The sequence below is a fragment of the Streptosporangium sp. NPDC023963 genome (assembly GCF_040639135.1).
Classification (GTDB): Bacteria; Actinomycetota; Actinomycetes; order Streptosporangiales; family Streptosporangiaceae; genus Streptosporangium.
Map to the genome: position 1 here is coordinate 227,401 of NZ_JBEZZK010000005.1, position 57,394 is coordinate 284,794.

Sequence of the window (57,394 nt, forward strand, 5' to 3'; positions counted from 1 at the left end):
TGGTTCCAAGCAATCGACAACGGCCCGTCGTTCCTTCGCTGCGATGAGCGAGCCACCTGGCTCGCCGATGAGCACGGGCTGACCCACGGCTACGCCGCCGCCATTGTGCACGAGCACGAGCGGCACCGCCGTACCCGTTACCTGTAAGTCGCCTATCGTCGCGAAGCCCGCGCCACTTCCGGTGGTGCGGGCTTTGATGTGCGCGATGATGAGCCCATGGATCATGACAAGGCACGTGGGTTCATCCGCGCGAACCACCGCGCGGTCATGCTGACCTCGCACGCCGACGGGCGCCCGCAGCTCTCCCCGGTCACCGTGGGGCTCGACGCGGAGGGGAACGCGATCGTCAGCACCCGGGAGACCGCGGCGAAGGTGCGCAACCTCCGCAGGAACCCGCAGGTGTCGCTCTGCGTGACGACCGACGGATTCTTCGGCGAGTGGATTCAGATCGACGGCGTGGCGGAGATCGTCTCCCTGCCCGAGGCGATGGATCTCCTGGTCGGCTACTACCGCGACATCTCCGGCGAGCACCCCGACTGGGACGACTACCGGGCGGCCATGGAGCGGGAGCGGCGGGTGATCCTGAAGATCGAGATCACCCGCGCCGGCCCCGACGTGCACGGCTGACCGGTCGCTCTCGGCCACGGCCGGCCGGTCGTTCCCCGCCACGGTCGACCGGTCGCTCTCGGTCACGGCCGGCCGGTCGTTCCCCGCCACGGTCGACCGGTCGCTCTCGGTCACGGCCGGCCGGTCGTTCCCGGCACGGGGACACCGCGGCCGGGCGATCGGGGTCTCCGATCGCCCGGCCGGGTCCGGCCGTCTCAGCTGAGGCGTTCCAGAACCATCGCCATGCCCTGGCCGCCGCCGACGCACATGGTCTCCAGGCCGATCGACCTGTCGTGGAAGGCGAGGCTGTTGATCAGCGTGGAGGTGATGCGGGCACCGGTCATCCCGAAGGGGTGGCCGACCGCGATGGCCCCGCCGTTGACGTTGAGCCGGTCGATGTCGATCCCGAGGTCCTGGTAGGACGGGATGACCTGGGCGGCGAACGCCTCGTTGATCTCGACGAGGTCCACGTCGCCGATGGCCATGCCCGCCCTGGCCAGGGCCTGCTTCGAGGCCTCGACCGGGCCCAGGCCCATGATCTCGGGGGACAGGCCGGTCACCCCGGTGGAGACGATCCGGGCGAGCGGGGTGATGCCGAGCTCGGCGGCTTTGGTGTCGCTCATCACGATCACGGCGGCGGCGCCGTCGTTCAGCGGGCAGCAGTTGCCCGCGGTGACCGTACCGTCCGGCCGGAAGACCGGCTTGAGCTGGGAGACCGCCTCGTAGGTGGTCCCCGCGCGGGGACCGTCGTCCTTGCTCACCACGGTCCCGTCGGGCAGGGTCACCGGGGTGATGTCCCTCTCCCAGAAGCCGTTGGCGATCGCCTTCTCCGCCAGGTTCTGCGAGCGGACGCCGAACTCGTCCTGCTCCTGCCGGGAGACGCCCTTCAGCCCGGCGAGGTTCTCCGCCGTCTGGCCCATCGCCACGTAGACGTTGGGCAACTGGCCGTCCTCGCGCGGGTCGTGCCAGACCCCCTTGCCGCCCTCGGCGGCACTGACCGAGCGGGCGTGGGCGTCGCCGAACAGCGGGTTCATCGTGTCGGGCCCCTGGTCGGAGCTGCCGTTCTTGAGGCGGGAGACGCACTCCACGCCCGCCGAGACGAACACGTCGCCCTCGCCGGCCCTGATCGCGTGCAGGGCCATCCGGGTCGTCTGCAGCGAGGACGAGCAGTAGCGGGTCACGGTGGTGCCCGGCACGTTGTCCAGGCCGAGCAGGGTGGCGACCACCCGGCCCATGTTGAAGCCCTGCTCGCCGCCCGGCAGGCCGCAGCCCAGCATGAGGTCGTCGATCGTGGTCGGGTCGAGCTGGGGGATCTTGGCAAGCGCGGCCTGGATGATCTGTACGGTCAGGTCGTCGGGGCGGATGTCCTTGAGGGACCCCTTGAAGGCGCGTCCGATGGGCGAGCGCGCGGTCGCGACGATGACTGCCTCGGGCATGTGGCTCTCCTGGGTTCGTGTCTGCTCCTCCAGCGGAGCGTACCGCGCGGTATGCCCGAAGCCACGCCCAGGGGGCGGTGTAACAGAACTTTGTACGGGAAGCACAAGGCCCCCTCCCGCCCGGAGGGGAAGGGGGCCTGGCCGCGAATCAGCCGTACATGCCCGGGGAGGTGCCGTCACCGTCCTTGATCCCGTGGAGGCCGCCCTTCTCGTCACGCCACATCCGCCAGCCGTTCTGGCTGCCGGTGAACCACAGGGGCGGGGCGCCCGCGCCGGACACCCGCGTGCCGTCGGCGAGCCTGAACTGGCACAGCGAGGCCACCGAGTAGAAGCCGGAGTTCTGGCCCTTGAGCGCGAGCGGCTTGGGATCGGTCACGCAGAAGGACCAGGCCCGCTCGTCCTTGACGTCGGCGTTGCGGCCGGTGGGCAGGTCGAAGACGTTGCCCGGCTTGCCGTGCCGCAGGAAACCGACCTTCTCCATCCGGGTCGGGAAGGCCAGCCACCAGCCCGACTCGGGAACCTGCTCGGCGGAGATCTGGCCGAGGACCCGGCCGCTGTCGGCCTCCAGCCGGGCGAACCCGCCGTAGCGGCCCTCCTGGTCGACCGGGCGGACCACCGGCGCGAAGCCGGGGCTGCCGCTGGGGTAGACGCGGACCACCGACGGGCGCATCCAGTTGACCGTGCCGTCGGCGAGCTTGACGGAGAACAGGCCGAAGGCGGAGACCTTGCTCGTCTTCGGATTGGTGTAGGGGGCGACGTATCCGACGAGGTTTCCCGCGGTCGCGCCGAACGACCAGCCTCCCGACAGGTCCACCCCGGCGCCGAGGGGCTGCTCGACGGGGACCCGCCAGACGGCCTTGCCCGTCTTCAGGTCGCGCGCCTCCAGGACGGGGTGGCGGGCCAGACGGAGGAACACCACGCGCGAGGCGTCGGACCACTCGGCCTCGGCGATGCCGGGGATCTTCCACATGACCTTGCCGGTCACCGGATCGAGGACGACGACGCGGGCGCTCGCGAGCGCGGTGTTCTCGGGCACGCACACGAACGCCCCGCACCGCTGCGGGCCGAAGGTGGAGTGCACCGGGCGGCTCCACCTGCGCGTACCGGTCCTGCCGTCGAGGCCGACGAGCGTGGCCTTCCAGCGGCCCCGCCTGGCGGGGTCGATCGTCACCGCGACGGCCTGTCCCGCGGAGGTCTCGACGATCGCGGGGGCGGGCACCCCCATCCCCGGCAGGCGGCCGGCCATGGTCGAGGGATGGGCCCACAGCTTCCTGCCGGTGGCCAGGTCGAGGGCCACCGTCTCCAGCGTGCCGTCGGGCTTCATGGAGGTCGTCGTGGCGACGCCACCGGCGGTGGTGGTGCGGCTGACCGCGTTCATCTCGGTGTTGTGCCAGGTGGGATGGTCCGGGGTGGCCGCTTCTGTGCCGGAGCAGCCGCCCAGGGCCAGAGCTCCGGCGAGCACCAAGGCCGGTTTCGCGAGGGGCCGGATCACGGGTATTCCACTCCAATGCGGGCGAGGCGTTACGGCTTCGCAGCGGAGGGTGACCGTGTTCAGGCGTCGTTGGGCCGCATCCCCGGCCTGCGGCCGAGCATGGTCACCCACCGTCCGTGAGGTCCGGTCGCTCGTCCGGCGACACGGGTCGCGGAGACCTCGGCGCCGGGCTCCTCCGCGGCCTTGGCCGCCGCGAGGTAGATCGACTCAGCGCGCCGGGCCCGGGGCTCGGGCCAGAGTTCCAACGCACTGCATACGGAAGGTAGCACCGCGTAGGCAATCTGGAGATAACCTTGAGCAGATGGGTGATAACGATCAAGGCCGAACATCTCAGCGGGGTTGGTGTCGAACTCCTGTCCCAGCAGGTCCGCGAAGGCCACCGTCCGCCCGCCCGCCTCGACCACGGCGACGGTCTGCGCGGCGGCCAGCTGGCGGCTCCAGCGCCGTGTCACCCAGCGGAGCGGCTGCGCGATCGGCCGGACCGTGCCGAGGTCGGGGCAGGTGCCCACGACCACCTCCGCCCCCGCCTTTCGCAGCCGCCTGACGGCCTTCTGCAGATGCCGTACGGCGTGGGCGGGCCTGCTCTGCGAGGTGACGTCGTTGGCCCCGATGAAGATGACCGCGATCTCGGGACGGGCCTTCAGCGCCGTGTCCACCTGCTCGCCCAGCTCCGCGGAGGTCGCTCCCGACCTGCCCGCCACGGTCAGCCGCACCGGCCGCTCGGCGATCACGGCCAGCCCGTGGGCGATCAGCACGGCGGGCGTCTCAGCGGGGTCGGAGGTGCCCAGGCCGACGGAGATGGAATCGCCGAGCATGACCATCCTGAGCGGCTCGCCGCCGAACGCCCCGTACAGGCCGTCCGACGGCGGTCCCTCCATGCCGTGCGGGCGGCCGACGGCGCGGCGGGCCACCAGTGCCTCGGCCAGCAGCAGGCCGTAGGTCGCCGCGCCGAGCGCGGTGAGGCCCCCTCCGCCCAGCGCGGCCGCCGCGGCGATGCGGCGGGCGGTCCTCGCCACTCCCGGTGTCCAGATCACGTGGCGTCGCTCCCTCCGTACAGGGCGGTAGCGTTGCCCTTGGCAACACAGCCGAGTCCCCGCCACCCCCATGGGATCACGGCGACCCACAACAACAAGCTGACCAAGCTTTGGTATTTCGAGGTGATATCCCGGTGCGCGTACATGACTCGCTCGTCGAGCTGATGGGCAACACCCCTCTCGTCCGGCTGAGCAAGGTGACGGAGGGCATCTCCGCCCAAGTGCTCGCGAAGGTGGAGTACTTCAACCCCGGCGGATCGGTGAAGGACCGCATCGCGGTCCGGATGATCGACGCCGCCGAGCGTTCGGGGGAGCTGCGCCCGGGGGGCACGATCGTGGAGCCCACCTCGGGCAACACCGGGATCGGCCTCGCCATCGTGGCCCAGCAGCGGGGGTACCGCTGCCTGTTCGTGGTGCCGGACAAGGTGGCCCAGGACAAGATCTCGGTTCTGCGCGCCTACGGTGCCGAGGTCGTGGTCTGCCCGACGGCGGTCGCTCCCGATCACCCCGACTCCTACTACTCGGTCTCCGACCGGCTGGCCAGGGAGGCGCCGAACGCCTGGAAGCCGGACCAGTACTCCAACCCGCACAACACCGAGAGCCACTACCACTCCACGGGCCCGGAGGTCTGGGAGCAGACCGAGGGCAGGATCACCCACTTCGTGGCGGGCGTCGGCACCGGCGGCACGATCAGCGGCACCGGCCGCTACCTCAAGGAGGTCTCCGGCGGCCGGGTCAAGGTCATCGGAGCCGACCCGGAGGGCTCGGTCTATTCCGGGGGCACCGGGCGCCCGTACCTGGTGGAGGGGGTCGGCGAGGACATCTGGCCGGCCAACTACGACACCACGATCTGCGACGAGGTCATCGCGATCTCCGATAGAGACTCCTTCAACATGACCCGCCGCCTGGCCCGCGAGGAGGCGCTGCTGGTGGGCGGCTCCTGCGGCATGGCGACGGTCGCGGCGCTGCGCGTGGCCGAGCGGGCCGGGCCGGACGACGTGATCGTGGTGCTGCTGCCCGACGGCGGCCGGGGCTACCTGTCGAAGATCTTCAACGACGAGTGGATGGCCGACTACGGCTTCCTGACCACCTCCAGCGAGGAGGGCCTGGTCAAGGACGTGCTGACGCGCAAGAGCTCCGGCATGCCGGAGTTCGTGCACACCCACCCGCACGAGTCGGTCGACACGGCCATCTCGATCATGCGCGAGTACGGCGTGTCGCAGCTTCCGGTGATGAAGGAGGAGCCGCCGGTCATGGCCGCCGAGGTGGTCGGCTCGATCCTGGAGCGCGATCTGCTCGACGCCCTCTACCGGGGCCGGGTGCGGCCGACCGACCCGCTGGCCGCCCACATGTCGCAGCCGCTGCCGACGATCGGCGCGGGGGAGCCGGTCTCCATCGCCGTCGAGGCGCTGGAGAAGGCCGACGCCGCGGTCGTCCTCGACGACGGCAAGCCCGTCGGCCTGATCACCCGCCAGGACCTGCTGGCCTTCCTCGCCAACCACTAGCCGTGCTCCCGGCCGGGTCTCCCGGCCCTCCGGCCCTCGGGGACGCGGGGATCTCCCGGCTCCGCGCCGGGAGACCTGCCCCGGGGGTCCGAGGGGTTCCCCGGAGGCAGGTCTCCCCGGGCGAGGCCCTCGGGGTCAGAGGGGGAACTCCGCCATCACCTCCCAGGCCCCGGAGGGGGTGGGCCCGGCCATGAGGCGGCCGCCGAGCGCCTCGACGCGCTCGGCCATGCCCACCAGGCCGAAGCCGCCACCGAGGCGGGAGATCCTGGCGTCGGCCGTCGAGCCGTAGTTGCGCACCCGCAGCCGCACGGCGCCCCCGGTCGCCGAGGCGCCGCCCACGCCCGCGCCGGTCGAGGTGCCCGCGGAGGCGTAGGCGGCACGCCGGCTTCGCGGGTCCTGGCCGTTCCTCGTCCTGGCGCGCACGCTCTCGGCCCACGCGCGCAGGTCGGATCCGTCGGTGAGCTTCAGGTCCGCCTCGACCCAGCCGGTGCCCGGGGCGTGCCTGCGGACGTTGGTCAGCGACTCCTGGAGGACCCGGTGGAGGGTGGTCATGACCTCCTGGGCCACGGTGCCGTCGGTGATGCCCTGGCCGATGTCGAAGGTGACCTGGGGGCCCGCGGCGGAGAAGCGCTCGACCATCGTGCGCATGTCCATGAGGGTGCTGCCCGGTGAGCGGGCGGCCTGGTCCTCCGCGCGCAGCACGCTGACCAGGCGGCGCATCGAGGTCAGCGCGTCGGCCCCGGCGTTGGCGATCGCCTCCAGGGAGGGGACCACGGCCTCCGGCTTCCGCTCGGCGACGACCTTGGCGGCCTGCGCCTGCACCACGATCCCGGTGATGTGGTGGGCGACCAGGTCGTGCAGCTCCCTGGCCAGTTCCAGGCGCTCGGACCGCCGTACCGTGTCGACGGCCTCCCTGCGGCGCTCCAGCTGGAAGCGGAGGTAGGCGCCGATACCGGCGGCGAAGGACCAGCAGACGAAGAGCAGGAAACCGACGGCTATCGCCGGCTCCGGGCCCACGGAGTTCAGGCGGGCGGTGGAGGCCTCGAGCACGACCATCGCCGCGAGGGAGAGCAGGGCGGCCCGCCGTACCGGCTCGATCGCGCGCAGCCCGCCGACGGTGAGGACCAGCAGCGACCCGATCTCGGCCACTCCGGGACTGCCGTCGCCGTCGGTGATCCCGATGAGCAGGGAGGACAGGAACGACACCGTCAGCAGGGTGACGAGCCCGCCGACCCGCCAGCGGCGTCGTCGCACCACCGCCGTGACGCCCACCAGGCCGCACACGGGACTCAGCAATATCGCCGGGTTGGGGCCGCTCGTCGCCGCGACCACGTCGATCAGCAGGAGCAGGACGAGCCAGCCGATCAACGCTATCTCGCTGAGGCGTTTGATCCAGTAGACCAGCCGGCTCGTTTCTCCCACGATCCCCGAGCCTAGGCCCCGGGGAGGAGATGTCATATCGGCCGTTCGGCCGAACCGCCGCCGCAGGGACCGGCTCTTCAGCGGAGGCGGCGCCGGGAGCCCGTGACCGATCCTTGAGAGGTCGAAGGGGGAAAGAGATGACCATCATCGGGATCGTGCTGCTGGTCGCGGGACTCGTGGTCGGAGCGGCCCTGACGCTCGCCGACCCGCTCCTGCTCTCGCTGATCAGCGGGGAGCGCGCCGAGTAGGCGGCGGAGGGCCGCCGAGCAGGGAGGGCCGCCGAGCAGGCGGCGGGGGGCCGTGGGCGGCGGCTCCCACGGCCCTGGGGCCCCCGCTGCTGCGAGTAGCGTTGACCCCATGAACCATGGATTCGAGACGCTGGCCATCCACGCAGGTCAGGAGCCCGACCCCTACACCGGGGCCGTGGTGCCGCCGATCTACGCGGTGTCCACCTACAAGCAGGACGGCGTGGGCGGGTTGCGCGCCGGATATGAGTACAGCCGTTCGGCCAACCCGACCAGGTCCGCGCTGGAGGAGGCCATGGCCGCCGTCGAGGGCGGCAGCCGTGGCCTGGCCTTCGCCTCGGGCCTGGCGGCCGAGGACACGGTGCTCCGTACGATCTGCAGGCCGGGTGACCACGTGATCATCCCGAACGACGCGTACGGCGGCACCTACCGCCTGTTCGCGAAGGTCCACGAGCGCTGGGGGCTGCACTACGACCCGGTGCCGCTGGGCGACCTGGCGGCGGTGGCGGCCGCCGTGACCCAGAAGACCAAGATCATTTGGGTGGAGACGCCCACCAACCCGCTGCTCGGCGTCGCGGACATCGCGGCCCTGGCCCAGCTCGCGACCGAGTGCGGCGCGCTGCTGGTGGTGGACAACACCTTCGCCTCCCCGTACCTGCAGCAGCCGCTGGCGCTGGGCGCGGACGTCGTGGTGCACTCGACCACCAAGTACGTGGGCGGCCACTCCGACGTGGTCGGCGGCGCGCTCGTCGCGCGGGACGCCGGGCTGGGCGAGGAACTCGCCTACCACCAGAACGCGATGGGCGCGGTGGCCGGGCCGTTCGACGCCTGGCTGACGCTGCGCGGCCTCAAGACGCTCGGCGTGAGGATGGACCGTCACTGCGACAACGCCGAGCGGGTGGTGGACCTGCTGCTCGCCCATCCGCGGGTGACCTCGGTGCTCTACCCGGGCCTGGCCGACCACCCCGGCCACGAGGTGGCGGCCAAGCAGATGAAGCGTTTCGGCGGCATGGTCTCCTTCCGCGTCGCCGGGGGCGAGGCCGAGGCGGTCGAGCTGTGCGACCGGACCAAGCTGTTCACCCTGGGCGAGTCGCTCGGCGGCGTGGAGTCGCTGATCGAGCACCCGGGCCGGATGACCCACGCCTCCGTGACGGGCTCGCCGCTGGAGGTTCCCGGCGACCTGGTACGCCTGTCGGTCGGCATCGAGTCGATCGACGACCTGCTGGCCGACCTCACCCAGGCGCTGGGGTAGGAGCGGCCGCGGGGCGGCTCAGACCGGGTCGCCCCAGACCATCAGCACCAGGATGACCATCCAGATCAGCACGATCACACCGGAGAGCGCGGCGATCCGGCCCACCTGCACCTTGGCGTCGTCGTCCGGGTTCTCGCTGGCGAGGACCCGGATGGCGGTGCTCTGGTCCCGGTCCACCATGATCAGCAATACCGCGGCGACGATGAAAAGCGTCATGGACACCGACAGGTACGGCTTTCCGAGAAATTCGCGGCCCAGCAGCAGCCCGAACAGGAAGACCCCCACGGACGCGAAACCGTAGATGCGCGTGGTCTTGTGCAGATAACGCAGGACGCCGACGTTCTTGGCACGGATGAATCTGGGAGTGGACATCGTGGCGGCGGTGATCGGTCCCAGGGCGAAGATCGCAAAACCGATGTGCAGCCAGAGCAGCAGGTCTGTCATGCGCCAGACATTAGTATCCGGCGATCTCGTCTGGGTACGGCTCGCGGGGCGTCACCGCCCGGAGCGGTCCTCCTTTCCGGGCAGGATCGGGTCACTCACCTTCGACGGCGTCGTTTTTGTCGCGCGTGGACGGGACCATGCACAACTCGAAACAGACGCAGACGATGAGCATCAGCGCCACGAGAATTCCCGCGAGCATCGGACTCACTTCCTCCCCTTTCGAGAACCGTGTTTTTCCGTTACCGGGTAGACGGCGTTTGTTTCGAGGTGGTTGTCACGGAAGGGTCACGGTTGGGAGGGGCGATGCCCGGCGTACGAGACTGTCGATCTTCACATTCCGCTCGGAGCACGTCCGCGGGGTTAGTAGGATCGTGGGCGAGCTCGTTCCCGTGTGATGAGACCGGCGGCGGTGAAGTCGTGGTCGTGCCGGGCGGGCGTTCCATCGGACAGAGTAAGACGGCACAAGGGAGTGCCCGCCGTGGGTGTCAAACATGTTGAGCCGTACACCGAGGAATGGCGGGAGCAGCCGTCCCGCTACGCCGGCCTCGTCGTCGAGGCGCTGGGCGACCAGGTCGAGAGCTGGTGGCAGGGGCCCTGCGACCCGCGGACCGTCACCATCCGCCTGATCGGCGGCGACGCGCTGGTCTGGGACGAGGAGAGCGGCTGGCGCCGTGGCCGCTACGCGAGCGGCGACCCCGCGACCCCCACGGTCCTCACCGACGACCGCTATCTCGGCGGCGGCCTCCTGCTCTCCCCCGAGCGGGTCCCCGCCGCGATCGCCGACGCCCGCGCGGGCGTCGGCAACAGCACGGCGTGGCGGCCCTGCTACCGCTCCCACCGCCACCACCGCGACGGCTTCGATCTGGCGCTCGACGGCTACGCCGCCTACGTCAACGCCTGATCCCCCGTAGGGCTCAGCGGGTGCGGCGGGACCGCAGGAAGTCGCTGACGACGTACTCTCCCAGGCGGTCGGCGCCGGGGGAGAAGACCCGGCCGCCGTTGCGGCGCCCGACCTCGTTCACGAACTCCTTCAGGCGCTCGTCGTCGGCGAGCATGAAGACGTTGAGCGTCGCCCTGCGCCGGGTCATCTTGTCGACCTCGGCGAGGGTCAGCTCCAGCGTCTCCTGGGTGGGCGGCCACTCGAAGGCCGCCGAGCCGTTACGCCGCAGGTGAGCGGTGGGCTCACCGTCGGTGACCACGAGCACGACCGGCTCGAAGTCGGGGTGGCGGTCCAGGTGGCGTCCGGCGATCAGCAGGGCGTGGTGCAGGTTCGTCCCCTGCACCATGTCCCACTCCAGCCCCGCCAGCTCGTCGGGCTGCAGCACCCGGGCGTAGTTGGAGAAGCCGATGATCTGCACCGAGTCCTGGGGGAACTTCGAGGTCACCAGCGCCTGCAGCGCCATCGCCGTCTGCTTGGCGGCCGCCCAGGTGCCGCGCAGCGCCATCGAGTAGGACAGGTCGACCAGCAGGCACACCGCGGCCGCCGTGCGCCGCTCGGTCTCGGCCACCTCGAAGTCGTCGACCGACAGGGTCACCGTGCCGCCGCTCCCGCCGCGCCGGACACCGTTGATCACCGTGCGGACCACGTCGATCGGCTGCTCGTCGCCGAACCGCCAGGGCCGGGTGGAGCCGGTGAGCTCGCCGGCCGAGCCCGCGTCCACCTGGTCGTGGTCGCCGCGGCGCCCGCTCTCCAGGGAGGCGAAGACGCGGCGCAGCGCGGTCTCCCCCAGCCGCCGTACGGCCTTGGGGGTGAGCTCCAGCTTGCCGCGCCGGCGCAGGAGGTAGCCCTGCTGCTCCAGCTCGCGCTCGATCTGCTTGAGCGCCTCCAGGTCGTCGACCGCCGACCGGCCCAGGGCGCGCCGGATCGCCGCCTCGTCGATGTCGTCCATGCGGGCGCCGGGGTAGTCCTGGCGGAGCGCGGCCTCCAGCTGGGTCAGGTCGGCGAGCTCGTCCAGCGCGCCCACCGCGTCGGACATCCCCATCGGCTCGTCGCCGCTCAGCCGCTCCGGGGTGTTCCAGGCCAGGTCGGGGCGGCGGGCGTAGAGGGATTCGCCCAGGCGGCGCATCTGCTCGTCCAGCCCGGCCTGCTGGAGGGTCTGCTCGATCAGCTGGTCGAGCTCCTGGCGCTGGGCCGGGGTCAGGGAGGCCAGCAGGCGCTGGGTGGCCGCGGCCCGCCGGGCCAGGGCGTCGACCAGCTCCTCCAGGTTCCGCGGCGACTCCGGGAACATGTCCCCATATTTCGACATGAACTGCTCGAAGTCGGCCTGGGTGTGCTCGCCCCGGGAATCCCGGTCGAGCATGTCGTTCAGATCGGACATCATCTCCCTGACCCGCTCCATGGCGGCCGGGTCGGGGTTGGCCAGAGACTGCCGCATGCCGCGGAACTGGCTGTCGAGCACCTCCCTGCGCAGCAGGTCGCGCAGCTCCTCGAAGGTCCGCCGGGCGGCGGCCGAGCGCCACTGGTAGGTGCCCAGCTCCCGGATGGCGCTCGCCGTGTCGTCGGGGAGGGTCGCCAGCTCCGCCTCGCGCAGCCGGGCCTCGTCGGAGGGGTCGGGGAACAGCTCGGCCCGCTCCTGGCCGATCGCCTTGTCCAGCAGCGCCCTGGCCCGCTCCAGCGTGCCGTCGAGACGGCCGCGCTCGCGCAGCTCGCGGCGCCGCCGCCGCACCTCGCGGAGAAGATCCTCAAGGCCGCGACGGTCCTGCGCGCCCGGCAGGCCCTCCTTGAGCAGGTCGCGCAGGGCGTGCGCGGGATTGGAACCGGACAGGATCGCGTCGCCCATCCGGTCCAGCACCGAACGGACGTCGTACGGCGGGGCGAGCGGGTCGGGCCCGTCCCGGTACTCGCCATAGCGATAGCTCATGCAGACACCTCAGGTGCGGTAAACCGTCGTGCCGTCCACCTCGTCCTTGGACAGCCGGCGCAGGAGGTAAAGACCCTCCATGGCGAATTCCAGCGCGGCGGCGGCGTGCCCGGGGGACTCGTCGCCGATGCCGAGCTGGGACATGATCCTTGCCAGACCCGGAACCGGGCCGATCCTGCGCAGCAGCTCGGCCGCGGGAACCGTCACCCCCGACTCCACCTGGATGCCCTCGGAGAACTTCTCCAGCAGCGGGTTCAGGTCCGTGCCGCCGAGCGTGCCGCGGAACGTCTCGGCCGTCGCCCTGCGCAGCAGGTGCGAGAGCACCTCGGTCTCCCGGCCCTCCTCGCTGACCTCGAACTCCACCTTGCCGCGCAGCGTGTGCACGATCCCCGGCAGGTCGGCGACCCTGGCCACCGCGTGGTCCTCGCCGGTCAGCGCGGCACGCCGTACGGCGGAGGCGGCGGCGGTCTCGGCGGCGGCGATGGAGAAGCGGGCCGAGACCCCCGAACGGGCGTCCACCGCGGTGGACTCGCGGACCAGCCGGGTGAACCGGGCGATCACCTCGATCAGGTGGTCGGGCAGGTCGGCACCCACCTGGCCGAGCGCGGCCTCCTGGCGGATCAGGACCAGCTCGGTCTCGATCGACAGCGGGTAGTGGGTGCGGATCTCGGCGCCGAAGCGGTCCTTCAGCGGGGTGATGATCCGGCCGCGGTTGGTGTAGTCCTCGGGGTTGGCGCTGGCGATCAGCAGGATGTCCAGGGGCAGGCGCAGGTTGTAGCCCCTGACCTGGATGTCGCGCTCCTCCAGCACGTTGAGCAGCGACACCTGGATGCGCTCGGCCAGGTCGGGCAGCTCGTTGACGGAGAACACCCCGCGGTTGCTCCTGGGGACCAGGCCGTAGTGGACGGTCTCCGGGTCGCCGAGCGTGCGCCCCTCGGCGATCTTGATCGGGTCGATGTCGCCGATCAGGTCGCCGACGGAGGTGTCGGGGGTGGCGAGCTTCTCGCCGTACCGCTCGTCCCGGTGCTTCCAGGAGATCGGCAGCTCCTCGCCCGCCTCGCCGGCCAGGCGGCGGCAGCGGACGCAGGAGGGTTCGTAGGGGTGGTCGTTGATCTCACAACCCTCGACGACGGGGGTCCATTCGTCGAGGAGCCCGGTCACGGTGCGGATCAACCGGGTCTTGCCCTGACCCCGCTCACCGAGCAGGACCAGGTCGTGCCCGGCGAGCAGCGCTCGCTCCAGGTATGGCAGGACGGTGTCGTCGAAGCCCACGATGCCGGGGAACCGCGGCTCTCCTGCCCGCAGGCGGGTCAGGAGATTCTCACGGATCTCGGCCTTTACCGTACGGTGTATATGGCCGCTCGCGCGCAGCTCGCGCAGAGTTCGTGGCTCTGGGATGTGAGGCACGGGATCGAGCCTACGTCCACAACGCCCGATCCGGCACTCTCATCCCTCTTTCGGATCTTGACGATTGCGTGGCGGTCAACGTGAGTGCTTGTCTCGGCAGTGGGGAGAATCGCTCCAAGACAAGGCGTCGCACGGCTCCCCGGCAGGGGGCCGGGACGACCTTGGAAGGGGTCGCCACGTGGGATCTCCGAAGTTCACGGTGTCCCGGCACTGAGGGACTTCACGGCTTCACGACAGGCTCCGCGGCAGGATTCAAGGATCAGGGCTCCAGGGCGGGCTTCCGGTGAGATCCGGACACTCCCCGGTGAGCCACCGGACAAGGGATCAAGAAGGAGAGGCGAGACGAGTGGCGCTGATGACGAGCCGTTTCGCCGACGGCCTCGCGGTGGGGTCCGATCTGGTCTCCGCGGCCGAGACCGCGGTGCGCCAAGCCCTGTCCGGCCTGTCCGGACCGGCCGACCTGCTCTGCTTCTTCATCTGCGGGGACGACCCCGACGACGTCTCCCGCGCCGGGCTGCGCGCGATGAGCCTGGCACCCGGCGCCGCCGTCCTCGGGTGCAGCGCCACCGGGGTCATCGGCGACGGGCAGGGGGTCGAGGTCACCCCCGCGGTGAGCGCCTGGGCCGCCTCCTTGGGCGGGGCCCGGCTGACGACCTTCGCGCTCGACACGCTGAGGACCGACGACCGGTTCGTCGTGGTCGGCCTGCCCGACCGCGCCCCCGACGACCACGCCGCCATCCTGCTCGCCGACCCCTACAGCTTCCCCACCGACGGCTTCGTCGAGCGTTCCGAGGAGGTCATGGGCAACCTCCCCCTGATCGGCGGCCTGGCCAACGCCATCCAGGGCCGCGGCGCGGTCCGGCTGTTCGTCAACGGGGAGATCCACACCGAGGGGGCCGTCGGGGTGCTGCTCAGCGGCGCCCTCAACGTCAGCACCGTCGTCAGCCAGGGCTGCCGCCCGATCGGCCCGACGATGGCCGTCACCTCCGCCGAGGACAACCTCCTGCTCGAACTCGCCGGACAGCCCGCCCTGGCGCGGCTGGAGGAGATCGTCAGCGCCCTGGACGAGGACGACCGCGACCTGGTCGCCTCGGGGCTGCAGATCGGCATCGCCATGGACGAGTACGCCGAGAAGCACGAGCACGGCGACTTCCTGATCCGGGGGGTGCTGGGCATCGACCCCGAGCGGGAGGCCGTGGCCATCGGCGACGTCGTGGAGATCGGCCGTACCGTGCGCTTCCAGGTCCGCGACGCCGCCACCGCCGACGAGGACCTGTACGAGCTGCTGGACGCCCACCGCGAGGAGTTCGGCCGGGTGGACGGCGCCCTGCTGTTCTCCTGCAACGGCCGGGGCTCGGCCATGTTCGGCAGCGCCGACCACGACGCCGTCGCCGTCCGCGACACCCTGGGCCCCATCGGGGTGGCCGGTTTCTTCGCCGCCGGAGAGGTGGGCCCCGTGGGGGGCCACAACCACGTCCACGGCTTCACCGCCTCGGTCCTGGTCTTCTCCTCCCACCAGCCGGCCGGCCGCTCGTAAGGTCCGCGGGAACCCGGGGACGTCACGAGCGGCCGGGCGGCGAAGGCCGTTACGGCGTCACCGGCGTGCCGCCGAAGGTCACGGCGAGGCGGCCGTCGGCGGCGAAGGACCAGTTCAGGGCGCCGGTGTAGGAGGAGCAGCGGGAGCCGTTCGAGCCGGACCAGAACTGGTTGGAGCCGTCGGCGTTGCCGATGATCCTGTCGTTCGACCCGCTGTCGCACGAGGTGTTGTTGCGGAACACCGAGGAGCCGCCGTCGAAATTGAAGTTGCGTTCCTCGTTGCCGACGCTGACATTGCTCGACACCGTCATCGTGCCGGGGTTGCGGTTGTAGGTGAACCCGTGCTTGCCGTTCCCGTACGCGATGTTGCGCTGGATGACGTGGTTGACCGCGATGTCCTCGCCGCCGAGCTTGTAGCCGTTGCGGTCGCCGTTGCCGGCCTGGCCGCCGTTGCTGAGGGTCCCGTTGTCGTAGGCGAGGGAGTCCTCGACGGTCACCGCGCCGATCGGGCCCGTGTCGCTCTTGGTGTAGAGGTCCCAGCCGTCGTCGATGTTGTTGTGGGCCACGGCGTGGCGGAAGACGTTGCCCGGACCTGAGGTGAGCTTGGCGGCGAAGCCGTCGGCGTCCTCGCCGTCGGAGTCGGCGTTGTCGTGCGACTCCACGCTCACGATGAGGTTGCGGGAGGGCCACTGCTCGCGGGGTGCCCCGGCCACCAGCCGGGAGAGCTGCAGCCCCGTGTCGCGGTTGAAGCGCGTCACCGTGCGCTCGATGATGTTGTCGTTGCCGGCCAGGAGGATCCCGTTGTCACCGGCGCGCTCGACGACGATGCCGTGGATGTGCCAGAACGACCCGCCCACGGCGAGCCCGCGGTTGGCCGGGTCCTCGCTCTGGGCCGAGAAGTTCAGGATCGGGGTCTCACCGGGGTAGGCGGAGATCTTCTTGCGGGCGCTCGCGGTGCCGTCGTTGCCCGGCGCGATGGTGACCGTCTGCGAGAAGTCGTAGCGTCCGCCGCGCATGGAGATCGTCCCGCCGGGAGCGACGCGGGTGATCGCGGAGGTGAGCGTCGTCGGGGCCGCCTGCGTCCCGGCCGCGTTGTCCGTGCCGTTCGGCGCCACGTACAGCGTGTCGCCCGGCGGCTGTGTCGTGCCGCCCGCCTCCACGTCGATGTAGTCGAGGTTGGGCAGGCCGGCGCTGCCGGTGGGGGTCAGCCGGATGGTGTTGGGGCCGGCGTTCAGTGGGACGGTCGTGGTCTTGGTGGCCCAGGCCGACCATGCGCCGGTGCCTTCGAACGAGAGGGTCTGGGCGGTGGTGCCGTTGACGATCAGATTGGTCGGGCGGGCGGTGGTGCCGTTGGCGAACCGGACGCCCAAGGTGGCCGTGCCGGCTGTGGTGGCGTTCACGGTGAACTGGGCGTGGGCGCCCGCGGCGTTGGTGCCGTTGCAGAAGCCGCTGCCGGAGTATCCGGCGTGGTTGGAGTCGATGGTGCCGGTGCAGACCGCGGGTGAGGTTTCGGCCTCGTAGCGGGTGGTCGCGGCGTGTGCCGCGTGCACGGGCGGCGCGGCGAGCATGCCGGCCAGCAGGCCGGCACACGCGAGGAAAGGTGTCAGGCGCATCCTTCGTCTCCACAGGTTTGGTAAGCGCTTTCCCACGTCGAGCGAAGCTAAGCACGCACCAGCGCGCTTGGGAAGGCCCGGATGCGAACGAGACCACCCGCGGCGCCTCGGCCTCACCGGCAGGCGGCAAGTCGGCCGAGGTCGCAGTGGCGCAACGGGGGAGTGTGCCGTCGTCACGCCGCCCGGCCGGGCGGCCGGGAGTCGTGAAAGTTTCAGGAGGACATGGTGGGCGTGAACCGGATGGCGTGACCAGGTAAGCCCTCTTTCCTACTTTTTGCAAACGGTTGTTGCAGGAATCGGGGCGCTACCAGGAGAAACATCCGGATCTGTTTGCAGTTTTACCTGAATGTATTGACGTTTCCTTCATGTAACGCGACTGTGTCTGCAATCGGTTGTTCACAGACGTGGTCTCTGAGCGGCTCGCGTGACTGCTGCGTCGAGGTGGTGCGGCCGACAACGGAATGCATCGAGGCAGCGGAGCGGGTGGCTTCCCGGCAGACCTGAGGGATCGAAGAGCCGGAAGGCGCCGTGCCGCGCGGACGGGTGCGGATCGCACCACGACTCCAGCCGGGGACGACCCCGGAGCTCGCAACCTCTGCTTTGCCATGCCCTGAATCCACACAGATCGCAGAAATGGAGCTGAACGTGCTTAAAGAAGAGCATTTCGGTAGGAGGCTGGCGGTCATCCTGACCGCGGGCCTCATCACCACCGGCGGGCTGGTGGTCACGTTCAACACGCCCGCCTCGGCGGCCCCCTCCAACGGCAACTACACGCTGGCCAACGCCGGCAGCGGCCTGTGCGCCACCGTACCCGGGCAGAGCACCGGCGACGGCGTCCAGCTGGCTCAGAACACCTGCGCCGACGCCGCCGGGCAGGTCTTCACGCTCACCTCCTCAGGAGGCGGCTACCAGATCAAGGCGGCGCACAGCGGCAAGTGCCTCGGGGTGCGGGATGCCTCCACCAGCGCCGGCAAGGCGGTCCAGCAGGAGTCCTGCACCTCGGCCGCCTCGCAGACCTGGCAGCTCACCGCCTCGGGGTCCAACTACCGGGTGGTCAACGGCAACGGCGGCAAGTGCCTCAACGTCAAGGACAACTCCACGTCCTCCGGCGCCCTGCTGCAGCAGAACTCCTGCGACTCGGCGGCCACCAAGCAGTGGACGCTGCGGCCCGCCGGCGGGGGCGGCACGCCCGACCCGGACCCCACCCCCACTCCCACCCCGACCGTGACGCCCACCTCCGGCGGAGGTGACGGCAGCGGTCCGTGGCCCTCGGACACCGGCAGCGTCCACCAGACCACCACCCGCAACGCCGGCACGTTCTTCGACGGCGGCATGAAGCGCTACTACGGCATCGGCGACGGCGGCCAGGGCGAGAGCCAGGACCCGATGTTCGTCGTGGCCAACGGCGGCACCATCCAGAACGTCATCCTCGACGCCCCGGCCGGCGACGGCATCCACTGCGAGGGCTCGTGCACCATCCGCAACGTGTGGTGGAACGACGTCGGCGAGGACGCCGCCACCTTCCGCGGCTCCAGCTCCTCGGCCACCTACCTGGTGGACGGCGGAGGCGCCAGGTCGGCCTCCGACAAGGTCTTCCAGCACAACGGCGCCGGCAGGCTGACCATCCGTAACTTCCAGGTGCACAACGCCGGCAAGCTGTACCGGGCCTGCGGCAACTGCTCCACCTCCTACCAGCGCCACGTCGTGCTGGACGGCGTCACCGCCCGCTCCACCAAGGTGCTGGCCGGCATCAACTCCAACTGGGGCGACACCGCGCGCTTCAGCCGGATCACCGTCTACGGCAGCGCCACCATCTGCGAGCGCTACAAGGGCGTGCCGAAGGGCAGCGAGCCCAGCAAGATCGGTGAGGGCCCCGACGGCACGCACTGCCTGTACTCCGAATCCGACATCACCCGCCGCTAGAACTCCCGGGCAGGCGGGCGCTCCCCACGCCCGCCTGCCCGGCGCTCCCGAAGGACGTCCTCGACCGGAACGGCGAGACCGCGTCGACCGCCGGAACCCGCGACGGTGGCGGCTTCTCGCTTCGTATCCGTCGCCGGAGCCGTCCCAGGTGCCGGAAAGGTTCACCTTCAGCCGCCCCGACTCCGCTTGTCATCCGACGACCCGGCGGTCCTGGAGAGCAACGATGCGCCTGACACCTTTCCTCGCGTGGGCCGGCATGCTCGCCGCGCCGCCCGTGCACGCGGCACACGCCGCGACCACCCGCTACGAGGCCGAAACCTCACCCGCGGTCTGCACCGGCACCATCGACTCCAACCACGCCGGATACTCCGGCAGCGGCTTCTGCAACGGCACCGCGGCGGTGACCCCGACCCGCCTGCCGACCATGTGATCCGCAACTCCATCGCGTTCGACAACGCGGTCGGCGGCTTCATCGACAACGGCAACCCCGGCCGGCTGACCGCCGACCGCAACACCGCGTGGCGCAACGGCGGTACCGGTTTCGACTTCGCCGACTCCGGCTCCACCCTCACCGGGAACCTGTCGGCGGCGAACGCGACGCAGGTCTCGCTCGGCTCGTCCTCCTCAGGCTCGGGCAACTCCTGGAACCTCGGCGGCTCCTGGACGTTCGTCAGTACCGACTCCGGCACGATCACCGGACCTCGCGCGGCGGACGGCTCGATCCCCTCCTCCGCCTTCCTGCGCCCGTCCAACGGCGCCGACGTCGGAGCGCGTATCTGACCCGGGCGGATCCACGTTTCGCAACGCGGCTTCGCTCCTCACCAGAGCTCCTCGGCCACGCCCAGCTCGCGCAGTACCTTCTCCGAGCGCGACCTCGAAGTGTGACCGGGCACTCGTCTCGATCTCGGTCGGCTTGAGGGAGGGGACCCGGATGCTCCCGCTCCGCCGGATGTCCGCGCGCCCCGGTCCGATCCGGTCAGGTCCGCGGGGGCGCACGTCGTACGATGATCCGCATGTCAGACCCTCAGGTGACCTACGACGACGTGGTCGCCGCGCGTGAGCTGCTGGCCGACGTCGCCCTGCGCACCCCGCTGCTCCACTCCCACGTGCTCTCCGAGATCATCGGCGGGCCCGTCCACCTCAAGTGCGAGAACCTGCAGCGCTCGGGTTCGTTCAAGATCCGGGGCGCGTACGTCAGGATCGCCGGGCTGACCGGGGAGGAGCGGCGGCGCGGAGTGGTCGCGGCCAGCGCGGGCAACCACGCGCAGGGGGTCGCGCTCGCGTCGGGCCTGGTCGGCGCCGGGGCGACGGTCTACATGCCGCAGGGGGCGCCGCTGCCCAAGGTGGCCGCGACCCGGTCGTACGGCGCGGAGGTGCTCTTCGCGGGTGACACCGTGGACGTCGCGCTGGATCGGGCGAGGGAGCACGCGGACCGGACCGGGGCCGTGTTCATCCACCCCTTCGACCATCCCGACGTCGTCGCCGGGCAGGGCACGATCGGGCTGGAGATCGTGGACCAGCTGCCCGAGGTCGGCACGATCGTGATGTCGCTGGGCGGGGGCGGGCTGGCGGCCGGGGTGGCGCTCGCGGTCAAGTCGCTGCGGCCGGGCGTGCGGATCGTCGGGGTCCAGGCGGAGAGGGCCGCCGCCTACCCGGCCTCGCTGGCCGTCGGGCACCCGGTCGAGGTCAGGCCCGCCTCGACGATGGCCGACGGCATCGCGGTGGGCCGTCCGGGTGAGCTGCCCTTCGAGCTGATCCACTATCTGGTCGACAGTGTCGTCACCGTCACCGAGAGCCAGATCTCCCAGGCGCTGGTGCTCTGCCTCGAACGCGCCAAGCAGGTCGTCGAGCCCGCGGGCGTGGCCGGGGTCGCCGCGATCCTGGCCCACCCGCACGTCTTCGAGCCCCCCGTGGTGGCCGTGCTCTCCGGCGGCAACATCGACCCGCTGCTGCTGGCCAAGGTCCTCCGGCACGGCCTGGCCGCCGCCGGGCGCTATCTCACCCTGCGGGTCCCGCTCTCCGACCGGCCGGGCGCGCTGGCGGCGCTGCTGTCGCAGCTGGCGGAACTCGGCGCGAACGTGCTCGACATCGTGCACGAGCGGCTGGGCATGCACCTGGGGGAGGTCGAGGTCCAGCTCCAGCTGGAGACCAAGGGGCCGGTGCACTCCGAGGAGGTGCTGGGCTCCCTGCGCGTCGAGGGATACAAGATCATCGTCACGTGAGCCGCCCGGCCGGCCCGCGGGGGCCCCTCGCCGGGTTCACCAGGTGGTCGGCTTCTTCGCGGTGAACAGCCAGGCGTCGAAGAGGGGGCCGAGCTTCTTGCCGGAGATCTTCTCGGCCATCGCGACGAATTCCGGGGTCGTGACGCTCCCGTACCGGTGCGTGGCGCTCCACTCCTTCAGGAGCTTGAAGAACGCCGGGTCGCCGATCCGCTGCCTGAGCGCGTGCAGCGTCATGCCGCCCCGGGTGTAGACGGAGTTGTTGAACAGGTCGTCCGGCCTGGCCTGGCCGGGGGCGTAACTCCAGATCGGGTCGTCGGCCCCGGCGCTGTAGTGCCTGCGGAAGAGCTGCTCGGCGGTGGCCTGGCCCTCGTGCTCCGACCAGAGCCACTCGGCGTAGGTCGCGAAGCCCTCGTTGAGCCACAGGTCCTTCCAGCGGGTGATGCTGAGGCTGTCGCCGAACCACTGGTGGGCCAGCTCGTGGGCGATGATGGCGTCGTCGGGGGCGAATCCGCCGTACATGGGCTTGGTCTGGTTCTCCAGCGCGTATCCGGCGGGGAAGTCGTCGACCACGCCTCCGGTGGAGGAGAAGGGGTAGGGGCCGAAGACCGTGCTCCAGTAGTCGGTGACCCGTCCCGACACGTCGTACAGCTTGCGCAGCGAGCCGCGGAACCTCGGGTCGACGGCCGCGACGTTCTTCAGGCCCCCGGGGGTCGTGCCCTGGAGCATCTCGAACTTGCCCAGCGTCATGGTGGCGAGGTAACTGGCCATCGGATGGCTCTCCCGCCACCGGAACGTCGTCCTGCCCCCGGCGGTCTTCGGCGCGCCGACGAGCTCGCCGTTGGCCAGCGCGGTCAGCCCGGCGGGCACGGTGACCTCGAAGTCGTAACTCGCCTTGTCCGAGGGGTGGTCGTTGCCGGGGAACCAGGTCTTGGCGCCGTTGGGCTGGCAGGTGACGAACGCGCCGTCCTTGGTCGGGATGAAGCCGTACGTGCCCAGGTTGGAGGAGCCCCGGACCGGTTTGGGCTCACCGGCGTACGCGACCTCGACCGTGAACGCCGCGGCGTTCGGGATGGACGCGGCCGGGGTGACGCTCAGCTCGGTCCCGGCCCTGTCGAACCTCGCGGACCTGCCGTCCACGGTGATCCGGCTGACGGTGAAACCGGAGAGGTCGAGGTTGAAGCTCGTCAGGTTCTGGGTGGCCCGCGCCGAGATCCGGGCCACTCCCGACAGGTGCTTGGACGCCGGGTCGTAGCCCAGCTCGAGCCCGTAGTGGCCGACGTCGTAGCCGCCGTTGCCGTCGGTGGGGAAGTCGGGGTCGCCGATTCCCGGGGCGCCGGGGGCGGCCTCGTGAGGGGGGGCGATGTCGGAGGCGGAGGCGACCGGCTTCAGGGGGCTCACGGCGGAGGTGTTCGATCTCGCGGGGCTCACCGGGGGGGCGCTCGCCCCGTTCGAGGCCGAGCAGGCGACCGTGCCGATGGTTCCGAGCGCGCTGAGAAGAGCGGCGGTCGCCGTGGTGGCCAGCCGTTTGGACGCCATACGTTAAAGCCCCTTTCCCGGCCGGACGGCCGAGCCCGTGGAATGGCACACTACGCGACTGACCTGCGCCGATCAGGCGTCTATGACAAGCGTCCTGGCTGCGATGTCGTGTACGGCCTGCTTGCGCGACTGGAAAAGGATGAAAGCCACATCTATCCAGCCCAGGCAGCAGGTGGAGTACATCAGCCATGAGATCAGTTCACGGAGCGCGACCTGCCCGACACCGGCCTTGTGCCCGCTGATGTCCGCCACGCGCAGCCGGAAGATCTTCTTGCCGAGCGTCTGACCGTTCCAGAAGGCGGTCAGCAGCCAGTAGTAGAGGAAGCCGATCGCCGCCACCAGGAGAGTCTCCGCGTAGGGTACCTGCACCGACAGACCACTCTCCGCGCCCGTGACGGTGGTGACGGCCCGGTAGGTGAAGGGCGAGGAGAGGAATCCGACGACGAGAAGGTCGAGGATTCCCGCGAACAGGCGGCGCCAGCGCCCGCCCAGCCTGATGGCGCCCGGCCAGGGAAAACCGCCGGAGGATTCTCCCGCGGGCGGGTAACCGAAGACGGGATCGGGACCTCCCGGCCCGCGGCCGGGAAAGGAGCCGGGGCCGGGGACATGGGAGGAACCCGGCCGGTGACCGGGGGAGCCGGGAGAGGGGCCGGGGTCGGGTTCGTGGCCGGCGCCGGGGCCCGGGCCCTCGTGACCCGGGCCGGGGGGTGCGGGATCGGACCACGGGTCCGATCCCCGGTCGTCCGGCGGTGGCGGTGCTGATCCCATCCACGGGTGATCACCACAAGAGCGCCACGGCAAAGCCAAGGGCGGTTACGGGTTGCGCCCGGGCCGTGGCCCCCGGCGGCCCCGGGGGGCGGGTCGCCGGGGGTCACGGCCCGGGACGTGGGTCGCCGGCGGTCCCGAGGTGTGGGTCGCCGGCGGCCCGGTCAGCCCGGGCGGACCTCGGTCACAGGTTGCCCCGCAGGTCCTGCTCGCGCTCGATCGCCTCGAAGAGCGCCTTGAAGTTGCCCTTGCCGAAGCCGAGCGAGCCGTGCCGCTCGATCAGCTCGAAGAACACCGTCGGGCGGTCCTGCACCGGCTTGGTGAAGATCTGCAGCAGGTAGCCGTCCTCGTCCCTGTCGACCAGGATCCCGCGCTTCTTCAGCTCCTCGATCGGCGCGCGGACCTCGCCGATGCGGACGCGCAGCTCGGGGTCGTCGTAGTAGGAGGCGGGGGTGTTCAGGAAGCTCACACCGGCCTCGCGCATGTGGTCGACGGTGGTGAGGATGTCGTTGGTGGCCAGCGCGATGTGCTGCACGCCGGGGCCGCCGTAGAACTCCAGATACTCGTCGATCTGCGACTTCTTCTTGGAGATCGCCGGCTCGTTGAGCGGGAACTTCACCTTGCGGGTGCCGTCCGCGACCACCTTGGACATCAGCGCCGAGTACTCGGTGGCGATGTCGTCGCCGATGAACTCCGCCATGTTGGTGAAGCCCATGACCCGCTTGTAGAACTCCACCCACTCGTCCATCTTGCCGAGTTCCACGTTGCCGACGCAGTGGTCGACGGCCTGGAACAGGCGGCCGTTGCGCACGTCGGGGGCCGCCACCAGAGGCTCCGCCGCGACGTAGCCGGGCAGGTACGGGCCGCTGTAGTTGGACCTGTCGACCAGGGTGTGCCGGGTCTCGCCGTAGGTCGCGATCGCCGCCGACACCACCTTGCCGTGGTCGTCCTCCGTCACATACGGCTCCACGAGACCCCGCGCGCCCTGGGCGAGCGCGTGGGCGTAGGCCGCCTCCACGTCGGGGACCTCGATGGCGAGGTCGATCACGCCGTCACCGTGCTCGGCGACGTGGCGGGCCACCCCGGTGCCGGGACGCACCGCCCCCCGGAACTCGAACCTGGCCGAGCCCGAGGTGAGGACGTACGCCACCTCGTCGCGGCTGCCGTTCTCCGGCCCCCGGTAGGCCACGAGCCGCATGCCGAAAGCACTGGAGTAGTAGTGGGCGGCCTGCTTGGCGTTGCCCACAGCGAAGACCACGCAGTCCATACCGTTCACAGGAAAGATGTCGCTCATGCGAATACTGTCTGTTTTTGTGGGCTGTTTGTGCAACACTGTCTTCAACCACTGCGCAAACTGCACACCTACTCGCCGGTCACCGCGGAGTATCTGTACATCATGACGATCGACCAGCTCGACGCCCGGCTCATCGCCCTGCTGGCGGCGGAGCCCCGGCTCGGGGTGCTGGAGTGCTCGCGGCGGCTCGGCGTGGCCAGGGGGACCGTGCAGGCGCGCCTCGACCGGCTGGTCGCCCGCGGGGTGGTCACCGGGTTCGGCCCGGACATCGCCCCCGCGGCGCTCGGCTACGACGTGACCGCGTTCGTGACCCTGCAGATCCGCCAGATGAGCGGGCACGATCCGGTCGCCGACCAGCTCGCCGCCATTCCCGAGGTGCTGGAGGTGCACACGATCACCGGCGGCGACGACATGCACTGCCGGGTGGTGGCGCGCAGCAATGCCGACCTGCAGCGGGTAATTGACCTGATCGTTGATGTCCGGGGCGTGGTCAGGACCTCCTCGGTGATCGCCTTGGACACCCCTGTGCCATACCGTGTTCTGCCTTTGGTGGCCGATGTCCCGCGCAAGGGGAAGGGCTAGCCGTACCATGCCAAGCAGGGGCCAGACACCGTTATCCATCGTTTACCCTTAACGGTCCGCAACCGTCGGGGGTCAGCGGCGGGTCCTATCGGGGGGTCACGCGTGTTAAAAGGCGGGACGGGCAGTCCCAGGAGGAAGCTCCTGAGGATCACACTCGTCGTCTTCGGCGTGGGGCTGATCTCGGCGATCGGCCTGCTCGGGGTGGTGTGGGCGATCACCCCCATCCCCGACAGCACGCAGCCGAGGGCCACCGCGCAGGGGTCGGTGATCTACTACCGGGACGGCAAGACCGTGCTGGCCAGACAGGGCGTCAACCGCAAGAGCGTGGCCCTCGACAAGGTGCCGCAGAGCCTGCGAAACGCGGTCATCGCCGCGGAGAACCGCTCCTTCTACGAGGACCAGGGCGTCTCCCTCTCGGGTACCTTCCGCGCGATGTGGTCCACGGTCAGCGGCCAGCAGCTCCAGGGCGGCTCCACGATCACCCAGCAGATGGTCCGCAACTACTACAGCGGCCTCAGCCAGGAACGTTCCATAATCAGGAAGCTCAAGGAGGTCATGATCTCCTTGAAGGTGGACCAGTCGAAGTCGAAGGACTGGGTGCTGGAGCAGTATCTCAACACGATCTACTTCGGCCGGGGTGCCGACGGGGTCCAGGCGGCGGCCGGAGCCTACTTCGGCAAGGACGTCGGCAAGCTCACCCTCGCCCAGGGCGCCTACCTGGCCGCGGTGATCCAGCAGCCCTCCAGGTTCGCCGACCCGCAGGGCCCCGACCTCTACGCGGCCAGGGACCGCTGGAGGTCGGTGATCGACGGGATGGTGGCCACCGGGGCCATCACCTCCCAGGAGGCCGCCGAGGTGACCTTCCCCACCCTCCGCAAGCCCAAGGCGATCTTCGCGCCCAAGGGGCAGGAGGGCTACATGCTCGACCAGGTGACGGCCGAGCTCAAGAGCAGGGGATACACCGACGAGGTCATCAACCAGGGCGGACTGAAGATCGTCTCGACCTTCGACAAGAACCTGATGGCCGCCGCCGAGCGCGCCGTCACCTCGGTCCTGCCGGACGGCACCCCCAAGAAGGTCCGCACCGGGCTCGCCGCCGTCGACCCCGCCACCGGTGAGGTCGTGGCCTTCTACGGCGGGCGCAGCTACGCCGCCAACAAGTTCGACAACTCCTTCTCGGCCAAGGTGCAGGCCGGATCGACGTTCAAGGCCTACACGCTGGCCGCGGCCCTGGACAACGGCTTCGGCCTCGAGACCAGGGTCAACGGCAACTCGCCGCTCCGGATCGCCTCCGCCGACATCCCCAACTCCGGCGGCTACTCCTACGGCGAGGTCAACCTCGTGAAGGCGACCCAGAGCTCGGTGAACACCGCGTTCGTCGACCTCGCCCAGAAGGTCGGCCTGAACAAGGTCGTCAAGGTCGCCGAGCAGGCCGGAATCCCCGCCGAGCAGCTCGCCCCGCACCGGGGCGCCGCCACGCTCCCGCTCGGCGTGGCGTCGGTGAGCGCCGTCCAGAACGCCTCCGGCTTCGCCTCCTTCGCCGCCGAGGGCGTCCACCGCGAGGCTCACGTGATCCGCTCGGTCACCGACGCCGAGGGCAAGGTCGTCAAGAGCTCCACCAAGGGCAAGCGCGCCTTCGGCGAGCAGGCCGCCGTCGACGCCACCTACGCGCTGACCCAGGTCGTCGAGGCGGGAACCGGCTCCGGAGCACGCCTCTACGACCGTCCCGTGGCGGGCAAGACGGGCACCACCGACGAGTCGGCGGCCGTCTGGTTCGCCGGGTTCACCCCGCAGCTGGCCGTGGCGGTCGACATGTTCCGCGACGACAACAAGCCGGTGACGGTGAACGGCAGCGCCCTGTACGGCGGTTCCTACCCCGCGCAGATCTGGCGGGCCTTCATGACCGAGGCGATGGAGGGCAAGCCGGTCAAGGAGTTCAAGGAGCCGTCCAACTACGGCTACTCCGGCTCGTACGGCGGCTACGGCCCCGACGACGAGTACGGCGACGAGCAGGGCGACGGCCAGGACCGGAGCACACCCGGCCCCGACGAGACGGGCACTCCCGGCCCCGACCAGAGCACCACCCCCGACCAGGAGACCCCGGGGCCCGACCAGCCCACGGCCCCCGAGGACACCGGCGAGGGACCGGGCGGTCCCGGCGACGGCCCCGGACCCGGCAGGGGTGACGACCCGGACGGGAGCGGCGGCGACGGGAGCGGTGACGACTTCGGCCTCGACGATCTGGGCCACCGGCTCGGCGACCCCATCCAGGGCGACTGACGGGACCCGGGGCGACCGGCGAGGGGCCGGGCGCGGTCACGCGGACGGCGCCCGGCCCGGCGACCCCGTTCAGGACGACGGCCCCCGGCCGCTCCGGCGGTCCCCGCCCGGGTCCCGGCGGCCGCCGCCCGGTCCGTCACGCCAGGCTCGTCACGCCCGGTCCGTCACGCCCCGCCCGCCAGTTCGGCTCGCAGGGCCGCCGGGGTGGTGACGGGCATCCTGCAGGTGAAGCCGCGGCACACGTAGGCAGCGGGCTCGCCGCCCACCAGGCCCCTGCCGGCCAGGAGCGGGACCTCCCCGGCACCGACATCGGAACCGGCACCGACATCGGAACCGGCACCGACATCGGAACCGGCACCGGCGTCGGAACCGGCACCGGCGGAACCGGGCTCGCCGAGCGCCAGGACCAGACCGGGCAGGGGTGACAGCAGGGCCGCCCTGTGCAGGGCCACCGTCGCCGGGTCGCCCGCCGGGCCCACGATCGCGACCTCGACCGGGCCGGACAGCGCCGCCTGGGCCGCGGCCAGCCCCCACCCGGCGAACCGCGCGTGCTTGTCGGCCAGCACGGTGACCGTGCCCAGGGCGGCCTCGGCCGCCTCCCGGTGCCGGGCCGAGCCGGTCAGCGCGGCGTACGAGAGCAGCGCGCCCGCGGCGGCGAACTGGCCGGACGGGGTGGCGTTGTCGGTCGCGTCCCGGGGGCGCTGGAAGAGCCGCTCCGCGTCGTCGGCGGTGTCGTAGAACCCGCCGGAGCCGTCGGAGAACCGCGCCAGGACGGCGTCGAGCAGCGCCTCGGCCCGCCGGAACCAGCGGACCTCCCCGGTCACCCCGTACAGGGCGAGCAGCCCCTCGGCGAGGTCGCCGTAGTCCTCCAGGACCCCGGCGTTGGTCCCCGCCCTGCCGTCTCGGGAGGTGCGCAGCAGCCGGTCGCCGTCCAGGTGGAGCTCGTCGACCAGCACGGCCGCCGCGCGGGCCGCCTCGACGAGGTCAGGCCGCTCGAACAGGGCACCGGTCTCGGCGAGGGCGGCGACGGCCAGGCCGTTCCAGGCGGCCACCACCTTGTCGTCCCGTCCCGGCCGCACCCGGCGGGCCCGCGCGGCCAGCAGCGCGGCGCGGACCCGGGCGAACCGCTCGGCGTCGCCGGGGCCGGGATCGGCGAGGAGCTGCAGCACCGAGGTGCCGTGCTCGAACGTCCCGGTCACCTCGAACAGCTCGATCGCCCAGAGCCCGTCCTCCTCGCCGAGGACCTCGCGGAGCTCCTCAGGGGTCCAGGCGTAGAACTTGCCCTCCACGCCCTCGCTGTCGGCGTCCAGGGCGGAGGCGAAGCCTCCCTCGGGGGTGCGCATCTCGGCCAGCAGCCAGTCGGCCGTCTCCAGCGCCACCCTCCTGCCCAGGGCGGAGCCGGTGGAGCGCCACCAGTGCGTGTAGACCCGCAGGAGCAGGGCGTTGTCGTAGAGCATCTTCTCGAAGTGCGGGACCACCCACTCGGCGTCCACGCTGTAGCGGGCGAACCCCCCGCCGAGCTGGTCGTAGATGCCGCCCCGCGCCATGGCCTCCAGCGTCCGCCCGGCCATGGACGTCGCCGCGTCGGCGGTCGCCCGCCGCTCCCCGTCCCCCGTGTCCCGCGCGGTCCCGGCGGCCGCCGCGCCGTAGCGCAGCAGGAACTCCAGGGCCATCGACGGCGGGAACTTGGGTGCTCCGCCGAAGCCGCCGCGGACCGGGTCGAAGGACTCGGCCAGGCTGTGCACGGCCCGGGTGAGCGTGTCCGGCGTGGGCAGCGGCCCGGACGGCAGCGCCGACCGTTCGTTCAACGCCTCCACGATCTTCGAGCCCTGCTCCAGCACGGCCTCCCGCTCGTCGGTCCAGGCGCCCGACACCCCGGCCAGCAGCCGCTGGAACTGCTGCCTGGGGAAGTAGGTGCCGGTGTAGAAGGGGTGGCCCTCCGGGGTGGCGAAGACCGTCATCGGCCACCCGCCCTGACCGGTCATGGCCTGGGTGGCCGCCATGTACACCGCGTCGACGTCCGGCCGCTCCTCGCGATCGACCTTCACGTTGACGAAGCGCTCGTTCATCAGCGCGGCCGTGGCCCGGTCCTCGAAGGACTCGTGGGCCATCACGTGGCACCAGTGGCACGCCGAGTAGCCGACGCTGATCAGCAGCGGCACGTTCCGCCGGACGGCCTCGGCGAACGCCTCCTCGCCCCATTCGAACCAGTCGACGGGGTTGTCCGCGTGCTGCAGCAGATATGGGCTGGTCGCGTCCTTCAAGCGGTTCATGACGACCTTTCTGCGTACGCGGTGCGTGCGTCCTCGTCGCGAGGTGCGCGGAGGTTGCGCGTCGCGGTTGTACCCACACGATCCTCCTCACACTAAACCGGGAGAGGGGCGAGGCCGCGAGCATGGGCGGGCGGCCGAGATTTTAGGCCGCGGATGACGTGCGCGGGTGCGTCGCTCCCGTACGCCCGCCGGTGGCTCTGGTGGGGTTTGCCGGGGGACCCCCGCGGTGCCCTTCTCCTCGGCGGGCGGCACGCGGCTCCGAACCGGCCTGACCCGTACGTGAGGCGGACAGGACTAGCCGGGCGCGAGCCGGGAACGAGGGGGCCGTGATGCCGAACAGGTCTGCTGGGAAGATCGACACCGGGCGGATCGCCGTGCCGGGAACGATCCTGGGCATCGGGCTGGGAGGGTTCGTCGACGGCATCCTGCTGCACCAGATCCTGCAGTGGCACCACATGCTGACCAGCACGGACACCGACAACATCGGGGTGAGGTACTACCCGGCGGACACCGTTCCCGGCCTGCGGATGAACACGCTGTGGGACGGGCTGTTCCACGCGTTCACCTGGCTGGCGGTGCTGATCGGCCTCGGCCTGCTGTACTCGCGGGTCCTGCACTCCCGCGGCCGGGTGTGGAGATCGCGGGAACTGTGGGGCTGGATCCTCGTCGGGTGGGGGGCGTTCAACCTGGTGGAGGGCATCGTCGATCACCACCTGCTGGGCATCCACCACGTGCGGACCGGCCCGTACCAGACCTGGTGGGATCTGGGATTCCTGCTCCTGGGCGCGGCGCTGGTGGCCGGCGGGTGGCTGCTGCAGCGTGGCGGCGGCCCGGTCGAGCTGTGCGACGAGGGCAGGCGCGCCCCCGCCGCGCCGACGTCGTGATCGCCCCGGCGCCCGGGGTCCACGGGGTCCACGAGCACGGCGGTGGCCTGGTGACGGCGCTGCCGCCGGCGGTCCTGGCCGTGCTGGCGGGCGGATACGTGCTGCTGGCGGCGCGGCGCGGCCGCGAGCCCAGGGGCTGGAGCCGGTGGCGGACGGCGGGTTTCGTCGCGGGCGTCGCGCTGGTCGCCGCCGCCGTGGCCGGGCCCGTCGCCGCGCTCGCCGAGACGGACTTCCGCGGGCACATGCTGCAGCACCTGCTGATCGGCATGCTGGCGCCGCTGGGCCTGGTGCTCGGCGCCCCGGTGACGTTGCTGCTGCGCTCGCTGCCGCCGGTCCACGGACGGCGCCTCGTCGCCGTGCTGCGCTGCCGGGCGACGCACCTGGTGGCCGACCCGTGGATCGCGCTGCTGCTCAGCGTGGGCGCCATGGTGGCGCTGTACTGCACCCCGCTGTATCGGATCGCCTCCACCGGCGCGCTGCCGCACCACCTGGTGCACGTGCACTTCCTGCTGTCCGGCTGCCTGTTCGCCTGGGTGATCGCCGGTCCCGACCCGGCGCCGCGGCGCCCGCCGGTCCCCCTGCGGCTGGTCGTGCTGGGGGTGGCGATCGCCGTGCACGCCACGCTGTCGCAGCTGATGTACGCCGGGCTCGTCGTCGACGTGCCGGTGCCGGTCGCGCAGCTGCGCGGAGCCGCGGAGATCATGTACTACGGCGGCGACATCGCCGAGCTGCTGCTGGCCTTCGCGCTGGTGAGCACCTGGCGTCCCGTCCGGGCCCCCGCCCCGCGCCGGACGCACGCTCCGGCCGCCGCGTCCGGCGCCTCCTGACCCCTGCCGTGGCTCCCCGGACGGACGCGGTGCCCCGGGTGCGTGAGAGTGACACCGGGCGGGAAGGTGTGTTCACCGCGCTTCCGGCGTAGGCTCACTGGGCGTGGATCTCGACTTCGTGTGTGTGCACGCCGGAAGGGCGGCTTCCGAGCTGACCCGGCGTGATGTTGCCCGTGCGCTGCTCGCCGTGCCGTCCGGCGTGGCACTGGTGGCGCTGCCCGATCTGAGGCGGGCGCTGCTGGCGGCGGGCAACCCGCTGTCGGTGCCCTTCTGGGACTCCGCGAAGGCGACGCTCAGCGCGATCGAGTCCGGCGGCGCGACCGTGGGGGACGTGCAGCGCTGGATGGAGTCCACCGGCACCGAGCCGCTCCTGCTCACCCCGAGCTTCTTCGTCTGGCCCGAGGAGGACGAGCGAGGACCGGTCGGCGAGGAGATGTTCCACGGGCTGGTCGCCTATCTGGAGGAGCGGGTCGCCGCCGGGGAGATCGATCCGGACGCGCTCGCCCGGGGCGACGAGCAGGCCAGGGAGGCCTACGCGGATCTCCAGGAGCGCTGGCTCACCGGGCCGCTGCCCGACGGGCGGATCCCCGGAACCGCGGTCTCCGACGAGCAGGACGAGGAGCTGTTCGCCGCCTGGGACGAGGAGGAGGCGTTCGCGCTGGCCGAGCTGCGGCGCATCCTGGCCGAGCTGCCCGACCCCGAGCGGCCCGTCAGGGAGCTGCGGGCCGCGGCCACCCGGCTGCGCGAGGTGCTGGGCAGGCCCGGCTATCCCGGCAACGTGCTGCGGGCCTGCGCCGGGTACGAGGGGGAGCCGCTGCCGGCCGACGACGAGGAGCTCTGGCTGACCGTCACGGCGGGCATCGCGGGGCCGATCTCCGACCTGCCCGACGAGGAGGACCGGCTGGAGGTCTTCTCCGACCTGGACGGGGAGCTCAGCCACGAGGACTCGGTGCTTGCCGCCCTGTGCGCGATCCATCACGCCGACTGGCTGGCCGTGGTCGCCGCCCTGGCCAGGCGCGGCCCCGGGGTGCTGGCGTCGCCCGAGCGGATCGCCAGGCTCATCGCCGAATCGGAGGACATCGACGTCGATCTGGACGAGCCGGAGGACCTGGAGGCGGCCGAGACGCTCTTCAGCTCGGTCACCCCGCTCTGGGCGTGCCTGGGGATCGTCGACAGGACCGAGGTGCTCACCTCGCTGGGCCGCTGGGGGCTGCCCAGGGCACTGGAGCGCGCCTGGTCCTCGACCGACACCCTCGGCGACTGACGGGCGTTCCCGTACGGCCCCAGGAGGCCGTTCCCGTACGGCCCCAAGAGGCCGGGAAGAGGCTGCGGCAAGAGGCCGGTGAGCCGCCACGGTCCGCGGTCGCGATCTGTGGTCGCGCCCTGTGACGACGGTCCGTATGACGACGGTCCGTGACGGCGACCCTTGACGACGGTTCGTGACGGCACCGTCCGCCGATCGGCGGACGGTCCGGCTCTCGCGCGGCTCCCGGAGGGGAGCCGTAAGGTCAGGCCTCCTCGTCGAGGAGGTCGAGGTAGCCCTCGGGCACCAGATCCTTGTACTCGGGGTGGCGCCGGATGTAGCGGGCGATGAACGGGCAGAGCGGCACGACCGACCGGCCGGACGAGCGGCTCGCGTCGAGAGCCGCGGAGGCCAGCCGGCCGCCCAGGCCCTTGCCCTCGTGCTCGGGGAGGATCTCGGTGTGGGTGAAAATGATCTTTCCGGCGCGCAGGCGGTACGCGGCGAATCCGGCGACCCCGCCGTCCAGCAGGATCTCGAAGCGGGAGGCTCCGGGGTTGTCGGAGACCTCGATGTCGTCGGCCATGGTCGTCCTTGCTCGCTGTCGGGGTTTCGGCCCGGCGGATCCCACCCCTCGCGCGTGTCGCGCGGTGGCCGGTCGGAGCCGTGGATCCGGCGGGGCCGGGGGCTGAACCGTGGATCCGGCGGGGCCGGGGCTAGGGAGCGGTCGGCGTCGTGGTGGTGCCGGCGTCCTTCCGCTCCCTCAGCTCGGCCTCTGAGGGGACCTCGATCCTGGAGATCTGCTTCCTCATCGACTTGACCAGCACGTACAGGGCGAACCCCAGGCCGGCCACGACGAGGAAGCCCAGGAGACCCGGGCTGACGTCACCTTTGGTGACGGTGTCGAATGCAATCACATGTCAAGTTTGCCACCGTCACCCCATGGTCGCGTCAGTGGCAGGCGTGCGAGACCGAGTCGGCCGGGACATCCGCGTGGACACCGGTGAACAGGTCGTCCTCGGGAAGCTCGACGTCCACGAGCGACCGGGCCAGGTGGTAGTCCTCGGTCGGCCAGATCTCGCGCTGCAGGTCACGCGGGCAGACGAACCAGAAACCGTCCGGGTCGACCTGGGTGGCGTGCGCGAGCAGCGCCTCGTCGCGGAGCTCGAAGTAGTCGCCGCAGGGGACGCGGGTGGTCACCGGCCACTTCTGCGGGCGGTCCTCCCAGCGGGAGATCCACTCGGCGTACGGGGAGCCGATGCCGCGGTCGTTCATCGCCTCGTGCAGCGCCTCGAACCGGTCCTTGGTGAAACCCATGTGGTAGTAGAGCTTCAGGGGCTGCCAGGGCTCGCCGGCGTCCGGATAGCGGTCGGGGTCGCCGGCCGCCTCGAAGGCCTCGACCGAGACGCGGTTGGTCATGATGTGGTCGGGGTGGGGGTAGCCGCCGTCGTCGTCGTAGGTCAGGATCACGTGCGGCCTGAACTCGCGGACGGCCGCCACCAGCGGCTCCGAGGCGATCTCCAGCGGCTGCAGCGCGAAGCAGCCCTCGGGCAGCGGCTCGCTCTCGTCCTCCGGCAGGCCGGAGTCGACGAACCCCATGAAGCGCTGCCGCACACCGAGGATCTCCCGGGCGCGCTCCATCTCCAGGCGCCGGACCTCGCCGATGTTCTCGAGAATCTCCGGGCGCTCCATCTTGGGGTTCAGGATCGACCCGCGTTCGCCTCCGGTGAGCGTACAGACCAGTACGTCCACGCCCTCGGCCACGTAGCGCGCCATGGTGGCGGCGCCCTTGCTCGACTCGTCGTCGGGATGCGCGTGAACGGCCATCAGCCTGAGCGGTGCACTCACGGGCTCGGTGTCTCCTTATGTCGGTCGCGCGTCGGATCGTCGCCGGTCGCCTCGCGGACGGCCCGCCTGGCCGTGTCTTCCGCTCCGCTCGACGTGGTGCCCCGCGCGCCCTCGGCTTACGTCACTCTAGGGAGAGGTTAGTTTCTCTTGGGCGGTCGCGAGGGCGAGGCCCCCGCAGGGGACAATTGTCTCGGATAACACCGAGGTAGTGCAGGGAGATTCCGTCATGGCCACCAGCGAGGCCGAGAAGGGCCGTCAGGACGGTCCTGTCCTCGGCACCCCGGGCGACTTTCCCGACCGCCCGGAGCGCAGGGGGCGCTTCGTCGTGCACGTCGTGATCGCGATCCTCTGCGCCGTGTGCGCGGGGGGATGGGGCTACGTGATGTGGGCGGCGAAGGGCAACACGGAGGTCATCGACCAGGTCATCGCGTTCGACACCAGTCGCGGCGATTCTGCGCAGATCACCTTTGAAGCGGTCAAACCATCCGATCGCGCGGCGCTCTGCCGCCTGCGGGCCACCGACGTCCGCCACGTCGAGGTCGGCAGCAAGGAGGTCAATATTCCGGCTGGTGAGGGGTATGTTCGGCTTACCGAACGGCTAGAGACCAGTGCTCCCGCAACTTCGGTCCACGTCCAGTACTGCTATCTCGTATAGTGAGACATTTGGGGAGGCGGTAGAGGGGTTAACTTGTTAGCCTTTCGAAATTCGACCGACCGCAACCCCCCAAGCACCAAGCACGAAGCCCCCGAGGAAGCAAGGAGAACCCGTGGCCGACTCCCACAGCGAGAGCGTCACCTGGCTCACTCAGGAGGCGTACGACCGCCTGAAGGCTGAGTTCGAGCACCTCTCGGGGCCCGGGCGCGTCGACATCGCCAAGAAGATCGAGGCGGCACGCGAGGAAGGCGACCTGAAGGAGAACGGCGGCTACCACGCCGCCAAGGACGAGCAGGGCAAGATGGAGGCCCGCATCTTCCACCTCCGCCAGATCCTGGACAGTGCCAAGGTCGGCGAGGCGCCCCGCACCGAAGGTGTGGTCGGTCCTGGAATGACGGTCACCGTCCGTTTCGAGGGCGACGACGAGGAGGTCGCCTTCCTGCTGGCCTCCCGCGAGGAGAGCGGCGCCCCGATCGACGTCTACTCGCCCAAGTCGCCGCTCGGTGCGGCGATCAACGGCAAGAAGATCGGCGAGAAGGCGACCTACACGATGCCGAACGGCCGCTCCAACACGGTCGAGATCCTTGAGGCCGTGCCGTACATCGGCAACTGACCTCCCCATACTCCGATCGATTCGCTGATCCGCCGGGACGGGCGTCCCGGCGGATCGCCGTGTGTCAGAGGAGCCGGCGGAGTTTCGAAAGTCGCGCGGCCACATTGCAGATAGGGCGCTTTTCGATGGGTTTGCGTGCATTGGAGGGCGCTCTACGGCACCCTCGTAGGGCTGGAGTCCGCGGGGAAGGGGAGATGTCGTGTTCGATCGGCGGCCACGTGTCTCCGACCTGATCCGGGAGGCCCGGCAGGATCTCGCCTACCGCCCCCGCCTCCGCCACAGCCACCGCACCGCCCGCCTGATGAGGCGGGTCGTCCCCGTCCTGGCCGTCCTGCTCGTCGGCGTGCTGGCCACCGGCCTGATGGTCTTCGCCCAGATGCCGGAGGCCGAGCCGGAGACGATCACGATGCGCAGGTCCGTCGCCACCCTGCCGACCCAGGTGGCGAAGCCCGCCCAGGGCGGGCCGGCGACACCGGAACCGGTGGCACCGCTCACCTCGATGCGGCAGCCGCACCTGTTCGTCGTCGCGCACCGGCCGCTCAGCGCGACCGTGGTCGCCAGGATCGCCCAGCTCTCCGGGGTACGGGCGGTGGAGCGGGCCGACGCCGCGGAGGTGGTCCTGGACGGCAAGCCGGTGCAGACGCTCGGGGTGAACCCCTCGACGTTCCGCGCGTACACCCCCAAGCCGACCGCGCGCTCCGACAGGCTCTGGCGGAACGTCTCGGCGGGGGAGGTCGCCGTCTCCTTCGTCCTGGGCAACGACGGGGGCATGCCGCTGGGCAAGACCTTCACCACCGCCGGGCGCAACCTGCGCGTGGGCGCCTACGCCACGATGGGCATGGGCGCCATCGACGCCGTGGTCTCCCGGCCGACCGCCCGCGCCCTGGGCATCCCGGAGAACAACGCGCTCGTGGTGAGCGCGCCGAAGGCCGACTCCGCGAAGCTGCGTCTCACCCTCCTGCGCAACCTCCCCAGGGGATCGCAGGTCGCGGTGATCAACCCGGTGCTGAAGGCCCCCGGCAAGACCGCCGGCGAGACCGTCGGCAAGGCCGTGACCTGGTCCGCGAGCTCCTTCATGACCGCCCCTCAGATCACGACCGCGCTCACCGCCGCGATCGGCAAGCTCGGCCGCCCGTACGTGTGGGGCGCCGAGGGCCCTGACACCTTCGACTGCTCGGGCCTGGTCCAGTGGGCGTACGCGCAGGCGGGGATCAAGGTGCCCCGGGTGACGCACCAGCAGTTCGTCTCCGGTCCCCAGATCCCGCTCTCCCAGGCCCAGCCCGGTGACCTGCTGTTCTGGCGGCACGACCCGACCAACCCCGGTTACGTCTCGCACGTGGCCATCTACTGGGGAGGCGGCAAGATGCTGCACGCCCCCAGGACCGGCGACGTGGTCAAGCTCGTCCCCGTCACCACCCGCAACTTCGCCGGGGCCGTACGGATCAGCCCGCAGGTCGCCGCCCGGGTCCGCTAGCCCGCTCCCTCCGTTCCCACACGTCCCACACGTCTCACACGTCCCTGCGGGGTTACGCCCGAGTGCGACGCGGAACGATGCTGGCCTCGTTGGATGAAGCGTTGTAATCTAAATTACATGGAAAAAGATGAAGCGGTGGCGAAGCTGCGCGGCTGGTTCGCGGGGAGGCTGCCCGAGGAGTGGTTCGAGGGCGGGCTCGAGATCGTGCTGGACCGCGAGGAGATCGCGGTGGTCGGCAGGCTCCGGGCTCCCGCGCTCGACGACGACGTCTCGGAGGTGGAGCGCTCCGCCGCCATGGAGGGCGGCATCCTGCGTTTCCGCGAGGAGACCAGGGAGCGGCGCGTCGAGATCGCGCTCGAGGCCGAGCAGCGCTTCCGCAGAAAGGTCTCCTGGGGGGTCGCCGTCGGTGACAGGACAGTGATGTTCACCACACTCTCGGTGCCTGTCATGACCCGGCTCAAGCAGTCGGAGCGCCAGGTGCTCGACACCCTCGTCGCGGCCGGGGTGGCCCGCAGCCGCAGTGACGCGCTCGCCTGGTGCGTGCGCCTGGTGGGCAACCACACCGACACCTGGCTGGCGGATCTGAGGGACGCGCTCCAGCACGTCGATCGCGTCCGGGCGGCGGGCCCGGACGTGAATTCCTGAGCCTGGGCAGCGGAAATGACCAATGAATTGGTCTGAACCTGTCCGCCGATTGGTTTAGACCTTTCTCATTGGCCTATACCACTGCCGGGGCGGCTTTTTTAGATTCACTTCTTTTGGGTAGGGGTTTCAAAACCTTGCGTCTCCTGCCAGGCCATACGCCGTAGGAGGCGCCGGGCCTGGAGCGCCGTGACGCGCGACCGTGCGAATTCACTGGTCTATGCCAATTGGATTGAGCGCGGTTCGTTCGTCAATGATGTTTTGGCCCGGAGAAGTGTAAAGGAGCCCCAGTAGTGTCCGTTACCGTAGATGTCACCGCCGTCAGCCCGACCAGCCATGAAGAGCTCGCCGGGTGGGTCAAGGAGATCGCCGAACTGACCCAGCCGGACCGGATCGAATGGTGCGACGGCTCCGAGGCCGAATGGACCCGCCTGACGAACCTGCTGGTCGAGCAGGGCACGTTCACGCGTCTGGCCAAGCGACAGAACAGCTTCCACGCCACCTCCGATCCCAGTGACGTCGCCAGGGTCGAGGACCGGACCTACATCTGCTCCGAGCGTGAGGAGGACGCGGGGCCGACCAACAACTGGATCGCCCCCGCCGAGATGCGCCGTACCTTCGGCGAGATCTTCAAGGGCAGCATGCGCGGCCGGACGATGTACGTGGTGCCGTTCTGCATGGGTCCCCTGGGCGGTGAGATCTCCCAGCTCGGCGTGGAGATCACCGACTCGCCGTACGTGGTCGTGTCCATGCGCGTCATGACCCGCATGGGCGACGACGCCCTGCGGCTCATCGAGGAGCGCGGCGGCTACGTCAAGGCCGTCCACTCGGTCGGCGCCCCGCTGGAGCCCGGCCAGGAGGACGTGCCGTGGCCGTGCAACCCCACCAAGTACATCAGCCACTTCCCCGAGACCCGCGAGATCTGGTCCTACGGCTCCGGGTACGGAGGCAACGCCCTGCTCGGCAAGAAGTGCTACGCCCTGCGCATCGCGAGCACGATGGCCCGCGACGAGGGCTGGCTGGCCGAGCACATGCTCATCCTCAAGATCACCCCGCCCTCCGGGGAGACGCGTTACGTCGCGGCGGCCTTCCCGAGCGCCTGCGGTAAGACGAACCTCGCCATGCTCCAGCCGACCCTTCCCGGATGGAAGGTCGAGACGATCGGCGACGACATCGCCTGGATGCGCTTCGGCGACGACGGGCGGCTGCGCGCCATCAACCCCGAGGCGGGTTTCTTCGGCGTCGCCCCCGGAACCGGCGAGTCCACCAACGCCAACGCGATCAGGACGCTCTGGGGCAACAGCATCTTCACCAACGTCGCCCTCACCGACGACGGCGACGTGTGGTGGGAGGGGCTCACCGACCGGCCCCCGGCGCACCTGACCGACTGGAAGGGCCGCGCCTGGACGCCGGACTCCGGCGAGCCCGCCGCGCACCCCAACGCCCGCTTCACGGTCCCGGCCGCGCAGTGCCCGACGATCGCCCCCGAGTGGCAGGACCCCGAGGGGGTGCCGATCTCCGCGATCCTGTTCGGCGGGCGCCGGGCCAGCGCGGTCCCCCTGGTGACGGAGTCGACGAGCTGGCAGCACGGCGTCTTCGTGGGGGCCAACATCGCCTCGGAGAAGACCGCCGCCGCCGAGGGCAAGGTCGGCGAGCTGCGTCGCGACCCGTTCGCGATGCTGCCCTTCTGCGGCTACAACATGGGCGACTACTTCGCCCACTGGCTCAGGATCGGCCGGCGTGAGGACGCCCGATTGCCGCGCATCTACTACGTGAACTGGTTCCGCAAGGACGACGAGGGCAGGTTCATCTGGCCCGGCTTCGGCGAGAACACCCGCGTGCTCAAGTGGATCGTCGACCGCCTCAACGGCCGGGCGGAGGCGGTACGGACCCCCATCGGGCTCCTCCCCGCCCAGCTCGACACCGAGGGCCTCGACATCTCCGAGGAGGACATGCGGACGCTGCTGAGCGTCGACGAGGAGATCTGGAGGCAGGAGGCGTCGCTCATGCCCGCCTTCTTCCAGACCTTCGGCGACCACCTGCCCAAGGAGCTCTGGGAGGAGTACGAGGCCCTCGTCGCCCGCTTGGGCTGAGTGCCCGCGCTGAGTGCCCGCCTGGGCTGAGTGCCCGCCTGGCCCGGACGCCCCCGCCTGGATTGAGCGCCAGGCCGGACCGGGTGTCCGCCCGGGCCGGGCCCCGCCCGGGTTGATCGCCCGGCCGGGTGCCCGGGCCGGGAAAGGCGCGCCCGAGGTCACCGGTCCCGGCCGCGCCGGGGCCGGTGACGTGTACGTGACGTGTATTTCGCCTGGTGACCGACATCTCACCGGGCCGCCGTCGAAGTCGGGTGAAACTTCTGCCAGGCTGTGCGCGTCTACCTGGGTACACGGGACGTCACTCCTGTGGCCCACCTTTCCCCCCGAGGAGGCGGACATGGAGTTCTCGCTGTTCGTCATCGCCTTCGTCGTCGGCCTGGTCATCCTCTCCACGGCCTTCGCGTTGCACCGTGAGCACCGCCGGGTTCGCTCGGCCATGATCGGCCACTACGGCGGGCCACCGAACCCGTACGAGCTCGCCTATCTCTCCGGAGGGCCGCGCCGCGTGATCAACACCGCGCTCGGCCTGCTGGCCAGGGCCGGGGCGATCCGGATCTCGCGAGGCGGCCAGGCCAGCCTGGTCGCCGGGGCCCGGCCGTCCCCCGACCCGATCGAGCACGCCGTCATGGAGTCGCTCCACCAGCGCGGAGGGTCGGCCCCGGTGGGCGAGGTCCGCCGCGCGGTGGCCGAGGGGCGGAGCGTCGACGGCCTGCGCTACCGCCTGCTGGGGCTCGGCCTGCTGGTGCCCGAGGGCGCGCTCGACCACGCTCAGGTGCTGCTGAGCCGGCTCCAGATCACCTCGATCATCGAGGTGGTCGTCGTGGCGGGCATCCTGCTCGCGGGGGCCACCGGGGGATTCGGCACCTTCGCGCTGCTGGTGGGCATGTTCTCGGTGATCGGTGGTTTCTCCGTCTACGCGCGGCAGAAGCGGGCGCTGCGCGACGTTCTGAGTCACACCGGCCACGAGGTGCTCGCCTCCGCCCGCCGGACCTACATACGGGGCGCCCGCCCCGTCGCGCCCGATCTGGCCTTCGCCGTCGGCATCCCCGTCGCCCTGTACGGCCTGAGCGAGCTCGACGAGCCCGGCCTGGAGGAGGAGCTCCAGCGCCAGACCGCGAGCGGTTCGAGCAGCTGCGCCTCGGGCGCCTGCGGCGGCGGTTCGAGCTCGGGGGACGCCTCGTCCTTCGGCGGCGGCGGCGACTTCGGCTCCGGAGGCTGGGGCGGGTCGAGCGACGGTGGCGGGTCGGGTGACGGCGGTGGCGGGTCCAGCTGCGGCGGAGGGTGCGGCGGCGGTTGCGGTGGGTGAGCGGCGTCCGGCCCCGGCTGCGAGGACGGCCGGAGCCGCCGGAGAGGCGGTGGTGACCCGGCGGCGGGCGGGCCTGGGCGGGGGTGCCTCCGATGGCGGCTGAGTCTGTGGCGCTGGGGGTGGGCATCGGCTGGCGGCCGGAGATCGACCTGACCGTGGAGCGGCTGCCCGGGGTCGACTTCGTCGAGGTCATCGCCGAGAACGTCCACCCCGCCCGGCTCCCCGAGTCGCTGCGCGTGCTCCGCGCCCGCGGGGTCCCGGTGATCCCGCACGGTGTCGGGCTGGGCGTCGGCGGTGCCGAGCCTCCCGACCCGAGGCGGCTGGCGCACCTGGCGGACTGCGCCCGCGCCCTGGACGCGCCGCTGGTCAGCGAGCACCTCGCCTTCGTGCGGGCGGGCGGGATGGAGGCCGGGCACCTGCTTCCGGTCCCGCGCACCCGGGCCGCGCTCTCCGTCGTCGCCGAGAACGTGCGGCGGGCGCAGGACGCGCTGCCCGTACCGCTGGCCCTGGAGAACGTCGCGGCCCTGTTCGGCTGGCCGGAGGACGAGATGACCGAGGCCGCCTTCCTCGGCGAGCTGGTGGAGATGACCGGCGTCGGGCTCCTGATCGACGTGGCGAACCTCTATACGAACCAGATCAACCTGGGCCTGTCGGCCACCGCCGCGCTGGACGGCCTCCCGCTGTCCGAGCTGGCCTACGTCCACGTCGCCGGAGGCCACTCCCGCGAGGGGGTGTGGCACGACACCCACACCGCCCACGTCCCGCAGGACGTGCTGGACATCCTCTCCGAGCTGTGCGCCCGGGTCGATCCGCCCGGTGTGCTGCTCGAATGGGACGACGACTACCCCAGCGACGGCGCCCTGGAGGGGGAGCTCGACCGGATCCGCGGCGCGATGGCCCGTGTTTGAGGGCGCGGCCCCTGACGCGGTGCCCGGGGACGCCACCGGCCGGGTTCGGGAGCCGGGCGGCCACGAGGGGCGGTCGGCGGCCGAAAGGGTCCCAGAGACCGCCAAGGAGCGGGAAGCCGCGAGAGAGCCGCTGGAGGCCGGCGGGGGGCGGGATGGTGCCCGGGAGCCGGAGACCGGCGACACGGCGCGTGAGGCGCTCGCCAGGGCTCAGGAGGCCCTGATGGCGGCCCTGGTGGCCGGGCAGGAGGCGCCGCGGGGGTTCGACCGGGAGCGGCTGCGGATCCAGGAGGCCGGCCTGATCGCCAAGCGGCGCAGGACGGTGGCCAGGCTACGGCCCGACCTGGCCGCGCTGCTCGGCGACGGCTTCGCCGGGGAGTTCGACGCGTACGCGAGAGGCCGCCCCAGGCCGCCGGGCGGCTCCCACGCCGACGCCCGCGACTTCGCCGACCGCCTCCGCGCGGCGGGACGGCTGCCGGAGGAGCCCGTGGCCCCCGAGCCCGGCCCCGCGCCCCGCCGGTGGTCGCTCTTCGGCAGGCGCCGCTGAACCGGACGCCGCCGGACCGGTCCCGGACGGGGAACCGCCGGGCGGGGTGTGGCCGAACCGGGGATCACGGGGCGGGGTGCCGCCGGGCCGAGACCGGATCGGGTGCCGTCGAAACTTCTGGTCCTCCCCGTTCGTCCACTGGGTAGTGAACCTCACGCAGGGACGTCATCCCGGAGGCCGTCATGCAGACCGTACTGATCGTCGTCGTCGTGGGTGTCTCGCTTCTGGTGGTGGCCGCGCTGATCGCGCTGCGCCTGGCCGCCCACCCCTCGCGCGTCTACGAGGGGCCCGAGCTGACGCCGTACGAGCTGGCGCTGCTCGCCGGCGGCCGGTCCCGGGTGGTCGACACCGCGCTGGCCGCGCTGACCGCGGGAGGGGTGCTCAGGGCGCGGCGCGACGGGCGGCTGACGCGGGTGTCGGACCAGGTCGGCGTGCTCACCCAGCCGGTGCAGACCGAGATCCTCGACCAGTTCAAGGGGCGGTGGGACGGTGTGCCGGTCTGGGGGGTCAGGGACAGGGTGGCCCAGGGGGCCGCGGTGACCATGCTGATCGCGCGGCTGAGGGATCTGGGGCTGATCGACGCGCCCGGTTCCGGCCGGGCCGACCCCACCCACCCCAACCGCGCGGGGAAGACCGCGCTGGCCCACTACCGCCTGCGCCACCGCGAGGACAGGTCCCTGCCGCCCCGCGCCGGAGGCCATGTCGACCATGACGAGCTGAACATCCTGGGTGTCGCCCTGCACGGCCTGCAGCAGTGGGAGGAGGGGCGGCTGGCGACCGTCCTGTCCATGAAGGGCCCGCCCCCGGCGCCGCGTCGTGGCTCCTCCCGCCGTGGCTCCTCCCGCCGCGGCTCCTCCGACACCTCGGCGGGCACCTACTACTACGGCGCGGGTGGTGACGGCGGGGGCGGCTCCGGCTGCGGGGGCGGGGGCTGCGGCAGCTCCTGAGGAGCCTGTCCGGCCGGGGCCCGGTCGGTTAGGTTGAGCCGGCACATGCCGGTACGTGCCGGCCGAACACATGCCGACGCCTGATCGGGCCCCTGCATCGGAGTGACCGTGGGAAAGTTCGTCGATCACGAGACCTGGCCGCTGCGGCCCGAGGACGAGGGGCCGCACCCGGCGGGCCCCGAGCCGCTGTGGAGCGAGTCCGTCTATCTCGACTTCGCGGCCGAGGACGGCTCGCTCGCCGGTTACGTCCGGCTCGGCCTGTATCCCAACTGGAACCGCGCCTGGTACTGGGCGTGCCTGGTCGGCAGGGACCGGCCCGCGGTGCTGCTGGCCGACCACCACGTCCCGCTGTCCGTCCCCGGTCCTCCCGAGCGGGACGGGGCGGGGACGCGTCCCGGCGTCCACGCGGTGCGCGGAGAGGGGTGCGGAGGGTTCCGGGCCGTCCACGACGTGACCGACCCCATGCGGTCCTTCCGGGTGACCCTCGACGCCGGGGCGGCGGCCGTCCTGGACGACCCCGCCATGGCGTACGGGGACCTCGGGGGCGCCGGGACGACCTCGCTCGCGTTCGACCTGGAGTGGCGGAGCGGCGGCGACCCGTACCCCTACCGCTTCATGTCCCGCTACGAGATCCCCTGCGAGGTCGCGGGGACGATCCGGGTCGGCGGGGGTGAGGAGATCGCCTTCTCCGGGTACGGCGAGCGCGACCACAGCTGGGGGGAGCGCGACTGGTGGCGGCTGTCGTGGCTGTGGAGCTCGGGGCGGCTCGACGACGGCACGTTCTTCCACGGCATGCGCGCCAACGTCGGCTTCGAGATGCCCTGGCCGTGCTTCACGGTCCCGCCGGGCGGTGAGACCGAGGAGCGGGAGGGCTTCACCGCGGCGAGCGAGTTCGGCCCGGACGGCTTCCCGTCCGGGGCGCGGCTGGAGGTGCCGGGCATGCCGATGACGGTCGTCCCGCTCGCCTTCGCCCCGGTCGCCATGACGTCCCCCGACGGGGAGGTCGCCCGCTTCCCGCGCGCCCTGTGCCGGTTCGAGGCCGAGGACGGGCGGTCCGGGTACGGCTGGACCGAATGGCATCAGCCGCCCGGCTGGCGGGGACATGGATGGCGTTGATCGTGTTTTGGCGGACAGGGCCGGGGATACCCTCTCTGAGGTGGGGGGACTGCGTTGTCTTGATGGTTCTTATCTGACCGTTACGCCGGTGGCGTGCCGTGACAGTGTCGGCACGCCGTACGAGATCACCCTGCAGCTGCACCGGGACGGCGCGCTGTACGGGACGGTGGGCGAGCGGTGCGGCTGGTTCCTCACCCGGCTGGCGCGGGGGGTCGCCGAGGCGCGCGCGGGCCACGAGGCCCGGTGGCCCGACCCCGACGACCGCTTTCCCGGCGACACGGAACTGTTCGCCTTTCGTTACCGGGCCAGGAACGGTGTCGTCGGCGGCGGCGAACTCCGCTGCCAACTGCGGACCATCCCGGTCTGGGTCCCGGGGCCGCGGGGGCCCGGCGGGGAGTGGCGGCTCACCAGAAGGGCCTTCCTGGAGGCGTGGGGCGGTGGCGGGGTGGGGATGCGCGCCGTTCTGACATCCTCTGAGCTGGGCGTTTTCGTGGAGGCGCTCGTCGCGGAGGCCGAGGACTGCCTGGGGGCCCGCAAGCCGGGCAAGCCCGCCAGAACCCTGTAGAGGGGGCGGAGGGGTCCGCGGGGCGGCGATAATTGCCTGTCAGTGCCAATTCGTGGCGGGTGCTGAGGGAGGGGCTTCAATGGGCGTGCGCGATCTCGTCTACCGGGTTTACGAACGCAGGCTTGAGGCGAAGCTGTCCCGCCAGCGGGAGATGGCTCCCCGGCACGTCGGCGTGATCGTCGACGGCAACCGGCGCTGGGCGCGCTCGATGGGCATCGACGATGTGAGCCGCGGGCATCGCAAGGGCGCCGACAAGATCTCGGAGCTGCTCGGCTGGTGCCGCGAGGCCGGGGTCGAGGTCGTCACCGTGTGGCTGCTGTCGAGCGACAACATCAACCGCTCCAAGGACGAGCTGGACCTCCTGATGAAGATCATCGAGGACGTCGTCCAGGAGCTCGTGGCCGACGGATGGCACATCAAGCCCATGGGCGCGCTCGATCTTCTGCCCGATCACACGGCCCGTGTGCTCAAAAACGCAAAAGAAGCGACATCACATCGTCCCGGTTTGATTGTGAACGTTGCTGTTGGGTATGGAGGAAGGCGTGAGATCGCTGATGCGGTGCGCTCCCTTCTCCAGGAGCACGCGAGCAAGGGCGCGAGTATCGAGGACCTTGTCGAGGTCCTCGATGTCGAGCACATCGCGGAGCATCTCTACACGCGCGGTCAGCCCGACCCGGATCTGGTCATCCGGACCTCGGGAGAGCAGCGGCTCTCCGGCTTCCTGCTCTGGCAGAGCGCTCACTCCGAATTCTACTTCTGCGAGGCCTACTGGCCTGACTTCCGCAGGGTCGACTTCTTGCGGGCTCTCCGCTCCTATGCCGCGCGGCACCGCAGGTACGGTTCCTGAAACTCCACATGAACGACCCCTTTCGGTCAGTCTTAAGCAGTTGGAAGTCGGGCATTCAGGACGTACCGTAAGAAGTAGGAGAGCACAGCTCACCTACGCCGGAGAGGGCCCGCCTTTGCGTCACGACCTGCTGAGGAGGGCCGGTCAACGGTTCCTGCTCGACGTTCTCGTGAGCGGGCCCGGGGCCGGTCCGCATCCCAGCTCATGGCAGGGCGCCGTCCATGGCGCCCGGGGGAGAACGCGTGGCAAACCCTTCGTCCTCACCCACGTCGCCGGCAGTGCAGCGGCGCACGTACGTCCTGGACACCTCGGTGCTCCTGGCGGATCCAACGGCGATGAGCCGTTTCGCCGAGCATGAGGTCGTCATCCCGATCGTCGTCATCACCGAGTTGGAGGGCAAACGCCATCATCCAGAGCTCGGGTACTTCGCGCGCAAGGCGCTAAGGTCCCTCGACGAACTCCGGGTGACGCACGGACGACTGGACGAGCCCATGCCGATCGGCGAGGGCACCATCCGGGTCGAGCTCAACCACAGTGACCCGTCCATCCTGCCCGTCGGGTTCCGGCTCGGCGACAACGACACCCGCATCCTGACCGTGGCGAAGACCCTCGCCGCGGAGGGCGCGGACGTGGTGCTGGTCTCCAAGGATCTGCCGATGCGGGTGAAGGCCGCCTCCATCGGGCTCGCCGCGGACGAATACCGCGCCGAACTCGTGGTGGAGTCCGGCTGGACCGGCATGGACGAGCTCCAGGTGACCTCGGAGGACATCGAGACCCTCTTCGAGCACGGTACGGCCGACCTGGTCGAGGCCCGTGACCTGCCCACCCACACGGGTCTGCGCCTGCTGTCCAGCAGGGGTTCCGCGCTGGGCCGGGTGCTGCCCGACAAGTCGGTGCGGCTGGTGCGCGGCGACCGCGAGGTGTTCGGCCTGCACGGCCGTTCCGCCGAGCAGCGCATCGCGCTCGACCTCCTGATGGATCCCGAGGTCGGCATCGTCTCGCTGGGCGGCCGGGCGGGCACCGGAAAGTCCGCGCTCGCCCTCTGCGCGGGCCTGGAGGCGGTCCTGGAGCGCCGCCAGCACCGCAAGGTCATCGTCTTCCGCCCCCTGTACGCCGTGGGCGGCCAGGAGCTGGGCTACCTGCCCGGTTCCGAGAACGAGAAGATGGGCCCGTGGGGGCAGGCGGTCTACGACACCCTGGGCGCGGTCACCACGCCCGAGGTGATCGAGGAGGTCATGGACCGGGGCATGCTGGAGGTGCTCCCGCTCACCCACATCCGCGGCCGGTCGCTCCACGACGCCTTCGTCATCGTGGACGAGGCGCAGTCGCTGGAGCGCGGGGTGCTGCTCACCGTGCTGAGCCGGATCGGCGCCAACTCCCGGGTCGTTCTCACCCACGACATCGCCCAGCGCGACAACCTGCGGGTGGGCCGCCACGACGGCGTCGTGGCGGTGGTGGAGAAGCTCAAGGGGCACCCGCTGTTCGCGCACGTCACCCTGACCCGCTCGGAGCGCTCGCCGATCGCGGCGCTGGTCACCGAGATGCTGGAGGACATCACGATGTGACGGGGCGTCCCGACGCCACCGCCGGAGCGCGGTCGCGGGTGCCGTACGAGCACCCGCGACCGCGCTCCGCGCGTCACGGCGCCTGGCCTCTCGCGGCGCCTGGCCTCTCGTGGCGCCGGGCCCTTCGCGGTGCGGGCCCCTCGTGGCGCCGGGCCTTTCGCGGTTCCGGGCCTTTCGCGGTTCCGGGCCTTTCGCGGTTCCGGGCCCTTCGTGGTTCCGGGCCCTTCGTGGTTCCGGGCCTCTCGCGGTGCCGGGGCGGGGGGATCCTCAGGGCGGCAGCCGCACGCCGGGCGCCGCGAGATTGCGGTACTCGAAGCAGCCCCGGTCGCCCATCGTCTCCGGGGTGCCGGGGAAGAGGCGGGTGACCTCGACGCTCCAGATGCTCTCCTGCTTGTTCTGCCGGATGGTGCAGGTGATCTGGGCGAGGGCCTCCTTGGAGACCTTGCCCTCACCCGTGATGATCACGTTCAGCCGGTAGCCCAGGTTGTCGTCCGGCTCGTTGCGCTGGTCGGTGTTGTCCGAGTAGCGGGTCGTCTTGGTGTCGTAGTGGCTGAAGTCGTTGAGCGCGCTGGTCAGCCCCGCCTTCGGCGGCTGCTTGCCGGCCCGGAACAGGGTGTCGATGATGTTCTTGGCCGAGTCGGAGACCACCGGGACCTTGACGGGCTCCAACTTGCCGTCTCGGAGCAGATAGACCGTCACCCACGTGGGGCTGTAGCTGATCACCGGCGGGTGGCCGTAGTCCTGGACGTCGGTCGGGGAGATGCCGCAGCCGCAGAGCACCAGGGCGGTGGCGAGCAGGCAGGCGAACCACCTCGCGCCGGTGCGCCGTCTCGTGCCGGGGGCCGCCGGGTCGCTGAGCCGTCTCGCACCGGGAAGGGCGTACGAGCCGAGCCTTCCCCTGCCGGGGGCGGCCAGGGCGTACGGGCGGGTGGGCCGTCTCATGCCGGGGGGAGCCAGACCGTGAAGAGGGTGCCCGGCCGCTGCGCGCGGACCGAGATCGTGCCCCCGTGCAGCTGGGCGTTGGCCCGCGCGATGGACAGGCCGAGCCCGCTGCCGTCGCCCCGGGCGCCGGCCTTGTAGAAACGGTTGAACACGAAGGGCAGGTCCTTCGCCGGGATGCCCTTGCCGTGGTCGCGCACCTTCACCTCCAGGCCGTTCGGGGTGCTGCGGGCGGTCACCATCACCGGGAGCTCACCGTGGCGCAGGGCGTTGCCCACCAGGTTGGCCACGATGACGTCGAAGCGCCGGGGGTCGACGGAGAAGGTCAGTCCCTCGGGGACGTTCACCCGTACCCGGTCCGACCAGCCGCGCATCTCCAGGCAGTCGCAGACCACGTCGACGATGTTCACGGTGTCCACGTTCAGCGTGGCCGTCCCCGAGTCGAACCGGCTCGCCTCGATGAGCTGCTCGATCAGGGTCCGCAGCCGCGCGATCTCGCGCAGCACCAGCCGTACGGCCGCCGCGGGCTCGGGAGGCAGCCGGTCGGCCTCCTCGGAGAGCATGTCGGTGACCGCGGTCATCGCGGTCAGCGGGGTCCTGAGCTCGTGGGAGACGTCGGCGACGAAGCGGCGGGACATCGCCTCCAGCGCGCGCAGCTCGGTGACGCTCCGCTCCAGGGCGGCGGCGGTGTCGTTGAACGTGGCGGTGAGCTCGGCGAGCTCGTCCTGGCCGTGCACGGGAAGGCGGGTGTCGAGGTGGCCGGCGCCGAGCGCGCGGGCCGCCGAGCCGAGCCGCCTGACCGGCAGCAGGAGCTGCCGGGCCGACACCAGGCCCAGGGACAGCGCGATGATCAGCATGGCGACGCCGGCGACGGCGAGCGGCTGCCGCAGGCCGTTCAGCAGCCGCTCCTCCTCGATGAGGGGGACGAACACGAAGACGGTCATCCCGGTGGGCTGGGCGGTGTGGATGGGCTCGATCCGCCAGACAGGGGTGCCGATGAGCAGCCACATGTCGCCGCCGATGGTCATGCGCTTGGCGACCAGCCGCTGGGTGGCCCTGGCGGCGAGGTCGGCGGGGACGTTCTTGGGGCCGAAGTCGCCGTCGGGGTAGGGGTAGTTCTCGTAGCGGACCACCACCCTGCCGCCCTGGGGGCGCAGGCTTCTCTGCAGCGCGCTGATCTCCTCGTCGGTCGGCGGGCTGTCTCCCGGCCAGAGCGCGCCGACGGGCAGCCTGCTGCCCTCCAGGATGTCGCGCACCTCGCTCACGGCCACGTGCTCGGCCCGCCTGATCATGCTGTTCTTGACGAACTCGTAGCCGATCCCCGCGACGACCGCGGAGGCGGTGACGGCGATCAGCGTGAAGGTGATCACCAGGCGTCCGCGCAGGCCGGTGTACATCCGCCGCATCGAGGGGGGGAGCGTCCGCCTCGAGGGGGGGAACGTCCGCCTCACGGCGGGCTGAACCGGTAGCCGAATCCCCGTACCGTGTGGATGAACTCGGGCTCGGCGGGAACCGCCTCGATCTTGGCGCGGACCCGCTGGACGCAGGCGTCGACCAGCCGGGAGTCGGCGACGTGGGTGTGGTCCCAGACGGCCCGCAGCAGGTACCTGCGGTTGAGCACCTGGCCGGGGTGGCGGACGAGTTCGAGCAGCAGGCGCAGTTCCGTGGGGGTCAGGTGGACCTCGCGGCCCCCCAGCGCCACCTTGAGCGCGCCCCGGTCGATGACCAGGTCGCCGAAGGTGATGCGGTCGGAGGCGACCGACTCCATCCGGCGCAGGACGGCGCGGATGCGGGCGTCCAGCACCCGGGGCTCGACCGGCTTGACCACGTAGTCGTCGGCCCCCGCCTCCAGTCCCACGACCACGTCGAGGTCGTCGCCCCTGGCGGTGAGGAGGATCACCGGCAGCTGGTCGAGCCTGCGGATGCGGCGGCACACCTCGACGCCGTCGATGCCGGGCAGCATGACGTCCAGGATGGCGATCTCCGGACGGCGGGACCTGATGTGCTCAAGGGCCTCCTCACCGCTGGCGTAGGCGGTGACGGAGTGGCCCTGCCGGGTGAGCGCGAGCTCCAACCCGGTACGGACCGAGGGGTCGTCTTCGACGAGGAGGATGCCTGCCACCGGGTAATCATTCTCCCAAGGCTCGGATGGATCTGCCGGGTCACAAAACCCGGACATAAGGCAAACAGTACCTGAACGTGGTGGTCAGACCACGATTCGGGCAATTCCAAGATCGTCAAAGGGGGTCAAGGGGTCCCGTACGGCAAAATGTGAGCAAAATCACTCCCAAGCTTTCCTCGCCGGGAAAGGGCTCGTGGCCTGGCGGTTAGGACGTGGGAAACCCCGGCGAGCCTGGCCGGACGCCGGTCGAAGCCGACCAACTCCGCCGTTCCGGTTGCGGACCACCCCCCTCCCCACGGCAAGCTCATAGGTCGTGAGTCCAGGATCACAGCAACTGAAGGAGCGCTCGGCGCCCCGCCCTCGCCGCTCGAACCGCAGGGCGGCCAAGGGCAAGGGCCTCGACGGGCCCAGTTCGAAGCGCGGTATGACCTCCAAGCGCGTGCTGATCCTGGGCGCCGCGCTGGTGGTCCTGGTGGGTGGGGGCGCCTTCACCGCCTACACCGCCGTCCAGAACGCCTCGGCGCCGCCGACGGAGCCGCTCACCCTGGACGAGATGGCGAAGATGCTCGGCTCCGACCCGTTCGGCTCCGACCTGAAGTCCGACATGCTGAAGGCCCAGGCGGCCCAGGCGCTCAAGGCCGACAAGATCGTCGCCGAGCGCGAGAACCGCAAGGCCCTGAACCAGGTCAAGATCGTTGACGAGGCGCCGGGCGGCGGCGGGTTCAACCCGCAGCAGCTCCCCCCGGGCACCTCCAACCCGACCGGCAACAGGGCTCTGGGCAAGCAGATGCTGGAGGCCAGGGGCTGGGCCGGCGAGTGGGGCTGCCTGGAGAAGCTCTGGATGAAGGAGAGCGGCTGGAACGAGCGCGCCATGAACACCTCCAGTGGCGCCTACGGCATCCCGCAGTCCCTCCCCGGCCACAAGATGGCCAGCGCCGGAAGCGACTGGCAGACCAACGCGGCCACCCAGATCGAGTGGGGGCTCAGCTACATCAAGGGCCGTTACGGCTCGCCCTGCGGCGCTTGGGCCCATTCCCAGGCCAAAGGCTGGTACTGAGAGACCAGGAGTCGGCAAGTCTGACCGTCTCCCGGCGCCGCGCGCCGCACCCTTGGCCGCATGGACGTGAAGGTCAGCGTGGTGGTGCCGGTGCACAACCCCGGTGATGGCGCCGACGCCTGCATCCGGTCGGTGCTGGAGCAGTCGATGGCCTCCGAGGACTACGAGGTCATCTTCGCCGACGACGGCTCCGACGACGGGATCCGGCAGCGCCTCGACACCCTGGCGGCGGCGCGGCCGAACGTCAGGGTGCTCCACCTCGAGCGGACCGGCTCGCCGATGCGCGGCCGCAACGTCGCCCTCATGGTCGCCAGGGGCGAGTACGTCTACATGCTGGACCAGACCGACCGCCTGGAGCGGGCCGCTCTGGAGCGCATGTACTCGCGCGCCGTGGAGACCGGGGCCGACATCCTCCTCGGGCGGCTGATCGGCGACCGGAGGCCGCCCTCCACGGTCTTCGACACCGACCGCGAGAACGCCGACGTCGTCGGGGACCGGCTGCTCACGCTGCTCACCCCGCACAAGCTCCTCCGCAGGGCCTTCCTCGACGCCGAGGCGCTGAACTTCTCCGACCCCGGCGGGTGCCTGGCCGAGCAGGCCTTCGCGCTCCGCGCCTACCTGCGGGCCAGGAAGGTCGTCGTCATGGCCGGCCAGGTCTGCTGCCACGTCACCGAGCGGCCCGAGCCGCCGGAGGACCCCTACGTCTGGGCCGCGGAGTTGCGCGAGCTGCTCGACATCATCGACGACGAGGTGCCCGAGGGACGTCGGCGCGACCGGATGTACGCCCAGTGGTTCCGCACCGCGGTGCTGCGACGGCTCGGCGGGGGCAGGTTCGTCACCTCCTCCGCGGGCCGGGCGGCCACCTTCACCACCCTGCGCGAGCTGGTCGTCCAGCGTTTCCCCCCGCGCCTCGACCTCCTGCTGCCCGTCCCGCTGCGGGCCCGCGCCGCGCTGCTCCGCGCGGGCAGGCTCGACCAGCTCGTCGTCCTGGCCGGGGCCATGCGAGGCGTCCGCCTCCAGGCCGACCTCGACGCCCTCACCTGGGACGACGGAGCGCTCGTCCTGGGGCTCACCGTGGAGATCATGCAGGCCGACGGCACCCCGATGCGCTTCGTCCCCTACGGAGACGACGGCCTGCTCTGGCAGCCCCCGGTTCACCTCGACGGGCTCCGCCTGCCGCCCGAGATGGCCGACGTCAGCCAGGCCGCCGCCAGGGCGCGGTTCGAGGTCTACATCAGGCACGAGGAGACCGGGGTCGTCCACTTCCTGCCCTCGGAGTGCTCGATGATCCGCAGCCGTCACCGCAACGGGGTCAGGCTCCAGGCCACCGGCGAGGCCCGGCTGGACGTCGACTCTGCGGCCATGGGCGGCCCGCTGCCCCCGGGGCTGTGGGAGATACACGTGCGCATGTACGGAGGGGCGCAGCAGGCGCGCACCCGGGTGACCGGGTCGCCGCTGAACTGCACCGGAATGGTCGCCGACTGCTCCAGGCGGCTGATCGTCCCCTGGTGGTCCGACCGGGGGGAGCTGGGGATCTGCGTGGAGCCGCGCTCGTTCCCCGAGTCGATCGTCCTCGTCTCACCGGGTACGACGGTCATCAGGCAGCGCAAGCACGTCTTCGTCGTCGTGCCCGTGCCGTACGTGCCGCCGAGCGGGGGGCCGCCCGCGGAGCTGGTGTTCCGCCAGACCGCCGGCAGGGAACGCGAGGTCGCCGCCCCCGCGCTGGTCGAGCCCGGCGTCCCCGGGGAGCTGGCCGGGCGGCTGATCGCCAAGATCCCGACCCGGCTGGCGTACCGGGAGGGGTTTCTCGCGCCGGGCGTCTGGGCGCCGTTCCTGCGGGTGAACGGCAAGGAGACCGGGCTCCGCTTCAAGGTGGAGATGAACCGCGGCGGCCGGGTGGAGATCCACAGGTCCGCCGCCGCCAGGCTCTCCGAACCCTGGTACCCGCTGCTGAAGCGGGTCGCGCTGCGGATACCGCTGGTCAGGAACGCGGTCCGGGTGACCAGGACCGTCCAGCGGCGCTACATGCTCAACTGACAGCCGCCCGGCGCCGCACCGCCCGTCGGGGGGCGGTGCGGCGCCGGGCGGCGGTGTGTCACACGGGTGGTGTGGCGCCGTGCGGTGTCGTCACATGAGTGGTGTGGCGCCGTGCGGTGCCGTCACACGGGTGGTGGGTCGGCGGGCGGCGATGTCACACGCCCAGCCGGCACTCGTTGGGCAGGTCGCCGGTCGAGGGCCTCGGCAGGGTCGCGCTCGGCGGCGGGCTCTGCCTGCGCTCCACCCAGCCCTCCAGGGTCTCGAACGCGCTGCGGAAGCACGGCAGCAGCGGGCGGAGCTTGTCGGGGTAGGTGGCGTAGAGGCTGTCCACGTGGGTGCCGTCGGTGATCCGGTAGTAGCGGAACGGCCGGTGCTCGCCGACCATGTCCGCGTAGACGTCGCCGGAGCGGGAGATCGGCAGCAGCGTGTCCAGCGTGCCGTGGATCGTGATCAGCGGCTTGCCGATCCGGCCGGTGAGCCCGATCTTCCTCACCGCCGCGTACGGCTTGCGCGCGTCGTAGTCGTAGTCGGCGTCGCAGGCCGGGGTGCCCGAGGAGCAGAAGGGGGTGCCCGCCTCGGTGTCGCCGTCGAAGGAGGGGTCGAGTTCCTCACGGTAGAGGCGCTGGGTCAGGTCCCAGTAGTACTGGTAGTGGAACGGCCACAGGAACTCCGAGCCGCGGGCGAAGCCCGCGTCGTACATCGCCTGGGTGTCGCCCGCCGGGTAGGCCCGCAGCGCCGGAGGCAGGTAGTTGACCAGGTTGTCGCCCTTGACCCGCCAGAGCGTGCCCTCCCAGTCGATCCCGCCGTCATACAGCCAGGCCCGGTTCTCCAGCTGCCAGCGGACCAGGTATCCGCCGTTGGAGATGCCCGCGGCGTAGGTCCGCTCGGGGAGCCTGCCGTAGCGCTGGGCGACGACGGCCTTGGCCGCGATCGCGACCTGCGTGACCCGGTCGTTCCACTCGGCGACCGCGTCGCCGGGCTTGCGGCCGTCCTTGTGGAAGGTGACGCCGACGTTGCCCTTGTCCGTCACCGCGTAGGCGTAACCCTTGGCCAGCGCCCAGTCGGAGATGGTGAAGTCGTTGGCGTACTGCTCCCGGTTGCCCGGGGTGCCGGTGACCACCAGCCCGCCGTTCCAGTCGTCGGGCAGCCGCAGCACGAACTGCGAGTCGTGGTTCCAGCCGTGCGTCGTGTTGGAGGTCGAGGTGTCGGGGAAGTAGCCGTCGACCTGGATGCCGGGCACGCCCTTCGGGTTGACCGCCCCCGCCGGGTGCAGGCCCGCCCAGTCGGCCGGGTCGGTGTGCCCTGAGACGGTCGTTCCGGCCGTCGTGAGGTCGTCCAGGCAGGCCTTCACCTGGCGCTCGGCACCCGGCACCGCCACCCGGTCCAGCCGCGCGCAGTGCGCCGGTGAGGTCCCCGCGCTCGCCGTCGGCGCCCCGGCCAGGACCGTCAGGACGGCGAGCCCGACAGCCGCGAACCCCGCTCCGCGACGCGAAGCGCCGCCATTGATACTGCGCATTGGTCAGCTCCGCTTCAGGTGGTCGGAGAGGGCGGCGCGGAACTCGGCGGGCCGCTCGATGTGCGGGCTGTGGCCGCAGTCCAGGACGATCTCGGTGTACGGGCCGTACCGCTCCAGGGCGGCGCGGGTCTGGGTGACCATCGGCTGCGCGGGGGTGCCCGGCGAGCCGGGGACGGCCCCCAGGGCGCCCAGGTGGGCCAGGTCGAACAGCGAGGTGTCGGAGACGATCACGTCGGCCTCGCCCCTGATCCACAGGATCGGCGGCTTGGGGTCGATCGTGTGCAGGTCGTCGATCCGGAAGTGCGTCGGGGCGAACGAGTTGAGCACGCCCCGCGTGCCGGGACGGACCCCCGGCCACTCCTCCGACGCCGCCGCGTCACCCGGGTAGTGGTCCTCGCCGACCCTCGTGGACAGCATCGACGCGACCAGGGCGTCCTCGTCCTCGATCACCGTGCCGGGCTTCACGTACGTGGTCCGCATCACGTTCCTCGGCGAGACCGGGGAGCCGTCCGAGGTGTCCCCCTCCGCGAGCAGCTTCACGAAGTCGGGGTTGGCCGCCCCCGCCCCGCCGCCCGTGCCGTCGGGGTGGTTCAGCGCGCCGTCGGCACCGTGCGTGCCGCCGAAGCCGTACGGGGAGATCGGGTTGACCAGGGTCACGCTCCGCACGGCGGACGGACGGTCGCGCAGCGCCTGCAGCACGACCCCGCCGCCCATGCTCCAGCCGACCAGGTGCACGCCGTCCAGCCCGAGGGCGTCGAGGAGGGCGAGCACGTCGTCGGAGTAGTCCCGCAGGCCGCGGGTGGCGTCGACCGGGGCGGGCTCGGTGTCGCCGAAGCCCCGCAGGTCCACGGCGAGCGGCCGGTGGCCCGCCTCCGCGAGGGCGAGCAGCGTGCCCCGCCAGAAGGCGGAGCTCGACACGTTCCCGTGCACGAACAGCACGGTCTCGCCGCCCGCCGAGGCGTTCCCGGTGCTCCCGGCGTCCCGGTCGGTCCCGGTGACCGACAGGACGTTCTGGGTGATCCGGCCGGTGGGCACCGGCCGGTTCTCGATACGCATCAGATGTCTCTCCGTACCGTTCAGCGAGTGGTCTTGGCCTCGTCGTGGGTGCCGATGGTGACGAGGTCGCGGCCACGGGTCTCACGCGAGACGTACACGGTGATCAGGGTGAGCACGGCGGCCCCGGCCACGTACAGCATGATCGGGAACGACGAATCGTAGGCGTTCAGCAGGGCGACCGCGATCAGCGGGGCGAGGGCGCCCGCGACGATCGAGGCGAGCTGCGAGCCGATCGAGACGCCCGAGTAGCGCATCCTCGTGGCGAACAGCTCGGAGAAGAACGCGGCCTGCGGGCCGTACATCGCGCCGTGCAGGATCAGGCCGACGGTCACCGCCAGGGTGACGGCGGCGAAGCTCTTCGTGTCGATCAGCGGGAAGAACGCGAAGGACCACAGCCCCACCCCGGCGGCGCCGAGCAGGTAGACGGGCCGCCGGCCGAGCCGGTCGGAGAGCGCCCCCCACATCGGGATCGAGACGAAGTGGACGGCCGACCCGATCAGCACCGCGTTGAGCACGACCGGCTTCGCCAGCCCCGCCTGCGCCGTCGCGTAGACCAGCACGAACGCGGTGATCACGTAGTAGGAGACGTTCTCCGCGAAGCGGGCGCCGATCGCGATGAGGACGTCGCGCCAGTGGTACCTGAAGACCTCGAAGATCGGCAGGGACTTCGAGGGCTTGGCGTTGGCGACCGCCTGCTGGAAGACCGGCGACTCGCTGATGGAGAGCCGGATCCATATGCCGACCAGCACCAGCACGCCGGAGAGCAGGAACGGGATCCGCCAGCCCCAGCTCACGAACGCCTCCTCCGTCTGGACCGCGGCCAGCACCGCCAGCACGGCGGTGGCCAGCAGGTTGCCGCCGGGGG

General features: G+C 71.1%; 51 protein-coding genes (2 of these 51 running past the window's edge). 30 read left to right on the top strand and 21 right to left on the bottom strand.

What is annotated here, in order from left to right; all coding sequences use genetic code 11:
- Together AB0F88_RS18700 and AB0F88_RS18705 are read left to right on the top strand one after the other, a co-directional pair.
- On the top strand, positions 1-147 hold the 3' portion of the coding sequence (locus AB0F88_RS18700) for a DUF4287 domain-containing protein (RefSeq protein ID WP_329093696.1). 81 nt of this gene lie to the left of the window's left edge; 147 of the gene's 228 nt are visible here — the last part of the coding sequence; its start codon lies beyond the left edge, outside the window; its stop codon occupies positions 145-147.
- 69 nt (positions 148-216) lie between these two features.
- Positions 217-627, top strand: a complete 411-nt coding sequence (locus tag AB0F88_RS18705; RefSeq protein ID WP_362684946.1) for a PPOX class F420-dependent oxidoreductase — start codon at positions 217-219, stop codon at positions 625-627.
- Between the two features lie 194 nt (positions 628-821).
- On the opposite strand, the gene AB0F88_RS18710 is transcribed toward AB0F88_RS18705, so the two are convergent.
- The 3 genes from AB0F88_RS18710 to AB0F88_RS18720 all read right to left on the bottom strand — a co-directional run bounded on the left by AB0F88_RS18710 (position 822) and on the right by AB0F88_RS18720 (position 4,568).
- On the bottom strand, positions 822-2,042 hold the full coding sequence (locus AB0F88_RS18710; protein WP_362684949.1) for an acetyl-CoA C-acetyltransferase: 1,221 nt from the start codon (positions 2,040-2,042) through the stop codon (positions 822-824).
- A gap of 148 nt (positions 2,043-2,190) precedes the next feature.
- Complete coding sequence (locus AB0F88_RS18715; RefSeq protein WP_362684952.1) at positions 2,191-3,534, bottom strand: PQQ-binding-like beta-propeller repeat protein; 1,344 nt, start codon at positions 3,532-3,534, stop codon at positions 2,191-2,193.
- A gap of 59 nt (positions 3,535-3,593) precedes the next feature.
- On the bottom strand, positions 3,594-4,568 hold the full coding sequence (locus AB0F88_RS18720; RefSeq protein WP_362684955.1) for an SGNH/GDSL hydrolase family protein: 975 nt from the start codon (positions 4,566-4,568) through the stop codon (positions 3,594-3,596).
- Between the two features lie 134 nt (positions 4,569-4,702).
- Here AB0F88_RS18720 and AB0F88_RS18725 point away from each other — a divergent pair, with 134 nt between their 5' ends.
- A complete protein-coding gene (locus tag AB0F88_RS18725) occupies positions 4,703-6,073 on the top strand; it encodes a cystathionine beta-synthase (protein WP_362684958.1) in 1,371 nt (456 codons plus the stop codon).
- Between the two features lie 135 nt (positions 6,074-6,208).
- Here the strand turns inward: AB0F88_RS18725 and AB0F88_RS18730 are convergent, their stop codons facing one another.
- The gene (locus AB0F88_RS18730) at positions 6,209-7,495 is read right to left on the bottom strand and encodes a histidine kinase (RefSeq protein WP_362684961.1); all 1,287 of its coding nucleotides are present in this window, start codon (positions 7,493-7,495) and stop codon (positions 6,209-6,211) included.
- 357 nt (positions 7,496-7,852) lie between these two features.
- Between AB0F88_RS18730 and AB0F88_RS18735 the strand changes: the two genes are divergently transcribed.
- Positions 7,853-8,992, top strand: coding sequence for a cystathionine gamma-synthase (locus AB0F88_RS18735; RefSeq protein ID WP_362684964.1), 1,140 nt, complete (start codon positions 7,853-7,855; stop codon positions 8,990-8,992).
- 18 nt (positions 8,993-9,010) lie between these two features.
- On the opposite strand, the gene AB0F88_RS18740 is transcribed toward AB0F88_RS18735, so the two are convergent.
- Positions 9,011-9,436, bottom strand: a complete 426-nt coding sequence (locus AB0F88_RS18740; protein ID WP_362684967.1) for a hypothetical protein — start codon at positions 9,434-9,436, stop codon at positions 9,011-9,013.
- A 478-nt stretch (positions 9,437-9,914) separates the two neighbouring features.
- Here AB0F88_RS18740 and AB0F88_RS18745 point away from each other — a divergent pair, with 478 nt between their 5' ends.
- Positions 9,915-10,337 (top strand): DUF6292 family protein, encoded by a 423-nt coding sequence (locus AB0F88_RS18745; protein ID WP_362684969.1) that lies wholly within the window; start codon positions 9,915-9,917, stop codon positions 10,335-10,337.
- A gap of 13 nt (positions 10,338-10,350) precedes the next feature.
- Here the strand turns inward: AB0F88_RS18745 and AB0F88_RS18750 are convergent, their stop codons facing one another.
- A complete protein-coding gene (locus AB0F88_RS18750; RefSeq protein WP_362684972.1) occupies positions 10,351-12,297 on the bottom strand; it encodes a hypothetical protein in 1,947 nt (648 codons plus the stop codon).
- A gap of 9 nt (positions 12,298-12,306) precedes the next feature.
- On the bottom strand, positions 12,307-13,704 hold the full coding sequence (locus tag AB0F88_RS18755) for a sigma 54-interacting transcriptional regulator (protein ID WP_362684975.1): 1,398 nt from the start codon (positions 13,702-13,704) through the stop codon (positions 12,307-12,309).
- 355 nt (positions 13,705-14,059) lie between these two features.
- Here AB0F88_RS18755 and AB0F88_RS18760 point away from each other — a divergent pair, with 355 nt between their 5' ends.
- The gene (locus tag AB0F88_RS18760) at positions 14,060-15,241 is read left to right on the top strand and encodes an FIST N-terminal domain-containing protein (protein WP_362685596.1); all 1,182 of its coding nucleotides are present in this window, start codon (positions 14,060-14,062) and stop codon (positions 15,239-15,241) included.
- A 49-nt stretch (positions 15,242-15,290) separates the two neighbouring features.
- On the opposite strand, the gene AB0F88_RS18765 is transcribed toward AB0F88_RS18760, so the two are convergent.
- Positions 15,291-16,853, bottom strand: a complete 1,563-nt coding sequence (locus AB0F88_RS18765; protein WP_362684978.1) for a CBM35 domain-containing protein — start codon at positions 16,851-16,853, stop codon at positions 15,291-15,293.
- A 645-nt stretch (positions 16,854-17,498) separates the two neighbouring features.
- Between AB0F88_RS18765 and AB0F88_RS18770 the strand changes: the two genes are divergently transcribed.
- The 4 genes from AB0F88_RS18770 to ilvA all read left to right on the top strand — a co-directional run bounded on the left by AB0F88_RS18770 (position 17,499) and on the right by ilvA (position 20,998).
- Complete coding sequence (locus tag AB0F88_RS18770) at positions 17,499-18,776, top strand: pectate lyase (RefSeq protein WP_362684981.1); 1,278 nt, start codon at positions 17,499-17,501, stop codon at positions 18,774-18,776.
- A gap of 223 nt (positions 18,777-18,999) precedes the next feature.
- Positions 19,000-19,206, top strand: a complete 207-nt coding sequence (locus AB0F88_RS18775) for a hypothetical protein (protein ID WP_362684984.1) — start codon at positions 19,000-19,002, stop codon at positions 19,204-19,206.
- Complete coding sequence (locus AB0F88_RS18780) at positions 19,203-19,556, top strand: hypothetical protein (RefSeq protein ID WP_362684987.1); 354 nt, start codon at positions 19,203-19,205, stop codon at positions 19,554-19,556. Before AB0F88_RS18775 ends, AB0F88_RS18780 begins: the two co-directional genes overlap by 4 nt.
- 233 nt (positions 19,557-19,789) lie before the next feature.
- Positions 19,790-20,998: a threonine ammonia-lyase gene (gene ilvA / locus AB0F88_RS18785; protein ID WP_362684990.1), complete on the top strand. Its 1,209-nt coding sequence runs from the start codon at positions 19,790-19,792 to the stop codon at positions 20,996-20,998.
- A gap of 36 nt (positions 20,999-21,034) precedes the next feature.
- Here ilvA and AB0F88_RS18790 read toward each other — a convergent pair whose 3' ends face one another.
- From AB0F88_RS18790 to hppD, 3 genes are all read right to left on the bottom strand, one after another.
- Positions 21,035-22,534, bottom strand: a complete 1,500-nt coding sequence (locus AB0F88_RS18790) for a M1 family metallopeptidase (protein ID WP_362684993.1) — start codon at positions 22,532-22,534, stop codon at positions 21,035-21,037.
- 72 nt (positions 22,535-22,606) lie between these two features.
- Positions 22,607-23,302: an RDD family protein gene (locus AB0F88_RS18795; protein ID WP_362684996.1), complete on the bottom strand. Its 696-nt coding sequence runs from the start codon at positions 23,300-23,302 to the stop codon at positions 22,607-22,609.
- 181 nt (positions 23,303-23,483) lie between these two features.
- The gene (gene hppD, locus AB0F88_RS18800; RefSeq protein WP_362684998.1) at positions 23,484-24,593 is read right to left on the bottom strand and encodes a 4-hydroxyphenylpyruvate dioxygenase; all 1,110 of its coding nucleotides are present in this window, start codon (positions 24,591-24,593) and stop codon (positions 23,484-23,486) included.
- 102 nt (positions 24,594-24,695) lie between these two features.
- On the opposite strand from hppD, the gene AB0F88_RS18805 reads away from it, so the two are divergent.
- Positions 24,696-25,175, top strand: a complete 480-nt coding sequence (locus tag AB0F88_RS18805; RefSeq protein WP_362685599.1) for an Lrp/AsnC family transcriptional regulator — start codon at positions 24,696-24,698, stop codon at positions 25,173-25,175.
- Positions 25,176-25,277: 102 nt separating this feature from the next.
- Entirely contained in the window at positions 25,278-27,455 is a 2,178-nt protein-coding gene (locus AB0F88_RS18810; RefSeq protein ID WP_362685001.1) for a transglycosylase domain-containing protein, read from the top strand.
- A 164-nt stretch (positions 27,456-27,619) separates the two neighbouring features.
- On the opposite strand, the gene AB0F88_RS18815 is transcribed toward AB0F88_RS18810, so the two are convergent.
- The gene (locus tag AB0F88_RS18815; protein WP_362685004.1) at positions 27,620-29,728 is read right to left on the bottom strand and encodes a thioredoxin domain-containing protein; all 2,109 of its coding nucleotides are present in this window, start codon (positions 29,726-29,728) and stop codon (positions 27,620-27,622) included.
- A gap of 329 nt (positions 29,729-30,057) precedes the next feature.
- On the opposite strand from AB0F88_RS18815, the gene AB0F88_RS18820 reads away from it, so the two are divergent.
- The 3 genes from AB0F88_RS18820 (at position 30,058) to AB0F88_RS18830 (ending at position 32,703) form a co-directional block, all read left to right on the top strand.
- A complete protein-coding gene (locus tag AB0F88_RS18820) occupies positions 30,058-30,612 on the top strand; it encodes a DUF2243 domain-containing protein (protein WP_362685007.1) in 555 nt (184 codons plus the stop codon).
- Positions 30,570-31,439 carry a cytochrome c oxidase assembly protein gene (locus tag AB0F88_RS18825; RefSeq protein ID WP_362685010.1) on the top strand — a complete coding sequence of 290 codons (870 nt, stop codon included), beginning with the start codon at positions 30,570-30,572 and terminating at the stop codon, positions 31,437-31,439. The genes AB0F88_RS18820 and AB0F88_RS18825 overlap by 43 nt, the downstream gene beginning before the upstream one ends.
- A 103-nt stretch (positions 31,440-31,542) precedes the next feature.
- The gene (locus AB0F88_RS18830) at positions 31,543-32,703 is read left to right on the top strand and encodes a hypothetical protein (RefSeq protein ID WP_362685013.1); all 1,161 of its coding nucleotides are present in this window, start codon (positions 31,543-31,545) and stop codon (positions 32,701-32,703) included.
- 244 nt (positions 32,704-32,947) lie between these two features.
- On the opposite strand, the gene AB0F88_RS18835 is transcribed toward AB0F88_RS18830, so the two are convergent.
- The 3 genes from AB0F88_RS18835 to mca form a co-directional block, all read right to left on the bottom strand.
- Positions 32,948-33,265 carry a GNAT family N-acetyltransferase gene (locus AB0F88_RS18835; RefSeq protein WP_362685016.1) on the bottom strand — a complete coding sequence of 106 codons (318 nt, stop codon included), beginning with the start codon at positions 33,263-33,265 and terminating at the stop codon, positions 32,948-32,950.
- Positions 33,266-33,395: 130 nt separating this feature from the next.
- Positions 33,396-33,596, bottom strand: a complete 201-nt coding sequence (locus tag AB0F88_RS18840) for a hypothetical protein (protein WP_362685019.1) — start codon at positions 33,594-33,596, stop codon at positions 33,396-33,398.
- 34 nt (positions 33,597-33,630) lie between these two features.
- Positions 33,631-34,527, bottom strand: a complete 897-nt coding sequence (gene mca / locus AB0F88_RS18845) for a mycothiol conjugate amidase Mca (protein WP_362685022.1) — start codon at positions 34,525-34,527, stop codon at positions 33,631-33,633.
- Between the two features lie 226 nt (positions 34,528-34,753).
- On the opposite strand from mca, the gene AB0F88_RS18850 reads away from it, so the two are divergent.
- The 13 genes from AB0F88_RS18850 (at position 34,754) to AB0F88_RS18910 (ending at position 47,802) form a co-directional block, all read left to right on the top strand.
- Positions 34,754-35,182: a DUF4307 domain-containing protein gene (locus AB0F88_RS18850; RefSeq protein WP_362685025.1), complete on the top strand. Its 429-nt coding sequence runs from the start codon at positions 34,754-34,756 to the stop codon at positions 35,180-35,182.
- A gap of 112 nt (positions 35,183-35,294) precedes the next feature.
- Positions 35,295-35,795, top strand: a complete 501-nt coding sequence (gene greA, locus AB0F88_RS18855; protein ID WP_344750139.1) for a transcription elongation factor GreA — start codon at positions 35,295-35,297, stop codon at positions 35,793-35,795.
- A gap of 199 nt (positions 35,796-35,994) precedes the next feature.
- Positions 35,995-37,269 (top strand): C40 family peptidase, encoded by a 1,275-nt coding sequence (locus AB0F88_RS18860; RefSeq protein ID WP_362685029.1) that lies wholly within the window; start codon positions 35,995-35,997, stop codon positions 37,267-37,269.
- Between the two features lie 117 nt (positions 37,270-37,386).
- Positions 37,387-37,914, top strand: coding sequence for a hypothetical protein (locus AB0F88_RS18865; protein ID WP_362685032.1), 528 nt, complete (start codon positions 37,387-37,389; stop codon positions 37,912-37,914).
- 290 nt (positions 37,915-38,204) lie between these two features.
- Entirely contained in the window at positions 38,205-40,004 is a 1,800-nt protein-coding gene (locus AB0F88_RS18870) for a phosphoenolpyruvate carboxykinase (GTP) (protein WP_362685035.1), read from the top strand.
- A gap of 337 nt (positions 40,005-40,341) precedes the next feature.
- Entirely contained in the window at positions 40,342-41,310 is a 969-nt protein-coding gene (locus tag AB0F88_RS18875) for a TIGR04222 domain-containing membrane protein (RefSeq protein WP_362685038.1), read from the top strand.
- Between the two features lie 92 nt (positions 41,311-41,402).
- Complete coding sequence (locus AB0F88_RS18880; RefSeq protein ID WP_362685041.1) at positions 41,403-42,218, top strand: DUF692 domain-containing protein; 816 nt, start codon at positions 41,403-41,405, stop codon at positions 42,216-42,218.
- Positions 42,219-42,237: 19 nt separating this feature from the next.
- Entirely contained in the window at positions 42,238-42,762 is a 525-nt protein-coding gene (locus AB0F88_RS18885) for a hypothetical protein (RefSeq protein ID WP_362685044.1), read from the top strand.
- A gap of 182 nt (positions 42,763-42,944) precedes the next feature.
- Complete coding sequence (locus AB0F88_RS18890) at positions 42,945-43,709, top strand: TIGR04222 domain-containing membrane protein (protein WP_362685047.1); 765 nt, start codon at positions 42,945-42,947, stop codon at positions 43,707-43,709.
- A gap of 108 nt (positions 43,710-43,817) precedes the next feature.
- Positions 43,818-44,825, top strand: coding sequence for a hypothetical protein (locus tag AB0F88_RS18895; protein ID WP_362685050.1), 1,008 nt, complete (start codon positions 43,818-43,820; stop codon positions 44,823-44,825).
- 88 nt (positions 44,826-44,913) lie between these two features.
- Complete coding sequence (locus tag AB0F88_RS18900; RefSeq protein ID WP_362685053.1) at positions 44,914-45,390, top strand: hypothetical protein; 477 nt, start codon at positions 44,914-44,916, stop codon at positions 45,388-45,390.
- Between the two features lie 79 nt (positions 45,391-45,469).
- Entirely contained in the window at positions 45,470-46,237 is a 768-nt protein-coding gene (locus tag AB0F88_RS18905; RefSeq protein ID WP_344750149.1) for an isoprenyl transferase, read from the top strand.
- Positions 46,238-46,458: 221 nt separating this feature from the next.
- Positions 46,459-47,802 carry a PhoH family protein gene (locus AB0F88_RS18910; protein ID WP_362685056.1) on the top strand — a complete coding sequence of 448 codons (1,344 nt, stop codon included), beginning with the start codon at positions 46,459-46,461 and terminating at the stop codon, positions 47,800-47,802.
- 267 nt (positions 47,803-48,069) lie between these two features.
- Here the strand turns inward: AB0F88_RS18910 and AB0F88_RS18915 are convergent, their stop codons facing one another.
- From AB0F88_RS18915 to AB0F88_RS18925, 3 genes are read right to left on the bottom strand one after another with little or no spacing between them, the layout of a single operon-like run.
- Positions 48,070-48,744, bottom strand: a complete 675-nt coding sequence (locus AB0F88_RS18915; RefSeq protein WP_362685059.1) for a hypothetical protein — start codon at positions 48,742-48,744, stop codon at positions 48,070-48,072.
- On the bottom strand, positions 48,741-50,147 hold the full coding sequence (locus AB0F88_RS18920) for an ATP-binding protein (protein ID WP_362685062.1): 1,407 nt from the start codon (positions 50,145-50,147) through the stop codon (positions 48,741-48,743). Before AB0F88_RS18920 ends, AB0F88_RS18915 begins: the two co-directional genes overlap by 4 nt.
- Positions 50,148-50,188: 41 nt before the next feature.
- Positions 50,189-50,863: a response regulator transcription factor gene (locus AB0F88_RS18925; RefSeq protein ID WP_344921373.1), complete on the bottom strand. Its 675-nt coding sequence runs from the start codon at positions 50,861-50,863 to the stop codon at positions 50,189-50,191.
- A 313-nt stretch (positions 50,864-51,176) separates the two neighbouring features.
- On the opposite strand from AB0F88_RS18925, the gene AB0F88_RS18930 reads away from it, so the two are divergent.
- Complete coding sequence (locus AB0F88_RS18930) at positions 51,177-51,920, top strand: lytic transglycosylase domain-containing protein (RefSeq protein WP_362685065.1); 744 nt, start codon at positions 51,177-51,179, stop codon at positions 51,918-51,920.
- Positions 51,921-51,980: 60 nt separating this feature from the next.
- Positions 51,981-53,957 carry a glycosyltransferase family 2 protein gene (locus AB0F88_RS18935; RefSeq protein ID WP_362685068.1) on the top strand — a complete coding sequence of 659 codons (1,977 nt, stop codon included), beginning with the start codon at positions 51,981-51,983 and terminating at the stop codon, positions 53,955-53,957.
- 154 nt (positions 53,958-54,111) lie between these two features.
- Here AB0F88_RS18935 and AB0F88_RS18940 read toward each other — a convergent pair whose 3' ends face one another.
- The 3 genes in view from AB0F88_RS18940 to AB0F88_RS18950 are tightly spaced (at most 20 nt apart) and all read right to left on the bottom strand, a layout consistent with a single transcriptional unit that may run on beyond the window.
- A complete protein-coding gene (locus AB0F88_RS18940; protein WP_362685071.1) occupies positions 54,112-55,473 on the bottom strand; it encodes a tannase/feruloyl esterase family alpha/beta hydrolase in 1,362 nt (453 codons plus the stop codon).
- A 3-nt stretch (positions 55,474-55,476) separates the two neighbouring features.
- Positions 55,477-56,529 (bottom strand): alpha/beta hydrolase, encoded by a 1,053-nt coding sequence (locus tag AB0F88_RS18945; RefSeq protein WP_362685074.1) that lies wholly within the window; start codon positions 56,527-56,529, stop codon positions 55,477-55,479.
- 20 nt (positions 56,530-56,549) lie between these two features.
- A protein-coding gene (locus AB0F88_RS18950; protein WP_362685077.1) for an MFS transporter crosses the window boundary here: on the bottom strand, positions 56,550-57,394 show its 3' portion. It continues 475 nt past the right edge of the window; only the last 845 of its 1,320 coding nucleotides appear in the window; its start codon lies off the right edge, out of view; it ends in the stop codon at positions 56,550-56,552.

Excerpts from the sequence above, each read along its gene's own strand:
- AB0F88_RS18705 (WP_362684946.1), top strand. The coding sequence starts at position 217 with ATGGATCATGACAAGGCACGTGGGTTCATCCGCGCGAACCACCGCGCG.
- AB0F88_RS18710 (WP_362684949.1), bottom strand. The coding sequence starts at position 2,042 with ATGCCCGAGGCAGTCATCGTCGCGACCGCGCGCTCGCCCATCGGACGC.
- AB0F88_RS18735 (WP_362684964.1), top strand. The coding sequence starts at position 7,853 with ATGAACCATGGATTCGAGACGCTGGCCATCCACGCAGGTCAGGAGCCC.
- AB0F88_RS18740 (WP_362684967.1), bottom strand. The coding sequence starts at position 9,436 with ATGACAGACCTGCTGCTCTGGCTGCACATCGGTTTTGCGATCTTCGCC.
- AB0F88_RS18750 (WP_362684972.1), bottom strand. The coding sequence starts at position 12,297 with ATGAGCTATCGCTATGGCGAGTACCGGGACGGGCCCGACCCGCTCGCC.
- AB0F88_RS18760 (WP_362685596.1), top strand. The coding sequence starts at position 14,060 with ATGACGAGCCGTTTCGCCGACGGCCTCGCGGTGGGGTCCGATCTGGTC.
- AB0F88_RS18765 (WP_362684978.1), bottom strand. The coding sequence starts at position 16,853 with ATGCGCCTGACACCTTTCCTCGCGTGTGCCGGCCTGCTGGCCGGCATG.
- AB0F88_RS18775 (WP_362684984.1), top strand. The coding sequence starts at position 19,000 with ATGCGCCTGACACCTTTCCTCGCGTGGGCCGGCATGCTCGCCGCGCCG.
- ilvA (WP_362684990.1), top strand. The coding sequence starts at position 19,790 with ATGTCAGACCCTCAGGTGACCTACGACGACGTGGTCGCCGCGCGTGAG.
- AB0F88_RS18790 (WP_362684993.1), bottom strand. The coding sequence starts at position 22,534 with ATGGCGTCCAAACGGCTGGCCACCACGGCGACCGCCGCTCTTCTCAGC.
- AB0F88_RS18795 (WP_362684996.1), bottom strand. The coding sequence starts at position 23,302 with ATGGGATCAGCACCGCCACCGCCGGACGACCGGGGATCGGACCCGTGG.
- hppD (WP_362684998.1), bottom strand. The coding sequence starts at position 24,593 with ATGAGCGACATCTTTCCTGTGAACGGTATGGACTGCGTGGTCTTCGCT.
- AB0F88_RS18805 (WP_362685599.1), top strand. The coding sequence starts at position 24,696 with ATGACGATCGACCAGCTCGACGCCCGGCTCATCGCCCTGCTGGCGGCG.
- AB0F88_RS18815 (WP_362685004.1), bottom strand. The coding sequence starts at position 29,728 with ATGAACCGCTTGAAGGACGCGACCAGCCCATATCTGCTGCAGCACGCG.
- AB0F88_RS18820 (WP_362685007.1), top strand. The coding sequence starts at position 30,058 with ATGCCGAACAGGTCTGCTGGGAAGATCGACACCGGGCGGATCGCCGTG.
- AB0F88_RS18835 (WP_362685016.1), bottom strand. The coding sequence starts at position 33,265 with ATGGCCGACGACATCGAGGTCTCCGACAACCCCGGAGCCTCCCGCTTC.
- AB0F88_RS18850 (WP_362685025.1), top strand. The coding sequence starts at position 34,754 with ATGGCCACCAGCGAGGCCGAGAAGGGCCGTCAGGACGGTCCTGTCCTC.
- AB0F88_RS18865 (WP_362685032.1), top strand. The coding sequence starts at position 37,387 with ATGGAAAAAGATGAAGCGGTGGCGAAGCTGCGCGGCTGGTTCGCGGGG.
- AB0F88_RS18875 (WP_362685038.1), top strand. The coding sequence starts at position 40,342 with ATGGAGTTCTCGCTGTTCGTCATCGCCTTCGTCGTCGGCCTGGTCATC.
- AB0F88_RS18880 (WP_362685041.1), top strand. The coding sequence starts at position 41,403 with ATGGCGGCTGAGTCTGTGGCGCTGGGGGTGGGCATCGGCTGGCGGCCG.
- AB0F88_RS18890 (WP_362685047.1), top strand. The coding sequence starts at position 42,945 with ATGCAGACCGTACTGATCGTCGTCGTCGTGGGTGTCTCGCTTCTGGTG.
- AB0F88_RS18905 (WP_344750149.1), top strand. The coding sequence starts at position 45,470 with ATGGGCGTGCGCGATCTCGTCTACCGGGTTTACGAACGCAGGCTTGAG.
- AB0F88_RS18910 (WP_362685056.1), top strand. The coding sequence starts at position 46,459 with ATGGCGCCCGGGGGAGAACGCGTGGCAAACCCTTCGTCCTCACCCACG.
- AB0F88_RS18915 (WP_362685059.1), bottom strand. The coding sequence starts at position 48,744 with ATGAGACGGCCCACCCGCCCGTACGCCCTGGCCGCCCCCGGCAGGGGA.
- AB0F88_RS18920 (WP_362685062.1), bottom strand. The coding sequence starts at position 50,147 with ATGCGGCGGATGTACACCGGCCTGCGCGGACGCCTGGTGATCACCTTC.
- AB0F88_RS18935 (WP_362685068.1), top strand. The coding sequence starts at position 51,981 with ATGGACGTGAAGGTCAGCGTGGTGGTGCCGGTGCACAACCCCGGTGAT.
- AB0F88_RS18940 (WP_362685071.1), bottom strand. The coding sequence starts at position 55,473 with ATGCGCAGTATCAATGGCGGCGCTTCGCGTCGCGGAGCGGGGTTCGCG.
- AB0F88_RS18945 (WP_362685074.1), bottom strand. The coding sequence starts at position 56,529 with ATGCGTATCGAGAACCGGCCGGTGCCCACCGGCCGGATCACCCAGAAC.